Source organism: Nostoc sp. 'Peltigera membranacea cyanobiont' 210A, assembly GCF_002246015.1.
Taxonomy (GTDB): domain Bacteria; phylum Cyanobacteriota; class Cyanobacteriia; order Cyanobacteriales; family Nostocaceae; genus Nostoc.
Genome location: NZ_NOLJ01000002.1, coordinates 313,018 through 370,688, shown reverse-complemented (window position 1 = coordinate 370,688; position 57,671 = coordinate 313,018). Strand labels below are relative to the sequence as shown.

The window sequence follows — 57,671 nt, the reverse complement described above, 5'->3', positions numbered from 1 at the left end:
GAGTTGGAACAGAAGTTTTAGTGGGTATTTTTTTAGAGCGATCGCTCTTAGTGGCGGCGGTAATTTTGGGAATTCTCAAGGCGGGTGGGGCTTTTGTGGCATTAGACCCTACGTATCCACAAGAACGTTTAGCTTATATGTTAAATGAGTCACAGGCATCTGTACTTTTAACTCAAAAGCAGTTTGTCGATCGGCTACCACCAAGCGGAGCGAAAGTAGTTTATCTGGATTCAATTTCAGAAGCGAATGCCCAAGAAAATGAAGAAAATCTAGTTAGTAAAACAACATCCGATCGCCTAGCTTATGTGATTTTTACTTCTGGGTCAACAGGAAAACCCAAAGGTATTTTAATGACACATGAAGGTGTCATTAGTCGAGTTGATAGAACCCAAAAAGTTCATAATTTTACATCGAATGACCGCATCCTGCAACTAGGAAATATCAGTTTTGATATGTTTGTATGGGAACTTTTTATCCCACTATTAACTGGAGCCAGAATTGTTATCGGACATCCGCAAAAAACGAGTGATTTTGATTATTTGATTTGCCTGATTAATCGAGAACAAGTTACCATCGCTAGATTTGTACCTCCAATGTTACAAATGCTGCTTGAGCAAAAAGAATTCACCACTTGCAAATCTATACGCCGGGTTATTACAGGAGGTGATAAGTTAACAGTTAATTTAATGGCAGCATTTATGAATAATTTCAGTGCTGACCTCTACAATCAGTATGGGCCGACAGAAAGGCCATCATCCATTACTTGGCGTTGTCAAAAGAGTAACAAAACTTCTATCCCAATTGGCAGACCACTGCCAAACACAGAAGTTTATATCCTGGACAAAATGGGGAATTTAGCGCCTATAGGTGTAGTAGGCGAACTTTATATTGGTGGTTCCGGTCTTGCCCTTGGTTATTTGAATGACCCAATTTTAACGGCTCAAAAATTTATCCAAAATCCCTTCAACGATCAGCCAAGTTCTCGAATCTACAAAACAGGAGATTTAGTCCGCTATCTACCTGATGGCAACCTGGAGTTTGTTGGTCGGATTGATAATCAGGTAAAAATTCGCGGTTTCCGCATCGAACTTGAAGAAATCGAGGCAGTTTTAAGTCAACACCCTGAACTACTGGAAGTAGTGGTGATTCTTCGTGAAGACCAACCGGGAAACCCGCGCTTAGTAGCCTATTTCGTACCGCAAAAAGGGCAAGTTCCTACTTTGGATACATTGCGTAATTATCTTAAAGAGAAGTTGCCAGATTACATGGTGCCTAGTGCTTTCGTCAACCTGGAGACAATCCCCCTAACTCCGAACGGTAAAGTAGACCGTCACACCTTGCCCGTACCAGATGCCTCCAGTCTCAGTCAGTCAATAAGCTTTGTTCCACCTGATAACGCCACCCAAGAGATTTTAGCTGCCATCTGGTCTGAAGTCTTAAAATTAGAACGAGTCAGCATCTACGACAACTTCTTTGAATTGGGAGGACATTCGCTGCTAGCTACTCAAGTTTTTTCACGGTTGCGCCAAGCCTTCTCTATAGAGTTGCCCTTACGCAGTTTATTTGAATTACCAACTATAGCTGAATTGGCAAAAAGAATTGACAGCATTCATTCCATAATGAAACAGCTACAGGCTAATCCTCTGGAAATGTCAAATAATCGAGAGGAAGTAGAGCTATGAAACCTAAACCTCTGCCATCTTTCTCAAGCGTAAGTTTTCGTTACATACTCATAAATTCTCCCGCCGACTTACTTATTCAAAGTGTAATGTAGCCCCCATAACTAATAAAAGATAGCCATGCAAAGCACACAAGAGGAATCTAAGGATCTGACAAACCCAGGAGCATCAAAAAAATGGTGGGCAATGTTGGCTATTGGCATGAGTGCGTTTGTATGCACTGTAGATATCAACATTGTCAATCTCGCCCTTCCTACTTTGATCCAATCGCTGCACACGAGCTTTGCTACCATTCAATGGGTTTCCTTAAGTTATCTACTGGTGTGCGCTGCTTTTATTCTGATTGCGGCGCGTCTAGGAGATATGTGGAACAAAAAGTGGTTGTTTTTGGGTGGACTGATTCTGTTCACCATCGGCTCTGTGCTTTGTGGAACTGCACCAAATGTAGGCTTTTTAATAGGCTTTCGAGTACTCCAGGGATTGGGAGCGGTGTTGATCGGAGTCATGGGATCGGCAATTATCGCAGAAGTGTTCCCAAAAGAGGAGCGTGGACGTGCATTGGGCATTATTAACGGGATTAACTGGATAGGTGTTGCCAGCGGGCCATCAGTAGGAGGGCTGTTGATTAGTTGGGTGGGCTGGCGTTTAATCTTCTTGGTGAATGTGCCAATCAGTATAATTGCTATTTTAATTGTCGCTCTAACCGTACCAGATTCGGTGAGCCGTGAAGCTAAAAAAAGCTTTGATATAGCTGGGGCAATACTCGTAGCGGTGACATTAAGCTGCTTCGCATTTAGTATGACAACAGTCCAGAATGAGGGTTTTGGCTCCCCAATAGCGCTGATTCTGTTAGCGATCGCAGCGATTAGTTTATGGTGCTTTCTCATTGTAGAAGCCCGCAGTAACTCGCCAATGATCGATCTGAAAATTTTTCGCTCTGTAGAGTTAAGTTTCGGCTTATTAATGCGTTTAATAGTGGCTGCCGTTATGGCAGGGATGATTTTTATTTTACCTTTCTTTCTAGAATTGGTTAAACAATACTCAGTCCAACAGACAGGATTTTTGCTGGCAGTAACATCGATTTTCACAGCAGTGATTGCACCTATTGCTGGCACTCTGTCTGACCGCTTTGGTTCGCGGATCATTAGCTTAATCGGGCTAGTGTTGGTCGTGTTTGGGTACTTAGCTATCAGCACCTTTGATACTCAATTAACCGTACTAGGCTTTATTGTCAGGATGATACTGCTGCAAGTGGGGTTGGGAATGTTTACTTCACCCAACAGCAGCGCCGTTATGGGATCTGTGCCTCCAGAACGGTTAGGCATTGCATCAGGGTTGTTATCTTTGTCAAATATATTAGGTCAGACAACTGGTTTAGCACTCACAGGTACTCTGTTTTCATTTTTGACTACTATAAACGCAAATCTTGCCCCTAAAACTGATATTACAGAAGCACCGATTGAAGCATTGGTGGAAAGTGTGCAGATGAGTTTTCGTTTTTTTGTGCCAATTATAATGCTGGCGATTGTCCTAGCAGGGTACTTGTTATGGTTGGAACGAAGAAAAGAGCAAGCTGCACAAACAGAAAGCACGATTGATTTAAGCTGAATAGACTCAACAGTTTTAGCTTGGGGAAGTTGCAAAAAAGTATACATTTAAAAGTCAACAATTACCATCTTTAATTAGTAACAGTGTTCGGATGCCGATGTAGCTGAATTATTAAGCACATTCAAATGATTTCTTCAATATTGAAACAGTTACAGCTAATTTGCTGAAAAAGTCGGGCAACTGAGAGGAGTAGAGCTATGAAATCTATAGAAGAGTTTTTGTCTTACCTTTGCACTTTGGATATAAAGATTTCGGTTGAAGGCGATCGCCTGCGCTGTAATGCTCCTCAAGGAAAGCTGACGCTAGACTTGCAAACTCAGTTAGCCCAACGCAAAGCAGAAATCTTGGCGTTTCTTAACCAAGGCAATCCAGCCGAGCATCGTCATCTTGAACCTATTCGGGCGATCGCGCGAGATGGGGCAATTCCTCTGTCTTTTGCTCAACAACGCCTCTGGTTCCTAGACCAACTGGAGGGAGAGAAATCTACCTACAATATACCAACTGTTTGGCACCTAATTGGGTCGCTTCAAGTAAGCACGTTAGAGGTCGCTGTGCAAGAAATTGTCCGGCGTCACGAAGCGTTGCGTACCAACTTCGAGATGCTGAATGGCTCCCCAATTCAAATCATTCACTCCAACCAGAAAGTGAATATCCCAATAGTGGACTTGCAAGGGTTAACAGAAGTTGAACAGGCAGCACAGGTACGACAGTTAGTTACCCAAGAAGCTGGACGACGGTTTAACCTAGCACACGATCCATTACTGCGTGTTACCCTGCTCAGGTTGTCAGAAAATTCCCATGTGCTGATGCTCGTTATGCATCACATAGTTTCTGATGGCTGGTCGATGGCGGTATTCATCCGCGAATTGTCTGCACTTTATCAGTCCTTCTCAAAAGGAATGCCTTCTCTGCGTTCGCGCAGCGTGTCGCAGACAGACGCTACGCGTAGCTTGCTTCCCCAAAGGGGTACACCTTTAGCGGAGTTGCCTATACAGTACGCCGACTTCACTATTTGGCAGCGACAGTGGCTTCAAGGAGAAGTACTGGAAACTCAACTCAACTATTGGAAGCAACAGTTAGCCGACGCACCACCACTACTGGAATTGCCTACTGACCGACCGCGACCTCCAATTCAGACTTTTCGAGGTGGTACACAGTCTTTTCAACTCGATCGTAACCTCACTCAAAAGCTCAAAAGACTCAGCCAACAGTCTGGGACAACCTTGTTTATGACTTTGTTGGCTGCCTTCGTCACTTTACTTTCACGCTACAGCAATCAGTCAGATATTATCGTTGGTTCCCCAATTGCTAACCGTAATCGCAATGAAATTGAGTCCCTAATTGGTTTCTTTATTAACACATTGGTACTGCGTATTCAGTGTGCGGGCAATCCGAGTTTTGAGCAATTACTGCAACGAGTGCAGCAGGTAGCTTTGGATGCCTATATGCATCAAGATGTGCCGTTTGAGCAATTGGTAGAAGTTTTACAGCCAGAACGTTCTTTAAGCTATAATCCGTTGTTTCAGGTGATGTTCATTTTACAGAATGTGCCTCCTGAAAAATTAGAACTCCCCGGTCTGATCCTAACTCCTTTGGAAATCGAAAACTTTCCTACCAAGTTTGATTTAACCCTATCGATAAAGGAAACAGAGCAGGAACTTGAAGGAAAGTGTCATTACAACAGCGACTTGTTTGATGCAACCACAATCGATCGCATGGTCGGGCATTTCCAAACAATATTGGCAGGGATTGTTACCGATCCACAACAGCGAGTTTCCGAATTACCTATATTAACTAAAGCTGAGTTACACCAGTTAGGAGAGTGGAACAGCACCCAGGTAAATTATCCCCAAAACAAATGTATTCATGAATTGTTTGAGGAACAAGTAGAACTAACTCCGAATGCAGTGGCACTGGTGTTTGAAGACCAGCAACTAACTTACAGAGAGTTGAACACCCGCGCTAATCAATTAGCACACCACCTGCAAGCGAACAATGTGAAATCAGAGGTGTTGGTTGGTCTATGCGTTGAACGTTCTTTGGAGATGGTGGTAGGACTTATCGGTATTCTCAAAGCTGGCGCGGCTTATGTGCCACTAGATCCGCGATTACCTCCAGAACGATTAAGTTTTATGTTAAGGGATTCGGGTGTTGAGGTGTTGTTGACTCAACAGGAGTTGTTATCATCTTTGCCGCCACATACCGCACTGGTGATTTGTTTGGATACTGATTGGGGGAGGATTGAGCAACAATGTCAGGATAATTTGAATCCTGAGGTGAAATCGGATAATTTGGCTTACGTGATTTACACTTCTGGTTCTACTGGACAACCCAAGGGGGTAATGAATACTCACCAAGGACTTCACAATCGGTTGCTGTGGATGCAACAATCTTATCAATTAACCAGTAGCGATCGCGTTGTGCAAAAAACTCCCTTCAGTTTTGATGTGTCAGTGTGGGAATTTTTCTGGCCGTTACTAACTGGAGCTAGGATTGTACTCGCAGTACCAGAAGGGCATAAAGATACTACTTATTTAGTTAACTTAATTTCTCAACAACAAATTACGACAATACATTTTGTCCCATCCATGCTTCAAGTTTTTCTCCAAGAACCCAACCTTGGCAATTGCAGTTGCTTGAAGCGAGTATTTTGTAGTGGAGAAGCATTACCCAGTGAACTTATTCAACGCTTCTTCTCCAAACTTGAATGTGAATTGCATAATCTCTACGGGCCTACAGAAGCAGCGATTGATGTCACTTTCTGGCAATGTCAACCCCAAGAAAATTTACAAATAGTCCCGATTGGTCAGCCCATAAGTAACATCCAAATCTACATCCTAGACAGACACCTCCAACCAGTACCCATAGGCATACCTGGAGAACTACATATTGGTGGTGATGGTTTAGCGCGAGGCTACCTGAACCGCCCAGAATTAACACAAGAAAAATTTATCCAAAATCCCTTTTTTGATGGCAAATCAGAACGTCTCTACAAAACAGGCGACCTAGCCCGCTACTTAACAGATGGCAACATAGAATACCTTGGTCGGATAGATCATCAAGTGAAGATTCGTGGTTTCCGTATCGAACTAGGTGAAATAGAAGTAGTTATCAATAGCTACCCCCAAATCCAACAAGCTGTAGTCATTGCTAGAGAAGATATTCCGGGGAACAAAAGTTTGGTTGCTTATGTGGTTCCTAGCGATCAAACACTCACTACTAGCCAACTACGTGAATTTCTCAGGCAAAAACTACCAGAATACATGGTTCCTTCTGCCTTTGTGATTTTAGACACTCTACCTTTAACACACAACGGCAAGATAGACCGCCCAGCTCTTCCTATTCCTGACCAAACACGACCCGAACTGGAATCTGAGTTTGTAGCACCTTATACTCCAGAGCAAGAACTTTTAGCTGGCATCTGGGCTGATGTTCTTGACCTGAAACAGGTTGGCATCTATGACAACTTCTTTGATTTGGGAGGAGACTCGATTAGAAGCATCCAGGTTTTGGCTAAGGCTAAACAACTTGGTCTGAATTTTTCACTCTCGCAAATCTTTCAATATCAGACAATTTATCAGTTGAGCCGTTTAGTTAGGGATGAACTCAGTTCTTTCTCTACACCGAAAACAGAAGCATTTAGCCTGATTTGTGAGGGCGATCGCACTCATTTGCCATCAGATATCGAAGATGCCTACCCTCTGACTGCACTCCAAGCAGGAATGATTTTCCACAGCGAGTATAATCCCGAATCTTCAATTTATCACGATGTCAGCAGTCGCCATGTACGAGTTACTTTCAACGAGCAAATATTGCAGACATCTCTACAAGACCTTGCAGAGCGTCATCCCATCCTGCGTACTTCTTTCGACCTTAGCAACTTCAGGGAAATGTTGCAATTAGTTCATAAAACAGTTTGTATTCCCCTAGAAGTAGAAGATTTACGTCATCTGTCTACTACAGAACAGGAAATAGTTTTCAATACTTGGTTTGAAGCAGAAAAGGCAAAGCATTTTGATTGGACTTGTCCGCCACTGTTGCGTTTTCATGTTCATCGCTACACTGATGAAACATTTCAATTGACACTGAGCTTTCACCACGCTATATTCGATGGCTGGAGCTTGGCTTCATTTCGGACTGAATTGTGGCAACGGTATTTATCTCTCCTCAACCAAGAAGCCCTGACTCTCGAACCACCACCGACAATTCCTTTCCGAGATTTTGTTGCCCTAGAGCGGCTTACCTTAGAATCACAGGAGTGCCGACAATACTGGGTTGAGAAACTCAGCGACATCAATATTACAAAAATACCTCGCTGGCCAGAAGCCTACCGTTCACCTCAAGTTGAGCAATCCGGTGAAATGGAGATGAGCATATCTCCTGAAGTTTCTGATGGCTTGAAACAGCTAGCAAGAGCAGCGGGAGTTCCCTTGAAAAGTGTTTTGTTGGCTGCACATTTGAAGGTGTTAAGCGTTTTGAGCAATCAGCAAGACGTAGTTACTGGTCTAGTATCTAATGGTAGACTAGAGGAAAGTGATGGAGAACGGGTACTGGGACTATTTCTCAATACTTTACCATTTCGTTTAAATTTAGCGGGGGGTACTTGGATAGAACTGGTACAAGAAACCTTCAAAGCTGAACGAGAATTTCTTCCTTTCCGACGCTATCCCCTAATCGAATTGCAGAAAATTCTTGGTGGACAGTCTTTATTTGAAGCAGCTTTTAACTTTGTGCATTTTCACGTCTACCAGAACATCTTAGGACTCGCAGGTTTAGAAGAATTAGATAGGAAGACTTTTCAAAAAACAAATTTTACTTTTCAAGCTAACTTTGGCTTGGATGTGGTTTCGTCCCAAGTAAAGCTATTGCTGGAATATGAAACCAGCGAGTTGTGTGAAGAACAGGTAAGAACCATCGGCAGTTATTACACCAAAACTCTCGCTGCAATGGCTACTCAACATTCTGAGCGCTATGAATCTTACTCTCTTTTATCAGTGTCGGAACGGCATCAGTTACTAGTGGAGTGGAACGATACCCAGGTAGATTATCCCCAGGATAAATGTATCCATCAGCTAGTTGAAGAACAGGTAGAACAAACACCGGATGCGATCGCATTAGTGTTTGCAGACCAACAGCTAACCTACCGAGAGTTGAACACCCGCGCCAATCAGCTAGCGCACCATCTGCAAGCGATTGGCGTGGAACCAGGGGTGCTGGTTGGTCTGTGCGTTGAGCGTTCTGTAGAGATGGTTATCGGACTACTGGGGATTCTCAAAGCTGGTGCTGCTTATATGCCACTTGATCCAGAGTATCCAACTGAGCGTTTGAGCTTTATTTTAGAAGATACTCAAGCAAGAGTATTGCTTACCCAGCAGTCACTCCTTGACCGATTGCCCCAGCATCAAGTACAGCTTATTTGTTTGGATACTGACGCTAAAGTGATTTCTCAGTGCAGCCAGGACAATCTCATCTCTTCAGTACAAACAAATAACTTAGCTTATATAATTTATACTTCTGGTTCTACAGGTCAACCTAAAGGTATAGCCATGAACCAGCTTGCTCTTTGTAATCTGATTTTGTGGCATCGAGAAAATCTGAAAATTGCTTGTGGGGCCAAAACCCTGCAATTTGCTTCTATTAGCTTTGATGTCTCCTTCCAAGAAATTTTTACTACCTGGTGTTCTGGAGGCACATTGTTCTTAATTGAGGAAGAATTACGCCGCGATACCTCAAATTTATTAGGTTTTCTCCAAGAAAAAGCAATAGAAAGAATGTTTCTCCCCTTTGTTGCCTTACAGCAACTAGCTGAAGTCGCTGTTAGTAATGAATTAGTTAATAGTCATTTGAGAGAAATCATTACTGCTGGGGAACAGTTGCAGATTACTCCGGCTATTTCTGAGTGGTTCAGTAAATTAACTGATTGTACATTGCAAAATCAGTATGGGCCGTCAGAGAGCCATTTAGCCACCAGTTTTATCCTAAATAATTCAGTAGAGACTTGGCCGCTACTTCCTCCGATTGGGCGACCTATTGCCAACACGCAAATTTACATCCTGGACAGGTTCTTACAGCCTGTACCGATTGGTGTACCAGGAGAAGTATACATTGCTGGTGTCCTTTTAGCGCAAGGCTACTTCAACCAAAGGGAGTTAACACAAGAGAAATTCATCCCTAATCCGTTTGAGAAGGCAGGAGGCAGGAGGCAGGAGGCAGGAGGCAGGAGGCAGGAGGCAGGAGGGAGTAAATTATATAAAACTGGGGATTTAGCACGCTATTTACCTGATGGAAACATCGAATCATTAGGACGCATAGACAATCAAGTAAAAATTCGTGGTTTCCGCATCGAATTAGGCGAAGTTGAAGCAGTACTGAGCCAACATGTTGATGTGCAGGCATCTTGTGTCATTGCCCGCGAAGACATTCCTGGGAACAAACGTTTAGTCGCTTACATTGTGCCTCAAAAAGAGCAAACACTTACAGTCAGCGTTCTACGTAGTTTCCTGAAGTCAAAGTTACCAGAGTATATGGTGCCAAGTGCGATCGTTATCTTAGAAGCTTTACCACTTACACCCAACGGTAAACTAGACCGGCGTGCATTGAGGGCACCTGATTTACACAGCCAATTATCAGACAAGTATGTTGCCCCACGTAACCCAATCGAAGAAATCCTGTCAGTAATTTGGGAGCAAGTGTTAAAAGTAGAGCAGGTGGGTATACATAATAACTTCTTTGAACTTGGAGGACACTCGCTACTAGCAACGCAACTCATCTCCCGCGTGCGTACCAGCTTGAAAGTAGAACTACCATTGCGTAATTTATTTGCTGCACCAACAATTGCCCAATTGTCTCAAAACATTCAACGGTTGCAACACCAGGATTTAGAACTTTCTACACAACCCATCTTACCAAGGACAAGGGATGCAGAATTACCACTGTCATTTGGCCAAACACGGCTATGGTTTTTAGACCAGTTAAACCCGAACAGCTCCTCCTACAACTTACTCATAGCTTTGCGTCTAGTCGGAACTCTCGACCAAACTGCCTTAGAACAAAGCTTACAAGAAATAATTGCTCGCCACGAAGCGTTACATACCAACTTCATCACGGTTGATGGAAAACCTTCTCAAATTATTCACAATAGGAGCGGACTGGGGACAGTATCAATTGTTGATTTAAGGCATTTATCCACACTTGTACTGAGCGACTCGTGCCGAGCGGAGCCGAGGCAAGCAGAAGTAACCGAACAAGAAATTGCTTTGCAGCAATTAGCGCAACAACAAGCGCAACGGCCTTTTGACCTGGCAAAACAAGCATTGGTCAGGGCAACATTAGTAGTGCTGTCACAAACAGAACACGTTTTATTAGTGTGTATACATCACATTGTCTTTGATGGTTGGTCAATGGGCGTGTTTGTTCAAGAATTAGCGGCACTGTATAATGCTTATTCTCAAGGTCAATCTCCATCGTTAGCGCCACTGCTGATTCAGTACGCAGATTTCGCAATTTGGCAAAGACAATGGTTGCAGGGAGATGTACTACAAAACCAACTGAGTTACTGGCAGCAACAATTAAAAGATGCACCAGCTTTATTGTCCTTACCCACAGACCGACCCAGACCAGCTGTGCAGACTTACAATGGTGCATATCAAGAGTTTGCACTCTCACAGAAGTTAACTGGCGATCTTACACAACTGAGTCAGCAACAAGGAGTCACCTTGTTCATGACGCTGTTGGCAACTTATGACACGCTACTTTACCGCTACACAGGTACAGAAGATATTTTGGTGGGTTCGCCAATTGCAAACCGCGATCGCAGTGAAATAGAATGGTTGATTGGCTTTTTTGTCAACACTTTAGTGATGCGTACCAACTTGGCCGGCAATCCGAGCTTTAGCGAATTGCTGACTCGTGTTCGAGAAGTTACATTGTCCGCGTATGCCCATCAGAATTTGCCTTTTGAAATGCTGGTAGAAGCATTGCAGCCAGAACGGGATCTGTGCCATACACCACTGTTTCAGGTAATGTTTGTCTTCCAGAATGCGCCCACATCACAAGTAGAATTGACTAAGCTCACTGTTAGTACATTGCCAATAAAAGGTACAACTTCAAGGTTTGATTTAACTTTAATCATGCAGAACACTGCCACTGGACTGGTAGGAGTATGGGAATACAACACTGATTTGTTTGATGCCAGCACAATTGAACGAATGACTGGTCATTTTGTAACGTTGCTGTCAGGAATTATCGCTAATCCTCAAGAACGAATTTCCCAGTTACCCCTGCTGACAGCGGGTGAGCAACAGCAGCTATTAGTGGAATGGAATGATACTCAAACAGATTATCCTTGCGATCAATGTATCCATCAGTTGTTTGAGGAGCAGGTTGATCGTACCCCAGATGCTATGGCAGTAGTATTTGAAGATCAACAACTGACTTACTACCAATTAAATTGTCGTGCTAACCAATTGGCTGATTACTTACGCTCATTGGGTGTAAAACCAGATGTGCTGGTGGGTATTTGTGTAGAACGTTCTTTAGATATGGTGGTCGGACTTTTGGGGATTCTCAAGGCTGGTGGAGCGTATGTACCACTTGACCCAGAGTATCCTACTGAACGCTTGAGCTTCATGCTAGAAGATGCTCAAGTTTCGGTGCTGCTGACTCAACAACGACTTATTGACAGACTTCCTGAGTATCAAGTAAAACAAGTCTGTTTAGATGAAATCTGGGAACAAATTGCCCAAAACGATCGAGATAATCCCATCACTGGAGTCAAAGCTTTTCATCTAGCTAATGTGATTTATACTTCGGGATCTACAGGTAGACCTAAAGGTGTCATGGTTGAGCATAAGGGACTATGCAACTTAGCTCAAGCTCAGATTCAGACTTTTGGCTTGACTTCGGATAGTCGCATTCTCCAATTTGCTTCCTTGAGTTTTGATGCTTCTATTTGGGAAGTCGTAATGGCTCTGAGGTCAGGTGGAACGCTTTACCTGGGAACAAAAGACTCTCTATTGCCAGGGAAACCATTAATTGAGCGATTACGTGATTATTCTATTACCCATATCACCCTACCACCATCGGCGTTAGCAGTTATGCCTGTAGAGGAACTTCCGGCACTGCAAACAATAATTGTCGCTGGAGAAGCTTGTGCGGCTGAACTAATCAGACAATGGTCTGTTGGCAGAAACTTCTTCAACGCCTACGGGCCAACAGAAGCTACTGTCTGTGCCACGATCGCTAAATGCACTGAAGATGACGAGAAAATATCTATTGGTAAGGCGATCGCCAATGTACAAACTTACATCTTAGACGAAAATTTGCAACCAGTGCCTGTGGGTGTGCCAGGAGAGTTGCACATCGGTGGCATTGGGTTGGCAAGAGGCTATCTCAACCGTCCCGAACTTACTCAGGAAAGATTCATCAGCAACCCCTTTCAAAGAGGCAGGGGGCAGGGAGCAGGGGGCAGGGGGAAAATAGAAAACCAATTCTCTAATTGCGATCGCCAAGCGTGTACGAACTACTCTCGCCTCTACAAAACTGGGGATTTGGCACGTTATTTACCGGATAGTAATATTGAATATCTGGGACGAATCGATAATCAGCTAAAGATTCGCGGCTTCCGCATCGAACTCGGAGAAATTGAAGTAGTTTTGGCACAGCATCCAGAGGTAAAAGAAGTAGTTGTCATTGTTCGTGAAGACCAACTTGCTAACAAGCACCTAGTAGCTTATATTGTTCCCCACGGTAAACAACTGCTCGTCAGTGAACTGCGCCGCTTTTTGAAGCAGCAGATGCCTGATTACATGATACCTAGTGCCTTTATGTTGTTGGAAACCCTACCTTTGACTCCTAACGGCAAGGTAGACCAAAAAGCGCTGCCTATACCAGATATTGCCATTTCTCAAGAAGTTAGTTTTGTTGCAGCCCGCGACACCATAGAATTACAACTGACGCAGATTTGGGAAGATGTTCTCAGTACACATCCCATTGGCGTCCAGCACAACTTCTTCGATCTCGGCGGACATTCCCTTTTGGCTGTCCGTCTCATGGCACGAATTCAGCAGCAGTTTGGCAAAACTCTGCCCCTAGCGACACTCTTTAAAAGCCCGACTATTGAACAACTAGCAAGTATTCTTCGCTCCTCAATAGATTACCGCTCTTCGTCTCCCTTGGTAACAATTCAACCAGTTGGAAAGCGATCGCCTTTCTTCTGCATTCACCCAGGTGGCGGTCACGTCCTCTGCTATATGGATTTAGCTCGTTATTTAGGACGAGAACAACCATTTTACGGCTTGCAATCACTGGGTTTAAATGGGGAACAAGAACCTTTGAGCCGCATCGAGGATATGGCAGCCTGCTACATTCAGGCATTGCAAAGCGTTCAGCCTCAAGGGCCATACCATCTTGGCGGTTGGTCTTTAGGTGGCATCATTGCTTTTGAGATGGCACAGCAGTTGTATGCTTCAGGACATCAAGTAGCTCTGCTTGCCTTGATCGATAGCTATGTACCGATCGCCATGAACAAGCCCAAAGAAATTAATGAAGCTATGCTCTTAGTCTCTCTTGCCAAATATTTAGACGGACTTTTTGGACAAAAACTCTCAGTCTCATCTGATAAATTGCAGCAACTCGAACCAGAGGAGCAATTGAATTACATTTTAGAACAAGCAAAAATGCTGAATATTTTATCGCCAGACTTTGGCTTACAGCAGATGCGTCAGTTATTCAAGGTTTTCAGAGCCAATCTCAAAGCCTTGTATAGCTATATACCTCAGCCTTATCCTAACCGAATTACCCTCTTGTGTGCTAGCGAACAAGTTGCAGCAGTCAGCCATGACTGGAGTAAGCTAGCTGCTGGCGGCGTAGAAATCCACAATATTCCCGGTAATCATTACGCGATCGTCCGCAAACCTAACGTCCAGTTTTTAGCCGAACGGCTGGGAATTTACCTCGATCGGGTAGGAGACAAACCATGACTAAAAGAGTTTTTAACTTCAACTCCGGCCCAGCAGTGTTGCCGTTGCCAGTGTTGGAAGAGGTGCAGCGCGATCTTATGGCTTTGCCCGGAGTGGGTATGTCAATTCTGGAACTCACCCATCGCTCCAAAACATTCGATCGAATTATTAGAAGTGCAGAAAGTAGCTTGCGCGAACTACTGGGAATCCCGAATAACTATAACGTTCTCTTTTTGCAGGGCGGCGCCACCTTGCAGTTTTCGATGGTTCCAATGAATCTGCTTGCAAAGGACAAAAGCGCAGACTATATCGTCACCGGTACTTGGTCAAAAAAGGCTGTCAAAGAAGCCCAGCGCGTGGGTACGGTCAACATCATAACAACGCCAGAAGACAGCAACTTCTCACGTATTCCCCAACAGGATGAATTAAAGCTTGATGATAGTGCTGCTTACATCCACATAACCACGAACAACACGATCTTCGGCACGGAGTGGAAAACGGAACCCTCTGTTGGCAATGTACCACTGATCGCCGATGCTTCATCCAACATTCTCTCGCGACCAATACCCATCAATAAGTACGCACTTATTTATGCTGGAGCGCAAAAGAACATAGGAACCAGTGGTGTCGCGCTTGTGATCATTCGCAACGATTTGCTGGATCGCATTCCTACTGGTTTGCCTGTGATGCTTGATTACCGCACCCACATCGAAAATAAGTCGCTTTATAACACGCCAAACACTTTCGGCATTTATATCATCAGCCTTGTTTGCCAGTGGCTCCAAAATAAAGGCGGTCTCGCTGCGGTGCAATGCGAAAACGAAGCGAAGGCGAAATTGCTTTATGATGTCATTGATGCATTAGACTTTTATCGTGGTCATGCCGATACCAACTCGCGCTCCATGATGAACGTTACGTTCCGGCTGCCGTCAGAGGAACTGGAAGAACTATTTGTTGAAGAAGCCGCGATCGCAGGCTTTGAAGGCTTAAAAGGTCATCGTTCAGTTAGCGGTCTACGTGCCTCGATTTACAACGCTTTCCCGCGTGAAGGAGTTGAAGCGCTAGTATCATTTATGAAGAAATTCGAGCAAAAATATGGGTGAAATTTATTTATTTGTGACCGAGACTAATGCGAGTTATAGCCTATTAGATTTTCGAGGTGTTTTGTGGAACTGCTAATTTTACCGGGCGATGGAATTGGACCTGAAATAACAGCAACAGTCATTTCGTGTATTGAAGCACTTGATAGACGTTTTTCGCTCAATTTGCAACTGCAAGTGGAAGAAGTAGGTCTAGCAAGATTGCAAAAAAATGGTGCAACAATGCCAGTGGATTTACTAGAGCGTGCCAAGGATGTTGATGGTATTATACTGGGTCCGCTTTCTACTGCCAGTTATCCACCAGCTGCGGAGGGAGGGATAAACATTTCCCGCGAATTCAGGCAGAAATTGGATCTCTTTGCAAACATCCGCCCTTCTATTGGTAGGACAGGGATATCAAAGTATTCACCGGACATGAATTTAATTATTGTTCGAGAAAATACAGAAGGATTTCTTGCCGATCGTAACATGGTCTTCGGTTGTGGCGAATTTATGCCAACAGAAGATGTAGCTTTAGCTGTTCGGAAAATTTCTGCCAGCGCTTCCAAAAGAATTGCTGAAACTGCTTTCAAGTTAGCCCTCAACAGGAAGAAAAAGGTAACTGTAGTACATAAAGCAAATTCTTTAAAGCTGAGTGATGGGCTGTTCCTTCGGGAAGTGCGGCGAGTCGCTTCTTCATATCAGGATATTGAATTGAATGAAGTTTTTGTTGATGCTATGGCGGCTCTGCTTATTCGGAATCCTGAAAGGTTTGATGTAGTATTGACTACTAATTTATTTGGTGATATTTTATCAGATGAAGCGGCAGAAATTTCGGGAAGTTTAGGACTTGCAGCTTCTTTAAATGAGGGAGTATCTCGGGCAGTAGCACAGGCTGCTCACGGTTCTGCACCTGATATTAGCGGTCAAGATAGAGCAAATCCTACAGGATTGATGCTTTCTACGGCAATGCTATTAGAATGGATTGGAAATAAGCATAATAATCTAAATATGTTAGAGGCGGCATCATGTTTTAAGTCCTCTATAGAACACGTACTTTTGAACCCAGACACACGCACTGTAGATATTGGTGGCTATTTAGGGACAGCTAAGTATGGACAAATAGTTGCAGAAACAATTAGTCAGCCTTAAAAGGTTGCAAGGTGACAAAAGTAACTGGTAGTGCAATACTTTTCGGTTAAGAATTAATAGCAATTCTTTATGAAGATGTATAGGTTATTTAGTACAGCTTCTTTCTAGGCACAGTAAGGATTTGAGGCTTTTAAATTTCAGAGCCTTCAATTGGTACAGGTTTATAAGAGGCGATCGCTTGGGTTCAAAACGCCTAATCAATTCCTTAGCGTAAGTTTCTGTTCGACTGCTCATTTCACCCCTGTATCCATTGGTGACAAGTTAAGGAAAAAGGAAAAATGTCAAGCGTGGTATTTGCAGTGGTCACTGAGTATGGGAGCAACCAGACAAGCAAAGGTAAGGTCTACTGCTGAAAAGGAATTCCCAACCAAGTAGGAACGTCCATCAGCAAGCAGATTATTTACCTTCTCGAACAGTCTCTTAATTTGATTGAGCGAATTTGCAGCTGACTCTGGCGTAATGTTGTAATCTTTGAAAACGAACCACAGAGGCGCAGAGGGGACGGAGAGATGAAGAAGAGAGAGGATTGTTGTATGAGATTTTTGAATGTTTTTTAATTTGGAAGTCCCTTACAACTTGGAAAACAATATATTTAACCCTTCGGTCATCGTGGGATGAGTCAAAATACCGTCGCGCAGGACGGTGTAGGGCATCTGAGCTTGCATCACCATCTGCACCGTCGAAATCACTTCACCTGCTTCATGACACAACAGGGAACACCCTAAAATCCGACCTGTCTCGGTATCTACAATCGCCTTTAGCAGTCCATCGGTTTGACCGAGTGTTCTTGCTCTGGGAACGGCTGACGCATCAACCTTCGCCACGCGGATGGCATATCCTTGTTGCTGTGCTTCAGTTTCAGTCAAACCCACATGAGCCAGTTCTGGAGGGAGCAATGCGATTTTGTGAGCAGGGGGAGCAGGGGATGCAGGGGAGGCAGGGGAAGAGAAAGAAATAAGTGTATTTAGAGCTATAACGGTCATAAAAAATACTAAAGTTTTCTCTTCACTCCCCCTGCTCCCCCTGCTCCCCCTGCCTAAGAAAGCTCTTTTCACGAGGATCTCACTTTTTCGCGTTGCTCCCGTTCTGGATCGATGAACAAACAGGATGGAACGAGACGATCGCCTGTACTGCGATCGCCCCCATCAATTAAATTAGCTTTAATAATGCGATAATCGTCGAGCGATATATGGGTGTATTGCGGATCGCCATTGATATCGCCTAACGCCCAAATTCCGGGTACATTTGTCTCCAAGCGATCGTTGACTTGAATAAATCCGCGTGTATCGGTTGCCACACCAGCAGCAGCTAAATTTAAGCTCTCGATATTGGGCGCACGACCAACGGCGACGAGCAAATGCGACCCCTGGACGGTGATTTCACTATCGGCAACTTGGATTTGCAGGATGGTTTCATTACCAGTGCGATTCTCCAAAGGAGACGCTTCTCTACGAGAGGCTACGCCAACGCGAACGACCCTTAACACCTTCGCTTTTAATAAGAATTCAATACCATCTTGTTCTAAAAGTGTTTGAACGGCGATCGCTATATCTGGATCTTGCTGTGACAGGATTTGCTCACTTTGCCCAATGACAGTAACGCCAGAGCCAAAGCGCCGAAACATCTGGGCAAACTCTAAACCAATATAGCCACTACCGAGAACGATCAGGTGTTCAGGCAGGTATTCTAGCTCCATAATTGACTCACTGGTTAAAAACTCAACTTCTGTGAGTCCGGGAATGGATGGAATTAACGGTCGTGTGCCTGTATTAATAAATAACCGTTCGGCGGTAAGTAAGCGATTGTTCCCCTCAGTCGTCGTTACTGCGATCGTTTTGGGAGCAACAAACCTTGCCTCGCCAATAATCAAGTTGTTATCCAGAGTAATTACCTGAGAGTAGTTTGGTATTACGATCCATTTAAAGGTGAAACGGCGCAGAGTCATCGCTCCAGAGAAGCCATTAACGTTTCTTTGATGCGAGTTCCCAGACCGCAGTTGCGAATGCTTTAGGATCTTCCCACGGTTTAGCTGCAATGCATCCATCAAGGCGCTCGCATCGACACCGATGGCGGCTTGCTGCCTGGAGCGTGGTGTGGCGCTGTCGAGAAAACGGGTAGATCCATGTCCCCGCAGGTAGGGAACAATCACCCGACATCCGCGTGCAGCAAGCATTGGTGCAACGTCAATGTAGCTATCGATGGAATACGGGAACCCATGCAGCAGCAACACCGGAGATCCATCGCTCGGTCCTGCTTCGTAGTAACCGATGTCGAGGACACCCGCTTTGATCTGCTTGATGGGAGTAAACCTAAATTCAGATCGTTTGGGCTTGTCAAAGCTTGCGTGTGCGATACCCATGAGTGCCATTTCTGTGAAAATGCTTGCTGCCGCCGTTCCCAAAAAGCGGCGGCGGTTGTGTTTACTTGCTTTGAGCATAGGGTTGACTCTTTGGATTGATTAATGAGGCGATTGCACAAAGCACAGTCGCTTTACCCTTTTCCCCTACGCTAACTCGGTAAGCAGCAAAGCGATGGAAGAGCGTCTTTTCCCTTCCCCAAAAACATGGATCGCATCCTATTGCAGATATTTCTTCAATTGGGCAGCAGCTTGAACAAACAAAGAACGGGTTTCTGGCAACTCGGCTAAACCATTCAGTAGTCCGAAGTCATGAATCATGCCGTTGTACTGCACAGTTGTCACCTCCACCCCAGCTTCATCGAGCTTGCGTCCATAGGCTGTGCCCTCGTCATGCAAGATATCGCTCTCTGCAACCACAATTAACGCCGGAGGCAAGCCTTTGAGTTGCTCAAGCGTCGCCTGTAGGGGAGAAGCATAGATGTCTTTGCGCTTTTCTGGGTCAGCGATGTACATATCATACATCCACTTCATCGCTGGTACAGTTAGAAAACGCTGATCGCCAAATTGGTGATAAGAATTCGTTTCAAAATCAGCATCTACAATGGGCCACATCAGGATTTGCAGCTTGATGTGTGGCCCTCCTTTTTCTTTTGCCTTCAAAGCAGTGACAGTTGTCATGTTGCCGCCAACACTGTTGCCAACGACTGCCAAATTCTTGCCATCCACGCCAATCTCCTCACCATGCTCGGCAACCCATTTGGTCGCAGCATAAATCTCATTGATTGCCTGTGGGTACTGAGCATCTGGCGTGCGAGTGTAGTTGACAAAGACACCTGCAAACCCTGAAAGCACCACCAGATCGCGAACCATGCGCTTGTGTGTTGGGTAATCACCCAGCACCCAACCACCACCATGAATAAAGATGAAAACAGGCAATGTGCCTTGAACACCTGCTGGTCGTACAATATTGAGGGTAATTGAATAACCATCAGCATTAATTGTCTTTTGGGACTCTTCAATGCCTGAAAGGTCTACTGAAACGGAAGCCTGTGCATCTACAAGGACTTGACGTGCAACGAGCGCAGTGAGTTTCTCCAGCGCTACACCCCCTGAATTCAGCACTTTCAAAAATTCCTTTACTCCTTTGGAAAGACGTGGATCATCCGCAACTTCCAAAATTTTTGCTGCTTGCGAGTTTGCTTGAGCAACCATGACATTCTCCTTTAATGAATTGTAAACAATCTGTTAAGATGGCACTGTTAAATTAATTGATTTAACAGTACTGCTTGATAAGCAGTAATTGTAGAATGACAATTACTTTTTACCGACATCGTTTCCCAGCCAAAACTATTTGTTACTAGTGGTTAGCTTGGTGTTCTCTACAACGTGAGTGGTCAGAAAGCGACGGATATGGTCTGCGATCGCGTCCCCATCTTCTTCCAGGGCAAAATGTCCAGTATCGAGTAAATGCAACTCCACGTCTTTTAAGTCGCGCTTGTAGGGATGAGCGCCTTCTGGGGGGAAGATGTAGTCATTCTTACCCCAAACAATCAGGGTTGGTGGCTGATACTGGCGGAAATACTCTTGCCATTGGGGATATAATGGTGGATTCGTGCCATAGCTATACAGCAGCGCTAGCTGAATCTCATCGTTTCCTGGGCGATCGAGGAACAGTTGATCCATATTCCAGGTATCAGGGCTGATTGCTTCTAAATTGCGAACACCGTTGGTATATTGCCATTTCGTGGCTTCCAAGGTGACAAGGTGTTTGAGCTTTTCAGCATTCTCAGGCGAACGGTCTTGCCAGTAAGCCTTAATTGGGTTCCAAAATTCACGCAGACCTTCTTCGTAAGCATTCCCGTTTTGGACAATCAGCGCTTCCACTCGCTCTGGATATTTAGCCGCAATTCGATAGCCAATGGGAGCGCCATAATCCATCACGTAAAGGCTATATTTCTTGAGATCGATCGCGGTAATAAATTTTTCCACGATCTGTGCCAGGCGATCAAATGTGTAGTCAAACTCATTCACGGTTGGCATTGAACTGTTGCCGTAACCTGGATAATCGGGTGCAACCAGATGGAAGCGATCGCTAAGGGCAGATATCAGATTGCGGAACATGTGAGATGAGGTCGGGAAGCCGTGCAATAGCAGAATTGTCGGATTACTGCGGGAACCAGCTTCTCGATAAAAGATATCTAAACCATCGATCGAAACCGTGCGAAATGTGGTCATAACTTTATTCCTTGTAAGGTTATATAGAGTACTTCTAAGCACAACTTTCACGTCGCGCATCTCGTTGCAACGCCAATTAAGTTTAATGAACTTTAGCTTGAGGCTCCTCTGCTCTTTGCAGCTTCAATAATCAGATTTGCGACTTCAGTTGATGGGAAACCATTGAGACATTTGTAATGAGTAAACGTTTAGGGAAACACAAGTATGGAGTCCTCCGCAAGCAGATTCAAACTTGTGCCATACCACCATCGACAAACAGTTCAATGCCGTTCACAAAGCTGCTGTCATCCGAGGCAAGGAAAACAACCGCCTTAGCGATTTCGTCCGGTGTACCCACCCGCCCCAGGGGGATAGTGTCAACCTGGCTAGCCACAAATCCCTGCACCTGTTCCTCACTCAATCCCAAGAGATTGTACCCAGGAGTCGGAACTACACCGGGGCTGATGGCATTGACACGAATCTTGCGCTCTTTGAGGTCGAGTGTCCAGTTACGGGCAAAGGAGCGCACAGCGGCTTTAGTTGCGCTGTAAACGCTGAACGCTGGAGTGCCTTGAATGGAAGTGGTCGAAGCATTGAGGACGATGGATGAACCCTCTGGCATCAAAGGCAGTGCTTTCTGTACAGTGAAGAGTAAACCTTTGACATTGGTATTAAAGGTCTTATCGAAATGCTCCTCGGTAATCGAGCCGAGTGGTGCAAGTTCGCCGCCTCCAGCGTTAGCGAAGAGGATATCGAGGTGTCCTTTCTCCTGCTTAATCGTAGTGTAAAGACGATCGATATCTGCGAGATTCGATGCATCAGCCTGAACAGCAGTGACGTTTTCTCCAATCTTCTTCACGGCAGCATCAAGTTCGTTTTGACGACGACCAGTGATAAAGACGTAAGCCCCCTCTTGTACAAACCGTTGGGCTGTAGCGAGTCCGATTCCACTGTTACCACCTGTGACTAATGCGATCTTACCTGTAAGTTTACCCGCCATAAAACTTCTCCATTTGTATGAATTTCACGTTGACGTTTGCCCTCAATGCACCAGACAATTACGCAATCTGTCTTGTTCTATGAGAAACTATGAAAATCGCTGAATAATATTGCTTATTTACTGCGATCGCCTGTCGCAGGCAATGGTATTAGTTTACCCCGTAGCAACAGCCGTACTGTTCCCAGAGCAATACTGCCGATTGCAATATTTGCGCCAACGAATAACAGTATTGCCAGCTTTTCCATCACTCCGGTCATGCCACGTTCAACTAAGTACTGACCTCCTGTAGTGGTGCGATCGGCAACGATGTTGAGGCGAGTGCCAAAAAGCCAGAGAGATTGTGCCATCAGATTCCTCCTGTTAATTAATTGCTTGTGTAATAAGCAGTAATTTTGGCTATGTGGTTAAGAACCAAGAAACTTAATGACTTGCAGTGATAATAGTTGCCATCAACTGCTCAATTTTCCAGCGTTCGCTATACCGAATTCCATTAATAAACAGTGCCGGAGTAGCCGTTACTCCACTGTATAATCCACTTTCAATATCTTCATTGATGCGATCGATGTAGACTTTTTTAGATATATCTTGTAGAAATTGGGAAATATCAAGTCCTAGATTATTGGCATACTCCACTAGATAGCCGTTTCCCAACTCTTGTTGATGGCTGAACAGCATTTCATGCATTGGCCAAAATTGACCTTGGACAGCGGCAGCTTCAGCAGCTTCAGCAGCACGTTGAGCATGAGAATGAATTTCTATCTGTGGAAAATAACGGAAAATGAAGCACAAATAATTCTCCCCCAAAGAAACACTAAGCTGTTGCCCAATGACTTTAATCAGCCTGTAAACGTCCGCACTTTGAGAACATTCATAGTCCCCATACATCACCAGCACTACTGTGGCATTCAGCACACCTTTTATGTGATCTTGTGTTGAAGGTGGGACGAATAACAAACTGCGATCGCGGTCAAAACTCACTAATACCTCCGACGGTTGTATGCTCGTCGCCAACGCTGAACATACAACCCTCTTTCTACTTTCTTTGTGTAAAGTAAACATTGATTGCAACTTAGTTGCAATCAATATTTGCCTGAATTAAATATATGCAATTAACTCTAACTTGTCGTCCGCTAAAAGTTGAAACTTTTGCTCAATAGAATGATTGATAAATCAGTCCATCTCAAAATGGAAGGTTAACTCCAACTTTAGTTGGAATCCACATTTCAACTAAAGTACAACTTACTCGTATCATTTATTTGTGAATTTTGCTCTTTTCCTTTCCGGTTCTTCAGCTACTTTTATGGAGAATTAATAGAAAAGTGCCAGTTTAATAAACTGCGTAAGCGAAAATTGTTAAAGTTACGAAAGCCATACCCAAGTCTTTTAATTAACTTGAGTTTATTATTAATTCCTTCTACAACACCACTAGTAGTTCTGCCGTCAAAATAACCAACTATTTCCCCAAACCATCTCACCATTGTCCCAAGACTTTTCGGAAAATATGAACGAGCATCATACATCCAGTCTAATAATTTAGTGATGCTATCTCCCCAAGATTTAGTTGTATCAAATATCTGGCGGAATTGTTCTTTAAGTGCGTGCATCTTAGCGAGATTAGGCGAAACTTCTAGCACAGATTGTAATTTCAATTTTTGCTTTTCATTTAAAGAGTCTTCGTTTTTTAGTAAGCTATATTTACTTTTGTTTAGTGCCTCTAACTTTCTGGTTTTTTCTGATTTATCATCTAACGACATTGCAGCTTTCTTCTCATTTTTACGCATAGTATCTAACTCATCCGTAATTTGTTTCATCACATGAAATCTGTCAGCAGTTATGTTGGCATTTGGCATTAACTCTTCTACTAATTTTTTATAAGGCGACCAGAGATCAATACTCACTTCTTCTATTTCATTAAGTACATCAATTCCCCAACTGACAAGGACTTCACGAATATCTTCTATTCTTCTCGACTGCACTATCTCAATTGGTTTACGACTATCTAAATCTACTAATACTGCTAGATAATTTCCCTGACCTTTCACCAAGGCAATTTCATCTATTCCTAACCTTTTTATCTGACTTAAGTTAATACTTAATATCTCTGACACCTGGCTTTTTAACATTGATTCTACTTCTTCATCACTTAAGCCATTTCTTTTGGCAACACTATGAATATTACTATTTAATATTTGTTGAACTATCTCGGATGCTAATCTTTTAGTATATCCTTTACTTTTCTCTACAAAATTTAGTTGTTCGCTAAATACTTTTTTACACTTATGACATTTAAATTGGCGGCGATTTATTTTTAAGAGTACTGGTTTTTTATTCCACGGTAAATCATGAATCATCCGCCAATGATTTTGATGTATACTTTGAGTAAGTTTTCCACAGTCAGGACAAGTCGAATAATTCACGCCTTTTTCTATCGTTATAATTATTTCTTCCCCAACAACTTCTTGAAAATCTAATACTTTCATATCGGGAAGATTCAAGATTTGCTCTACAGGAAACTTCATGGCGCACACCTAAAACTTACTATTTTATAATACAAGTTATAAGTCCGGGGTTTTAAAACTATGCTTAATATCTCTTAAACACCTGTCAAATCTATATTACAGGTATTAACATCACTAAATTATATTCACTATAATTCAATTATTTTGAACAATCTCCATAAAAGCAACCGAAGAGCCTCCTTTCCTAAAGCATTAACTGCTATATATAGCTTAAAAAAGCTAACTCATAATACGGCTCAATCGCCACTAATACTACGTGCGTTTATCCACATTATCACTCCCAATAGTTTTCCCAGTCATCTTGGAAGGCTTGCTGTAGCTTTTTCATATAGGCATTAGTTTTGATTTTTACCATCCACAAGTCCACAGGGCTGTTACCACCTTTGCACACGACACCCTCAGCTACGCCATACTTCCCAGCGCGGACATCTTCTACAAATTGTCCGGTGAGTTTGCCACGATAGACAACGCGGGCGATCGCTAAATCACTAAAATCCTGTACAAACTGTTCCGGCGGAACTATACCGCGATTAGTCTCTACATCAAAGAGAATCAGTTGTTTCGGTTCGTCGGGTTTGTGCATACCCGCAAAGGAACTAGCACCGAAAAACTCAGTAAAGACGGTGATTTCTGGACTATTATAAATCAATACGGTTCAGTTAAGGCTAAAACTCTTTGTCAAAGTCAATTTTTTTAACGAACCACAGAGGCGCAGAGGACACTGAGAGAAGAAAGAAATGCTTAACTGAACTGTATTGTATTATAAATGGGATTTTCCTGAAACAGTTTATCTAGCGGGGTCGCAAAAAGCGTTTTAAATATGCTATGTGCTGCTTCCAAGCCTGGATGGGCGGCGTTAAAGTCAGCGATTCCTTTCTCATCGAAATCGAAGCGATCGCGCCGAGTCCCAAATCCGTACCACCCAAGTTCAAATTCCCAAACCCAATGCAGATTAGTCCCGTCGTACTTCTCGAAGGCAATACAGCGCCCGGATGGGTAGTTTTTACTACCAGGAATTTTGGGATACGCTAGCTGAATACGAGGCATAAGGGACTTCCAATTNAAAAAAATAATCAATCGCTGTGTAGGCAGGGGAGCAGGGGGCAGGGGGCAGGAGGCAGGAGGCAGGGGGAAAAGAAAAATATCATCTAAATAAATTGGGTAATTTATTCTCTGGAAGTCCCTAATGTCGATCTTGTATTTATTAATTGCATCGACCTGCACCTTTGTTGCATTGACCTGCACCTTTGTTGCATCGACCTGCACCTTTGTTGCATCGACCTGCACCTTTGTTGCATCGATCTGCAAAAATTAACTTACTTTAGATTACCTAGTAACTTTAAAAGATTTGTGTGTAGATGGTAGCCTTAACAAGGGGGAATTTAATTATATAGATATTTAATTGCAAAATTGATATTACAAATTGACAATTCCTCGTTTAACAGCAATAATCACGGCTTGAGTGCGATCGCTCACTCCCAACTTGCTTAAAATTCGATTAACGTGAGATTTAACGGTGCTTTCACCGATACTCAAGGTTGTGCTAATTTCTAAATTACTCATTCCTTGCGCCATTAAACGAAGTACATCTAGTTCTCGCTCACTCAGTTCTGGATTGCTCATCCTCTGCACCAATTTTGCCCCTACTTCGGGTGGAATATACTGCTGACCGCGATGAATTGTGCGAATGGCACTCAGAAGTTCGTTGGGTTTAGCATCTTTGAGCAAATATCCTTTAGCGCCTGCCTGTAAACCACGATAAATATCTTCATCTCCATCGTAGGTTGTCAGCACAACAATTCGGGCAGCTTTAAATTCGGCACAAATAGCAGTAATGGCTTCAACTCCTGCCATCTGGGGCATTCGTAAATCCATTAGCGTTACATCTGGTTGGTATTCACGAAAAAGCGCGATCGCCTGTTGTCCATCTTCTGCTTGAGCAATCACCGTCATCTCTGGATCGCGGTTAATGATGGTTGTCAATCCTTGCCTGAGAATGGAATGATCGTCAACAATCAGAACCCGAATATTCGTTGATTGGCTCATAATTATTAATAAATTGAAAGTACAAAATTAGAAATTGAGATGTTATATCATGTGCGCTTGATTGCTTATTAAACCCGAAGAACCCCACCCCCGCCAAAGCTATGCTTTGTCTCCCTGCCCCTAATCCCCAGAGGGGGCCCCGAGTTCCCCGCAAGCGGGGAGGGGCTGGGGGNGGGCTGGGGGTGGGGTGTATTGACTGTGGTTAGCATAACTAAACTAATTATGCGGACATGATATTACTACACTTTGCGTTTGTAACCAGTGCATTTTTAATATTCTCACTCTCGATTTACAATGACAACAATTTCTGTTCCTTGCCCAGGTTGGCTCTGAATACTCAGTTGCGCTCCAAGATGTTCTGCTCGCTCGCTCATTCCCAACAATCCAAATCCGCCAACAGCTGGGATCGTAGCAACCCCAAAACCCCGACCATCGTCTTTAACGCGCAGAATACATTGGGCATTGTCATATACCAACTCAACACGAATTTCGGCAGCATCAGCGTATTTTATGGCGTTGGTTAATGCTTCCTGTCCAATCCGTAGTAAGTTATTTTCAACCTCGGCTGGCAAAGAATAGGCTGTGCCTTTGATTTCGTAGATCAGAGCGGTATCGGCAGCGGCTCTCATTTGAGTCACAAGGCGATGAAGGGCACTATGTAAATTGCCATCCTCCAATAGCTGAGGACGAAGCGCTACCACCGATCGACGCGCCTCAGCAAGTCCGGTTCGTGCTAGTTCATCAATTATTTCCAGGTGTGCCTGTGTCGCTTCTATATCGTCCGCTAGCACTTGCGTTGCAGCTCCTACTTGAACAAGAATGCCTGTGAAGGACTGGGCTAGCGTATCGTGAATTTCTCGCGCCATGCGGTTGCGTTCTTCCAGAATTGAGGCTTGCTCGGCACGTTTTTGTTCACGCAGTGCAGCGTTTCGCTGTTCGCTAATGTCTGTGATTAGACTGTAGAATCCTCTGACTTGAGCATTGCGATCGCCTTTGGCACTACCCGTTGGGCAATGGCAATCGGGGATAAAGGTAGCACTGATGCACCTTTTACCCAGTGAAAAGGAAATCTCTGCTTCCACTTCCAGGGTTACAGTTTCCCCTTCAAACACTTGATTGATAAACGGCTCAAACCGCTGATAAATCGTCTCACCCAGGAGTTCATGAACAGATTTGCCCAAAATCTCATCTCGACTAAGGTTAAACCAGACCTCATAGGTACGGTTAACAAACAGATAGCGCTGATTTGCATCCACGTAGCTGATAAGAACTGGTAGAGCGTCGGTGATTAGTCGTAATTCTTGTTCGCGTAAGCGTTCGCGCAGCGTCTCGTAGAGAAGCTCGTCGTAGACATCGCGCAGTGCGGCTTCGCTTTTTTGTAAAGCCGCAGTTCGTTCTGCTACTTGTTGCTCTAAAGTACGGTTGTAATTGGCTAAGAGGTGTTCTGCTTGTTTGCGCTCTGTGATGTCTTGAAAGGCGACGATCGCATAAGCCACATTGCCATGTTCATCAAAAACTGGAGTTCCCCACACCTCAACTGGAATAGTTGCGTTGTGTTGGTGAATTTCTATGTCGTCAACCCTGGTGCGATCGCCGCTTAATGCCCGGATGACTGGCAGTCTTTCTGTTGGGTAGATTTGATCTGTTCCCATAATATAGAATTGATAAACTTCTGAAATTTGACCCCGTGGGACAGAAGAATCAATCCCTTTGCCCATTAACTGAACGCCTCGTTGATTAGCGTAGTAAGGGCAACCTGCCGCATCGACGATGCCAATTCCCACCGGAATCGCTTCTAGAAATTGAGCCATCTGACTTTCACTAGCGCGGAGCTTGGAGTAAAGTTTGGCATTTTCAATTGCGATCGCTGCCTGAGTGGATAGCAGATTTAAGACTTGCGATCGCGTAGCGTCTCCTAATGCCTCCGGCACGCTTGCGCGAACGGAGAATCGCTCTGGTGTAAATGCTCTAGCCGCTAATTTATTTTCTAGATACAACACACCCACTAGCTTTCCTTGATTCAGCAGCGGCAAGCATAAAATTGATTGAGTTTGATTGTGTTGAATATATGGCTCATTAATAAAATTACCTTCACGAGTAGCATCATTTAAAATGACAGATTTATGAGTACGAATAACATAATTAACAATTGATTCAGGTAGATGATTTGCAGTTGGGATAGATTGCAGTACTTGTATAGCATAGACATTCTCACCCTCATTGAGTTCACCAGAAGCTTCAATCACCCATTCTCCTGAGTTTTCTAAAATCAAAAATCCTCTTTGTGCGCCAGCATTCTCGATTAATATCTTCATCAAAGAACTGAGTAACTTATCCAATTCAATTTCACTAGAAATCGCAAGGGAAGCTTTCATCACTGCTGCTAAGTCGAAAGCAATGGGTGATTGATTAGAGGTGGTGACAGAAGTTTTGTGGATTGGCACGTAAGCCATGCCCGACGATTGAGGAAATAGCTGGGGATAGTGAGTTTCTAAATCTTTGACTTTCGCGTATGCTCCCCATCGTTCATAGCAGTAATGTGCTTCCTTCATGTAAGTTTGGGCGATTTTTTCTCTACCTCTTGCCAGATAATGTTTAGCAGCTAATTCATAAGCTAATGCTTCTTCTTGCAAATACTCGTTGTCTTTAGCCCCAAGAATTGCTTGCTCGTAAAATTCTTCTGCCTCAAGCAACTGACCCAAAACTCGTGCAGTCTCTGCTTGCACTAAATAATATTTATGCAAATGATTCATGGGCGCATAATGTGCCCATTGCTTTATTTTCTCCTGGCTAACCGCAATTTTTTTGAGGATTTCCCCTTGCGCTTGAGCGCTGCTTTCAGGGTATGTTGCGAGTCTTGTCAAAGCATCATATAGGTAGTAGAAAGGCGCAACAGGTGTTCCTGTTATTCGGATTAAATAACGTTCTGCTATGGTTGAGTTTTTAACTGCCTGAGCATACTCAGAAAATAGGTAGCACAGGAAAAGTTTATTGAAATAGACATCAAAGGTTGCCGTTCCATCATTTGTTACTTCATGTTGTGGCAATCCATTTTCTTCATTGTAGAATTCGCCCACTAGGCGAGTTAGGCTGACCGAAAAGCCCATCAAATTTGCGATCGTCTGCTGATATATTTTGTTCCAGGTTAGCGCCGTTTTCTGTTTGATTTGACGAATTGCTTCACTGTATTTCGTCATCTCGCGCTCAACTTCTACGAGTTCCTTTCCAACTGCGTAGGATTGGAAGCAATAACAATGGGCACAATAAGCAGCAAACTCTAAATCTCCAACTTCTAAACCTCTTTGGTAGGCTTCTAGCAAGGGCTGGATTGTGTTTCTAATAGGCTCTTTCCAATGAATAATAAAGTTATTCACAATGAGTAATGTTCTAGCTCTGAGAGAATGAATATTAAGGTGTGACAATAGATTTAACGCAAGTTGTCCAAACTCGTACCCAATCTCAATGTTCCCACTCGTTCCACAAAGAATTAATCCGTAAAAAGCATAGGCAAAGGGAGATACAACAGCATTACCAGATTGAATTGATAAGTTTACTTGTTTAGACACAAGCAGAGGCATCAAATCAGGAGCCGCAACATAGGCAGCGATCGTGATGCTTGATAAGATTCGCATCGCCGCCAACTTGTCCGGTTCGGTCATTTCCGGCAAATGGAGCAAGTCCTCGATTGGCTTCTCGCCAATGAGTGATGTGATTGTGTCTAGCTCAAGCTGAATGTCTGACTGAGTTGGCGTTTCAGGAAAACTGATTCCCAGTTGCTGCAAAACTTGCAATCCAGTGTTGATTGCTTCTAATGGCTGGTTCTGCGCGATGTCAGTTTGAATTTTGACTTCGTAAACTTTCACGATGTCGAGAACCGTTTTGGCTGCTTGCAGAACGATCGCCGCCCAGGATTCTACCTGCTCAAAATCGCCACACAAATACGCGACTTCTGTTGTTTCTAAATATAAATCTAATGTCAAGTCATAGTTTGTTTGCCAGCTAGAAGCTGCTAGCCAAACTCTTGCTGTGGCTAAATATTTTTGAGCCATACTATAGGCGATCGCAGCTTTTGCTTTCTGTCCTGCGATTAAATTTAATTTAGCAATTTCATTGCGTTCTGGTTGATCTGCAACAAGCTCAATTCCATGATTCAGATGATCGACAATTTCAAACAGTCGGTCTAATAGTCGCTCTGGCAAAATTTTTCCAAGGAGATTGCGACCAATTTGTAAATGAACAATTTGTTTTTGCGACTCATCGATTAATTTGTATGAGGCTTGCTGCACGCGATCGTGCAAGAACTTATACTCTGGAATTAACAAGTTTTCATCTAATTCAGATAGTGGTTGAATTAATCCAACTTGTATGGCTGTTAGTAAATCTTGAAAAATCGTTTCAGGTGGTTTTTCACAAACAATCGATAGAGTATCTAAATTAAATTCAGCGCCGACGCAAGCAGCTAACCGGAGAATTTGCTGTGTATTTTCTGGCAGTTTATTCAACTTGTGAAGCATCAACTCCACCACATTATCGGTAATATTCTGGGCTTGAATATCAGTTATGTTCCATTGCCAGCATAAGTGTTCAGCATCAAATGTCAGCAGATTCTCGCTATACAGCATTCTCAAAAATTCATTGACAAAGAACGGATTGCCCTCAGTTTTACGCAAAACTAACTCAGCTAAGGGACGAACGATGTCTGCATTCCGATGCAGCGTCTCGGCAATCAACTGACTCAATGGACCCAGCGTTAATGGTGTTAGGGTAATTTCCTGAAGTACTGCCCCTTGTTTTCGCAGTCTCTCTAGCATTAATGCTAATGGATGCGTTGGATTTACTTCATTATCTCGATAAGCTCCAATTAAAAATAGTGATTGGGCTTGCTCATCCAGCAGCATCAACTCGATTAACTTCAGCGTTGCTGAGTCTATCCACTGCAAATCATCTAAGAAGATCGCCAGGGGATGTGATTCTGAACAAAACACCCGCACAAACTGCCTAAAGATTCTGTGAAAGCGATTTTGAGCTTCAGTTGCTCCCACTTCTGGTACAGGCGACTGCTTGCCGATAATTAATTCAACTTCGGGGATCACATCAATGATGATTTGTGCGTTGTTTCCCAAAGCTGTAAGTAAGAGCGATCGCCACTGTTGCACTTGGTCGTCTGGTTCACTGAGCAATTGCTGCACTAATTTTTGCAAAGCATCTGCGATCGCGCTGTAAGGAATATTGCGCTGAAATTGATCGAATTTACCAGAGATAAAATAACCGCGCTTTTGGGTGACTGGTTTATAGATTTCTTGCACTAACGCAGATTTACCAATGCCAGCATAGCCAGATACCAACATCATTTCGACTTGGAATTTTGGTTTGCCTCTTTGTTCGCTTTGCGAAGTTGTTTCCGAATTGTTTGGTAAAGCAGCGACACAATTTGACTCTGGACACGCTACGCGAACAAAGGCCGCCAGTAACATTGCAACTTCCTTGTCCCGTCCATACAGTTTTTGGGGAATTTTAAATTGCTCAGAAACGTCTTGAAGCGCCAGTTGAATGCTAGAGATTTGACCGATTTCTTCTAATTGTTCAGCACAGATTTCTAAATCCGCTTTGATTCCCCAAGCACTCTGATAGCGATCTTCGGCATTTTTCGCCATCAGTTTGAGAATGATATCTGAAACTGGCTTAGGAATCGTTGTATTTATTTCATCAGGCGGAACAGGCTGTTTAGCTATATGACAGTGGACTAACTCAAGTATGTCGGTTGTGGGAAACGGCAGATATCCAGTTAGCAGTTCGTAAAATGTCACACCAAGGGAGTAAAAATCGGTGCGGTAATCGAGTAAACGGTTCATCCGCCCGGTTTGCTCTGGAGATAGGTATGCGAGTGTCCCTTCTAAAACATGAGGATTCTTGAAAGTCGGATTTGTATGGTTAAATTGGGTCGCAATTCCAAAGTCAATAATTTTGACAACGCCAGTATCCAGATTGAGAACTATATTTCCAGGATTGATATCTTTATGAATGACACTGGCTGTATGGATTCTGCCTAGAATATTGCAAATAGCGATCGCAAGACCAAGAAAAGTGGATAAGGGCATGGGGCAGAAAATATCTGGGCGCTTGTGCATCCATTGCTCTAGGGACTCTCCCCCAAAATCTTCTAAGAGAATCACCAGAGTGCGTTGATAATCCTGCTGGCTGTATGCTTTGATAACTCCTTCCAGATTGAAGGAACGGGTAATTTTATATTCCTGTTTGTAGCGGGTCAGTTCTTGAGGTGAGGGATAATCAAGCTTTAGCATTTTTACGACGATCCCTACTCCGTCGTCTCTGATGCCCCGATAAACTAGAGAATTAGAACTTTCGTATATCTTGTCTTGGATGGCAATACCAGGTAGAGCAATCATAGAGCAACTCTTGAGAGGATAATCTGGCATACCTCAAACTATACAGTAATTCTCATGATCAGAATAATTACTCACTTCTTCCTCCCATCCAGAATGAGTTTGATGAACAATACCTCTGTCAAATTACGAAGGTTCAACGCCCGTAGAAACGGGATGAATGCGTCCTAAAGAAGTAAGCTTGGCAAAAATCTGGTTTAATAAAATAGGCTCAGGGATTTCTGGAAGCATTTTTAAGATTTCATGGATATATCGAAAGCCACGATAAACGCCCCCAGGTCAAGAATGCCGGAGCCGGGATTAAGAAGGCAAAAATCAGTGAGAAGATGATGAGATAAATTAACCATAAAAAAGGCTAAATTAGCAGCGTTATTCACCGCAGTTTGCCTCAGATTCATAAAATCTTCCAACCCCCAAAACTGCTTTGCATCAGGGAAGTTAAACTCGATTTGAAAGCCCAATGGTCTGATGGAACATCAGTAAAAGGATTTGGTAAAGTTTGGGCAAGATTTTGAACGCAAGCATTCACAATTTGATTTGATGTTACTGGAGCTTCAGTTACAGGTTCTTGAGATTTAGCAGGAGTAACAAAGCTAGTAGTCGCTAGTACTACAAGTGTAGCTAAAATTTTGTACTTCATACAATACCTTCGCCAATTTACGAGGGTGAGTTGATATGTTAACTCGCTTGTCTCTTGGGTTAGGCAAAAACAATAAGTCCTAAAAATTCCTTCAAGGTTTCCCGCAAGCTTTTTTTACGTATTACCTTCACGGGTATTGGGTTTGAGCCTCCAAGCTCGTTTGTCAGCTAAACGCCCATGTATCAGTATTTTTGCCATTTTTGCCAAAATTTTTGTAGGCTCTTATTTTGGCAAAGGTATTGTCATAACTTGAGTTTTCTAGAGATGGCATTTAACCCTATCTTAGTTTGCAGACAGCAGCCCAGGAACTAGAATAATTTTGCCTAGATGAAGTGTTAGCAGTACTTAAACAAAAATTTGGCTTGGGAGACGATGCCGAAGCAATAGCTAGTTACCGTAATCTTTTTTACTGCTTAATTTTGTGCGGTAATCATTAATACGACGGGCTGTTTGGTGTCGCTTGGGGTTTATAACGCACCGCAGATTCAACAACTTTATCGATTTTTGTAGGTTGGCGTTGTCCAAATCCTTTGCCAGACCTGGTAGTTGATGTATTGAATACAGGAATTTTAACAGGGTTTGGCGTTTGTGAGGGGGAGCGATCGCCCTTTCTTCTGTTCATTCTTAGAGGAAAGTAGGCGAAGTACCTATTAAATTAAGTACACAACTTTTTCGAGTTACTTAATTTACCTTAATTAGGGGTACAAGTATCATCGGAACAGAAAACTAGGTTAAGCTTAAAAGTATTATCCTGTAAGGTTTTTATTGAAGATTGTAGGAACTGATGTTTCAAGTTCCCAAGTAGTTGCTTAACGAGAAAACCAGGTTTCAGCTTTGAAATAAATTTGTATTATTAATGTAATAATGTTTAACCCGGTTTTCTGTTCCAATCGTACTAATACCCCGTAGTTTACGCTAAAATAACCATTCTCCGCAGCCGCTCAGGAAAGCAGAATATAACTAATGGCTAACCTCAACCTCATTTCAGAATATAAAAGCTTTGGTGGCAAACTCGGTTTCTACAGTCATCACTCCTCCACTTGTAACGCTGAAATGCGCTTTACCATCTATCAACCACCACAAGCAACTCAAAATCCTGTACCGATTCTCTATTTCCTCTCTGGATTAACTTGCACAGAAGAGAATTTTATGGCGAAAGGGGGAGCGCAGCGCTTGGCGGCTGAGTACGGTTTGATATTGGTTGCACCAGATACAAGTCCGCGTAATACTGGCATTGTAGGTGAGGATGATGACTGGGACTTTGGCAGTGGTGCAGGTTTTTATGTTGATGCTACAGAAGAACCGTGGCGTCAAAACTACCAAATGTATAGTTATATCGTCCAGGAACTACCTGCTTTAATTACTGCAAATTTCCCCACCCAACCTGATAAACAAGGCATTTTCGGTCATTCGATGGGCGGACATGGGGCGCTTGTCTGTGCAATGAGAAACCCAGAACTCTACAAATCAGTATCAGCCTTTGCACCGATCACTGCACCTATGCGTTGTCCTTGGGGTCAAAAGGCTTTGGGTGGTTATCTTGGCAGCAATCAAGAAAATTGGCGTGCTTATGATGCTAGTGAATTAGTCAAGCAAGTAGGTTATCACAGTTCAATTCTTATTGATCAAGGGACTGCTGATAAATTTTTAGCTGAACAATTACTGCCAGAGGTGTTTAAGCAAGTTTGTACAGATGTTAACCAGCCGCTAAACTTGCGTTACCAAGAAGGCTATGACCACAGTTATTATTTCATCGCCAGTTTTATTGAAGATCATATCCGCCACCATGCGTTAGCGTAGCTTACCGTAGGTATCGCTTTTAAAAAACTAGACCGGAAAACAGGAATTCAGATTTGACACTTTCCTTAAGTTTTATATTGTAGTTAAACAAATAACCCCAAAAATGAAACGGGTGCGGCTCTTTTAAAAAGACGGTATACTGAAAGGAAGTAATTTAGAAGATACTTGTAGGACAATTGATAACTCGTCATTTAGTCACCCAGCACGAATTATCAATAAAAATAGAAACATCAAAGTGGTATCTCTCATGCAGCAGATTAAGCGATTCCTGCGGTGCTAAACTACGCCCCCCAGTTCCAGTTTCTTAGAGGAACAAAGGGGCGATCGCACTCTGGCGCAATGCCTCCTGAAGATTGCACTCAGAAGTTATCGCGGGAAGCTCATGAATAACCAACCAAATCACAAAAACCTTAGTCTACAAGAAACGCCATGTCCTATCTGCGGCTCACAAAATTTTGTTTGGGGTCGTACCGTTGGAGAATCAGTAAGTCAGTGGGTATATTTCCGTGCTGATGGGGCTGGGTGGGGAGAAGGCGAAAAGCTACGGGCGCGTAAATGCCTTAATTGCAACAATGTTCAACTTTTTACGTATGAGTAGCTACCAGGAGCTATGTAGTCAAATCCAATCGTTGATACTCTCGATTTGTACCACAACTACGGTGTTGACCCAAAAGCGATCGCAATTTCTTTAATGAAAACTAGTTTTCAAGTGTTTCAGTCCCCGTGAGGGGATTTGGTTATCGGAAACTTTACCTGAATCCTCAAGTATTCCTAAATCAATATCATCATCAATGTTTCAGTCCCCGTGAGGGGATTTGGTTATCGGAAACCGGAGATGCAGAACTACAAGCTTTAGTAATTGCCTGTTTCAGTCCCCGTGAGGGGATTTGGTTATCGGAAACTTCGGGAAATAAACCAAGCAGGCATACACAATATTTGTTTCAGTCCCCGTGAGGGGATTTGGTTATCGGAAACCTTAATCGGCGGGGACACTTCCCAGAGGTAGCCGCTAAACTGTTTCAGTCCCCGTGAGGGGATTTGGTTATCGGAAACCTGGGTAAGCTTTAAGAGTAAATGGTTTATCTTCGTGTTTCAGTCCCCGTGAGGGGATTTGGTTATCGGAAACATCAGTGCAGTGTGGGAGCGCAAGGATGGCATGGGCAGTTTCAGTCCCCGTGAGGGGATTTGGTTATCGGAAACAAAAAAAGACTGCGATCGCTAGCTGTAAGTTTTAAGGTTTCAGTCCCCGTGAGGGGATTTGGTTATCGGAAACCCCATTCGCCAACCCTCATTGGTAGCTATGCGTCCGGTTTCAGTCCCCGTGAGGGGATTTGGTTATCGGAAACCCTATGTTTGGGACGAGATGAGCAAAATTATGGAAAATGTTTCAGTCCCCGTGAGGGGATTTGGTTATCGGAAACCCGTGCCGGGAGTGGGCTTTAAAAAGAAATCTGAATCATGTTTCAGTCCCCGTGAGGGGATTTGGTTATCGGAAACGTAACACAATTAATAATTTTGATGATTTAAAGAAAGGTTTCAGTCCCCGTGAGGGGATTTGGTTATCGGAAACCGCTCCATCTGAAACTGTTATGGAGCATGGTTTCTGGGAAGCTTTTTGGCAGATCGAAAAAAAAGGTCATTTTCAACCGTTCTTATTGCAAATTACTTGCAACTTTCCCAATTGTTTAAACGCTGTAAGTATTTAATTGTCTAGGTTCTGGCGATTTTGGCAGAACCCCCAGGGTTTTAGACCCCGCTTCGATTTGCCAAACATCAAGCTGATTATCTAATCATAAGACAATTACCTATGCTTGTCCATAAGCAAAGATTTTCAACTATTGCTTTCTTGTTTGAGCGATTTTCTGGCTAATTTCACGTAAGTTTTCACGGTCGAGATCGGCATCTCTAAATCTTCAGCGATTGCCTTGATTGATTCTCCCATCTCCCGCCGCGCCAAAATCGTTGCCCAGGTAACAGCAATTTTATCAGTTCGCTCCCCTCCTGTGCGTTTGCGTTGTGCAGTGAATAATTTTATCAGTTCCCCAATTCGCTCTCCCAGCAGATTTGTTAGCAACTGTATCGATTTACTCGTTTCCTGCTCTACCCAATCCAAACGAGTTTGTCCTAGCCCAAAAGTAGTTTTATGCCCTGTGCCGCAGTAAGGAGCCAACCGTACTAAAGCATAAAACAACTCACTAAATTCAAAGTTCCCTAAAGCTGCTTTTGTTAAACCTAATGAGATTGCACCTGTGAAACCTGTGACTGACCCACGCTTCCCTGCTGCCACTTTCTCTGATTCCAAACGATGTTGATGAATAATCACCCCTTCATCTATCCATTTGAGAAAAGATTCTTGTTCTGCTGGCATCGCTGAAAAATCGTTCCATCGCCGCAAATAACTATGGAAAAGGTTTTCTGGTACTGGCAAAGGGAAATGATTTCCTTTTCGACGAAAGCTTGTAGGTGAAATAAAACTGAGATTAATTGTAAAAGGTCTATTTGTGGATGATTCCAGTAGTTGTCTGTAGGTAGTTGGTGCATAGGCTATGCTCACCTGTTTTATCTGTAGAGATGCACCTTTTAAATCTAACCTTTCTGGTAGTTGAGTTAACCAGTGTTTGAGAAACTGTGCTACCCGTTGAGATAAAGCGTTCACGTGCCAGTAGTATATTTGATTCGCTTCTAATCGTAGTTGTTTGCCACTGGCGACTAGTTGACCTGACAGCGCTGAAATATTGAAGGGTTTTTCTGACTCTCCATCATGAAGATAAGCTGAAAGGTCTGGATCAAATTGCCGCACCTGCTCCAAAAACCACGCGTGCAGCCCAATCGTGTACTGCGAGTAAAGCAAAGCAGAAGCAGTTGACTCCAGTTCAAACACTAATCCAACCAATTCTGTCTCATCTGCCCATGTCACAACAGAAGCAACAGATTTTTGCTTTGGCTTTGGTTTACGACTAGTAGATGTAGCTGCTCTTGGCATTACTTATGGCTTTAAAATAATGCTCAATATTGTACGCAATTTCCATCCTCTTTGACTTAACAAGAGCCAAACAGCTAGTAATTCGCTCTTGTGAACTTGGTGGGGTAATAAGTTTTGGAAACGAAAAATTCTGACCTTTGGAGCGATACCAAGGAAGTATTTCAGTCCCCTTGCGGGGTAATAGGTTTTGGAAACTGTCCACTATATCTGCAATGTTTATGTAATCTTTATGTTTCAGTCCCCTTACGGGGTAATAGGCTTTGGAAACTTATACAAACAGTATTCTCAATGCTGTTAATCATCGTGTTTCAGTCCCCTTGCGGGGTAATAGGCTTTGGAAACTTGATGCTCAAAAGCTGCAAGAGTATCTGAAAGTATGTTTCAGTCCCCTTGCGGGGTAATAGGCTTTGGAAACTCTTGGATATAGTAACATTGATTGTTGTAACTCCAGAGTTACGCATGTTTCAGTCCCCTTGCGGGGTAATAGGCTTTGGAAACATAGTTGATAAAGTGTTCCACGAAGATACCACCAAAAAATGTTTCAGTCCCCTTGCGGGGTAATAGGCTTTGGAAACCTTAACAAAAGAATACCAGAACAACTTCGAGTACCTGCCAGTTTCAGTCCCCTTGCGGGGTAATAGGCTTTGGAAACAATCTAAGATTCAAGAGCGATCGCACATAAATAACTGTTTCAGTCCCCTTGCGGGGTAATAGGCTTTGGAAACTCACCTCTTTAATAAACAAGAGTATTTTAGAAATAAAGTTTCAGTCCCCTTGCGGGGTAATAGGCTTTGGAAACAAATAGATTTCCATCGTTTTAATTCCTATTACTGGTGTTTCAGTCCCCTTGCGGGGTAATAGGCTTTGGAAACAAGCGGAGGTGAGTGCGGACGAGGAACTATTGAGGAGTTTCAGTCCCCTTGCGGGGTAATAGGCTTTGGAAACCGCCCAGTCTGAAACTGTTACAGAACAGGCTTCCTGGGAAGGTTTTTGACGGATCGAAAAAAAAGGTCATTTTCAGCCGCTCTTATTGCAACTAATTTGCAACTTCCCGAAGTATTGAAACGCTGTAATTATTTACTTGTCAAGGTTCTGGCGATTTTGGCAGATCCCCCAGAGTTTTAGCCCCCGCTTCGACTTGCCAATCATCAAGCTGATTACATAATCATAAGACTATTGTTTCTTCTTGTCGAGGAATTTCAGACCCGTATGTAATTGTTCGTTTGATTGCACCCGCATCAAGTATATACAATCGAACCGAATCCTGTTCAGGCTTAACCAGTTTTTCTATCTTGGTTTGAAGGGTAGCAAATTGTACTGCTGTTAAAAAACACTCAAAAACGCTGTACTGTGTCCATTTCCCGTAACCAGACAACATTTTATGTAAGCGAGTGCGACGTTTATTTGCAGCCTTGTTATCAGGCAGATCATAAATAATCAAATAAAACAGAGTAGTCATTTTTTTCGATAATTGATAATTAACGTAAAGCTAAAGCTTTATATGGAATACCTTCTTGTAAATGGCGACCCAATAACCGAGCTTGTAGTTCAATCGCTCGTCGATAAGTGCATCTGTACTCAAAAACCGGATGTTTAAATTCATCATTCATTTTGCGCTCAAATGCCTGTAAGAAAGTTTTCCTGGCACTATCCTTAAGACGATATGCACCTAAACTTTCGTTGAAATCGTCAGGTTGAATTTCATGTTTATGCAATACAGCTAGTACTACATTGTCAGAAATCAAAGCACGAAATTCTTCCATTAAATCCAGAACCATTGCAGGCTGACCATGATGGACTTCGTGTAAATAACCAATATAAGGATCTAACCCAGCAACATGAACCGCAGCTGTTACTTGAACTCGCAACAAACCATAGGCAAAACTGAGAAGTGAATTCACGGGATCAGTAGGCGGACGACGATTTCGACCAGTAAATGTCCATTAGACTTATCCAAAAATCTGAAATGTTTACTATACAATGCTTTTAGCGATTTTAATGGCTTGCGATCGCTTGCGCTTGGTGGACGCAAGAATAAGGCTTTAGGGGAATTAATCGAGCTAATTTATCAGTTAGCAAGGAAAAGATAGAAAGAGTGAAAATTTATTTTTTCCCGATAAACTCAATTATTAACAGATAAAAACCATGAGCAATTAAGTCGCAATCTGACAAGTCCACATACTGCCATTATTACCCGATTATAGCGATGACGAGATAAACGAAATTTCTCACTCGCTACTCGAAATATTTTCACTCGACATATCATGTGTTCAACACCAATTCTCCGTGAAGATAATTGTTTATTCTGTTCTTTTTGCAGTTGTGAAATCTCTGATTTTTTGGGTTTTTTATGTGGTGTAGTAATTGCATTATCTCCGATATAAGCTTTGTCACCAATAAACTTTTGTTCAACATTGAATTTATGCCGTGTTTCTCGAAATAAACCTATATCGCTTGTTTTACCTAATTTACCAACATATACATCAACAATATCTTCTCCCTTTGGCAGCACAATAAACTGATTTTTTAGAGTGTGCATTTTTTTCTTACCAGAATAATATTGTTTCTGGTTTTGGTAGTCCATAGGTCTTTCTATGGCTTGCTCTGCGCTATCTACAATTAATTCGTATTCACCAAGTATTTTACGTAAATTTTGATATTTTTTGCTATCTTTTTCTACTTCTTCTATTTGAGAGGCTGGTAAAACTTCTCTTAAAATTTCTACCCAATAATTAAATGTATCATTAGCTTTTGTTTTGGAGATGTCAAAGAGTAAACCTAATATTTCAAAAATTGGTTTTTGTCTAAGATAAATTAGGCATAAGCAGATCCCTTCTTTTGAAGATATCTCCGGTTTTCGTCCACCCCCAGGGGCAATAATACGAGTTTTATTCCTTTCGATTTCTGCACGTTTTTCTAAATGGCATTTTTCCGCTAAACTTACTAATGCTAAAAATTGCTCATAATCAATACCGATTAATCGCTTTGCTTCTTGCGGATGTGATTCAATTCTTGCCAGAGGACTTGTCATTATTCAATATACATATTTCTTAATTCTTGGTTGATTATCCCACAAAGCTTATATTAAGGATAGGTCTATTGCTTTCCAACCATCCGTGGCCAGCAAGCAAAATATTCACGTGCAGCTAAACCTTCAATTCCTCTTACTTGATCTATGGTTTTTTGGTTTTTAACAAGACTTTTACGTTCTTTGAGAGGATTATCTCGCTCATTGTGACGATATAAAACCTGATATTGGTTATGAATTTTCGCTGCCACAATTGCTTTGACTAATTCTAAACGTCCGACGGGATCGCTATATAGTTTATATTGTGCTAATCGCAATTGACCGTTGCGCGAATAACCAGGAAGTGCAGAACCTAGATATTTACCAAAGCTAGAAAGATAATGAACAGGCATACCCAATTCCAAAGCATAAACTAGAGCATCACCTGTGACTTGAGGGTTGCCCATCAAGACAACTTGTTCAACAGTTTGAGCTGCAACAGTCTGTTTTTTCCAAGAACCATCTGATTGTTTAAGAGCAACATTAAAAGCTTCGTAATTCTTGCTCAAAACGGCATCAGCCTGAGTTACGTAAAGTACTGACATTTTAGAGTGGTGATAATGAGTTATGGATAAAACTTATTAATCAATTTACTCCCAATGAAATTAATCCTCGGTTTCAGGAGTCATTCACCCCCGTAACTGTTTAACTTCAAAAGGCAGACAAATCTCTTTTAAACTGCATGAAAGACACTTTTTAGTGTTATCAATCGGTGCAGGCATAGTTGTTTGAGATGCAAGTTGAGCAAGAACAATTGCTTGCTCAGTCATTTGCCGTAGTTGAGGTGTAAATGCTACTGTCTGTCTTCTGCGGTTAGCGTGATAAAAAATCTCACCATAAGCAAGGCAGCGTCCGGTACGTTCTTCTATACACAAAGCAGCAGCACAAAGTTGAAAATGGTCATTAAGGTGCTGTGCCATCTTCCCTTTTTTATATTCCACAGGGACAAGCTGACCATCGCATTCTTCAACTGCATCAATAATACCTGCAATCTTTAGGCGATCGCTCCACACCCACTGTTGCTGATGAATTAGCATCTCTCCTTCTTGGAGCGTTCCTTCCTCATTAATGTTACGGTGTATGTGCCGACCCAAGATAATATGCTCGTTATCTGACATCTCACCCAAGACATATTCAAGGTAAAATCTGCGTGGACAATATTCCCAGGCATTGAGGTATGCCAAAGGTACGTTTACGCTGATAAGCTCGAATATCGTCTAGGATTACCGAAGCGTTAAGAGGATGGGACACAGCTTGAAAGGTACGACGGCGATCGCCTTCTATGGCTTGTAAATCTGCATCTTCAACTTGAATAATTTCCATTATCTACCAACGTCTGTATTTGGGTTGCAAGTTCATTAGTTAAAGTCGCGGTCATTAGCAAAAAAGGTGAAATGCCTTTGACTTGTTGTAAAACTTTCAGAACAGTAGCGAAAGAACGGTCTGGATCGAGTAGATGTAATTCATCAAATACCAGATATGAGGCAAAAATCGCTCCTGAGTTAACATTGGCAGAACCACGACCGACTGAGTAAGGGATATTCAGGAAGCTGCTCAACATTTGGTCAATTGTGCAGAAGACGATATCACCTTCAAAACGGGGATCTTCTGGGTTTTCTCCTGTTTGCAGAGTTACTACTAAAGAACGAGATGATGGATAAACCTTTTCCCAGTTCGCAACTAATATTTCAGTCCGTTGGCGGAGACTGTTGGCCAGTGTTCGTAGGGGTACTACGTAGATGAGTTTATTGGGGAAGTCTATATTGAGGGCTTTGGCGAAGAGGAAGGGTGCGATCGCTGTTTCTGTTTTTCCTGACCCTGTGGGGGCGCGGAGGAGGATATCTTGACGCTGTAAGAGTTTAGCGATCGCTTCTCGTTGAAAGTTGCGCGGGGCGAAGGTAGTGAGGGTTTGAAAATATTCATTAATCATAATTGATAAAATGAATTAGGATGATTTTGATATTAGTTAGTAATCAGTTGTAAATTTGGAAATTTATACTAAGCTTTTACTTAATACTGATTACCATTAACTGCTTACTGCTTCTGTGAGGAATTATGCTGCTAACTGAACATCGCGCTGACCGAGTGGTTCTTTACAATATCAGTTGGCAAAAATTTGAGAATTTATTAGTAGACTTAGGTGAAAGCCGTTCAGCTAGGGTAGCTTATGATGATGGCACATTAGAGATTATGACACCGTTACCAGAACACGAATATTACAAAGAAATAATTGGTGACATCATCAAAGATACAGCTGATGTTTTAGAGATAGATTATGAGTGTTATGGTTCAACTACCTGGAAACGCGAATTAAAAAAGGCTGGGATAGAATCTGATAATTGCTTTTATTTCCAAAACGAAGCTTTAATTCGAGGCAAGCTCAAGTTTGATTTAAATCAAGACCCACCTCCAGATTTAGCTTTAGAAATTGATGTTACCAGTAAATCTTTAGATCGCTTTCCTATCTATGCACGGTTAGGTGTACCTGAAATTTGGTCTTATGACTCTGGAAAAATCAAAATTTACCAGTTGCAAGGTGAGGAATATCTTGAAAGAGAAACAAGTTTAATGTTTCCAAACCTGAACATTCAAGAAATTCCCTCACTAATTGAAAGATACCCTATGGCAGGAAGACGAGTTTTCCGACAAGCAATCAGAGAGTGGGTAAGGGGACAGATGGGTTAGATAAGAAAGGTTTGGAATATGGAGGTGAAGGATAAATTTACTGTTTGGGTATTCAATTGTCAGTAAGCCGAGAATAGCATCTTAACAGTTCTATATGCTCTCAAAACAGTTTTCAAAATTCCAAGTTTCTGCAAGAGCGCAAAGAAGTGGTTTAATTTTCTCATTAGCTGTCTTAACAATTTTACTAACAGACATTGCTCCTTCTTTATGTCCGGCATGATCTAAGCCATTTCGCACAGGTTGGAGAGCATTCCATAACTGAATCAGTTTATCCTTCTCGGCCCATGTATCATTGATTATTCTGCCATACTCATTTAGTTCTTCAACAGTAAGATCATTACGGCTAACCATCTCAACGCCAGATATGGCTCTTGCAATTAGGTTTTCACGAGTACTCATTTTCAGAGTAAATGGCAAACCGAGACGGTAAGTTACTGCATTTATGAGCCACTCACGAGCTAAACTCATCGCCTCAATTAAACGATTGTTACTGTGATACCACATAATCAAACGGAATTGTGCCTCTAATGCTTTTTTAGTATCTTGCTGAAAGTCACCGATAAAATTCCCAAAGGTATCAGTAATACGCTGTCGTAGCATTTCAAATGGTGGCGCTGTAAGCTGCAATTGTTCTTGTGCTTTTAGCAAATCGGATTCAAGACTTTGAGCTTTGATTGCTAGCTGTAATGGTTGACAGAGAAGGGTAGCAAGAGATACATCTGATAGTGTTGTTGCTGCTTTTTTCGTTATATTACTAGCTGTGCCATCTAAATTAAGTAGTTTAGAAAGTCTTTCTGCATCACCAGTTTGAATGAATTGATCAGTCGCTGTAATCCAATCAAGCATTCCTACAAATTCTGATAAATCAATTACAGGTGCAGGTAAACCAGTTTTAAAGTTACCTAGTTCTAATGCACCATAGTAAATAGCATCAATGGTAACGTTCTTAGCTGCTTTCAAGTAAGCAGCAAATAAGAATACAAGAAAAGGTAGAGAACGCAAACCATGAGTAATATCAAATATTACAGAATCATTCTCATGAACTTGATCGGTAATGATTTTAAAGGTTTCCCACATTTGTTTAGTTGTTTCACCATTTGGTATATCAACTGCTTTAATACGTGGGTCGTTTAATTTAGCCAATACGGGAAAAGCTTTATCTTTAGCTTCACGTGTCACACAAACTAACATATAATCATAATTGCAAAACTGGCGTAGTGCTTCTGCAAAAACTTCACCTTTGTAGATTTGTCCTTCAAAACTATATGTGGTTTCCCGTGGATAAAGCCCTAAAAAAGTTATAATTTGTCTCATGATTTATTTGTTATTTGTTTATTTTATTAATGTCTGTCCCATACCCAAACGAGTTTTCATTCCCGTACCAGAAAACCGCGCATATTGAACTAATAAATTAGCTACATTTGCCAATAAAGGATCAGCGCGGTTTAAACTTTGTAAAGTTACATCACCAACAAATCCATTTACAAAACTTTTATTTAACTGATAACTTCGCGTTTGAATTTTGTGATTTTTCAGGAAAACCACGTTACTAAGATAAGTAATTAATTCATCACTTCCTAAATAAATAGGCGCAAAAGTATTCCAGCGTTCTAACCAGCTACGAAACATTAATGTAGGTAATGGTAGAGGTAAATTTACTCCACTTTGAGCAAAGGCTGTAGGTGTAATAAACTGCAAGTCAAAACGTTTGACTGGTTCTGGCTCATTTCCTACTAAATTTGTATATAATTCTTCATAACTGGTAATTTCATCTTCACGATTTATAATGTTGAACTTTGCACCCAGAAATTCTAGAGAATCTGTAAGATTTAGATGAGAAATTGCTTTGGCTGAAATTTCATTTAATCCACATAGAGATAGTTGATAAAATTCCTCTGGATGAAAGGTGATAAAATCTCTGGCAGTAGAATAAAAACCGATTATCCCTGAGTAGGAAACAGCAGGTATAGTCTCGCTTCCCATTTCTAAACCTAGCTGTTGATGCAGTTGTTTCACCAGTTCCAACCCATAGGGGCGGGGTAAAACTGTTGATGTAGATACAGTTAATGTCCAGGTAGAGTGAATTAGCATAGGTCTTTTAAAGTCTTGAATTTCACCCATCCAGGAACAAATTTAATTTCGCCGTTGCTATTCATGACTGTTCGCCGAGATTTTGGGGCTTCAAAACCAGGTGCTTGAATACCACAAATATCGCGGATTTCTGCTCTGAGTTGGTCGTCAAAACATAATCCGACTGTGGTTCCTGTCATTCCACTACCCCAACCTAGCCGTAGTGTATGGGGACATTTTTCTGGCTCGTATAAATCGCGGATATGACTAAAGTCTAAGTTCTTACCAGATGCTTTATAATTATTTTCTATTGCCCCCCAGTAATCATGCTCATAGTCCCATTGTTCTTGAGCAAAATCCTGGCATATTTGCAGTAGTTCATCAAGATTATTAAAGGGTAATTTCATCCCCTGTTTATGCTGGAACCAGGAAAGCATTTCTATATCTAAGGTGAGGGTAAATTCTGTCTTGACATTCCGCACCATCTCAGCATAGATAGAGGCTTTATATTTGGCTAAATAATCAGGAAATCTGCTGGAAACTATTACTTCAGCGACAACAGAAAAATTTATGGGAGTTGGTTTACCTGTTTTTCTGGGTGCTGTTGTTTCAATTATCGATTCAGAGTCGCTAACTTTCAAACAGCGTAAAAAGTCTGTATTTTGATTGCTACCAGTTAGTGTTTTACCTTGATAATTGAGAGTATAATTAGAAAATAAATTTTCCATAAATAGTTGATCATCAGCAAATTTTTGTTTATGCTTATTTCTCAATTCTCCTAAACTTTTTTTCAGTCTGTCTTCAATTTCACTTACCCGATTTTGCAAAGGTACTTGATAACGGTCAGGGTATTTGAGTAAATGATAGGCTATAGCTGTCCTAATTGCACCTTTAATTGAGGAACCAGGGATAAATAAATATCCCATACCATTCCGAATCATCGGACGTAAATCTGTAATCTTTTCTTGCGTGAAGTTTTGGCTAATTGAATCTTTGGGGAAAATGGGATTTTCATCTGTGTCTTTTGCATTCCACCATTCATCTCCAAAAGCTTGTTTTAAAAGTCTAGTGAGGTCTTGATGTTCTTCAATTGCTTGAATATAGTCGTTAAGAAAACTTCCTCCCTTTTTTAATAATTCTTTAGCTAAGGCTTCTTGATTAGGAAGATAAACTTTTTTGGCTGTCTGCACATATTCAAAAGGATTTAATCTAGATACAGATGAGCCAATATGTAAAAGTGGACTAGTTAACTGTATTCGTTTTGATTGATAAAAGTCAGGTTTTTTCAGTGCAGATTCAGGAGCAACAACCATGATTTTATTTTTCCTGTACTTGAATTGGCAAACTTAAGCTGATACCGCTCCGATAAATACTGTGTTTATTGAATTCCTGTGGTTTGACATCTACCAGCTTTCCTTGTGGTGGTGCGGAAAAAACAGAACCTTCACTAAACATTCGTACCATTTGACGACGTAACTGACTTTCTGCTATCCAACCACCTCTTTCTTGAATTTCGTAACTGGCATTTTTCAAGAATTCAGTTGTTATGGTTAAATCCCAAAATAAACTCATGAGTGTGTGGTGATTTCCAGCATGAAAATTAACTACGTTCTGCCAATGCTCTGGTAATTCTAACCACTTAATTTCAAATCGTCCTGAACCACTAGAACGTTCACCGCCAATTCCTTCTTCTCCTAAAAGATGTAAAGCGGCTTCGAGCTTATCGGCTAATTTCTCACCTTGTAGAGAGAGTTCTAGAAGAAAATATAAACCTGCGGGGTTTTTCTCCCAATCAAATTGAACAAAGCCTGTATGATATATATTTGTAGCTCTGGTATTTCTATCTATGGCTATTTTTGGCAGTTGTTCAATTTTGCAAGCTTTACTGTAGTCAAATACTCCTGCTGTTGCTAGTCTGCCTTTGAGTTTACCAGGGGTGTAATTTTCTAATTCCTGAGCATCATCTGTTGTAAATCCTGTACCTTGATACCATCTTTGCCATATTTCCAAGGGTAAATAGTTGAGTTTCTTATAGGCTTTGAAAAATGCTAAATCATCATCTGGGTAGTTGATGGGAAATTTCAGGGGACGGGGAAGATAGTAAATTGTATCGTTCTCCATTTCTCGATAGATAAATGTAGAACTGATGCGGAAGGGGGGTATGCCTTGGGGTTGTTTATCAGTGGGAAATAGCTGTAATAATTCTTCTACTGCTTGTTTCCTAAACAACCGCGCATAGATGCTTACCCAGGCGCTAAATAAACTATCTGAACGGACGCGATCGCTTGTTTCTTCTAAACCAATTCCCACTTCCCCAAAGTGAGCCAGATTGCGTCCAAAGTTCAGTTTTACTAATTTCCAGACGCTCATGATTCATTTCCTGGTAATAATTGCTGTTCGATATACTCGCGTAAGGTTCTGAAGTTATCTAACAGTGCTTGGGTATTGGGAATGATGTCTAAAATTTGTAAAGCTGATGTTCCTTGGGGTGCGTTGGCAATTTGGCGATACTGTTCTAAGCTGCGATAGTTAAACCGAAAGTTCTCAAATTTGACTTTTCCATAGCCTCTTGAACCATGTCCACCCAGCGCATCATCTTCGAGAAACGCCAGTGCGATCGCTATATTTTGCAAGTCTTCAACCGCTTGGTCTGGATTTTCGACAGTATAAACTAACTCAAAATCGAATTTTGCCCCTGCTGGTACACGTTCTACTTGTCTAGGATTTGCTGCTGCTGTAACTCTGTCAATACCATTTTCAAATTTCCACTCTGTCATATATAAACCAGTGTCAACTCGTTCTAGTAAAGCAATTGAGCTATCTAGTAAGTGAGAATCTCTCACAATTAAACGAGCAGGTGTATTTCGTCCTTTAACTTTGACATATTGCTCTTTGATTTCTCCATCTTTAGCTTCTTCCCCTTGTTTTGCAAATCTTGCAAATCTATTTGTCTGATCAGCCTGTGTAATAATCATGCGTTGTTCAATATTAGGTACACGCTCTAATTTCTCTTGATTAGCGACATCACTATTTACCCAAAAATTAGTACCAGTTGAACCAAAAACTCTGGAAAGTTTGCAGTCTCTAGAGCCATCAAATTTGATAACTATTGGAGTATTATCTGTTTTTATTTCTGTATAACCACCCACTAAATCATCACTTTCGTAGCGATAAGTGCCACTACCACCATGACGATTTAGAGGTAATTTCCATAAACGCTCTAAAATTGCCCTTAGTTTACCTTTAACAGATGACCCTGGTAAATAAGGATGACGCGTTACAGGATTACGGATAACTGGTTTATCTAGTCCACCAATGTCTAATCTTTCACCACCACCACCAATGTGAATACCAGTTTCTACGTTGAGAGTACTGTTAATTGTTACCTTACCTACTAATTCTTTGGATTCAAATCTATTTATTGAAAATGTCATTGGTCTTGCCCTCCTGCTGCTTTGTGGTAAGCAATTATTGATTCGACTAATTGAACAAATCTATCAAAATCTTTGGTTGTATCCACTTGTTTAATTGCTGCTTCTAACACTTGCTTAAAAGGAGCAACTGGTCCCAAGTCTTTATTATTTTTTTGTTGTCGAGCAGCAGCATAAGCCAGTTGAGGTCGTAGAAGAACTAAATCATCTTTAATTACACTAAAATCTCTTGTTTCGCTTTTATCTAGTTTTGATTTTAGACGTTTAACGGCATCCAAGAACTTACGTATTTGATTAGTTTTAAGCTGTTTTGTTACAAGTTGTTGGCCAAGCTTTTCCGTATGATTTACCAATTCACGAATATCATATTCTTGGAAACCTAAAGTGAATTTATCAATTTTATTAACCATCGTGACGGTAATATCTTCGCTGTTTCTAGGTATAGGTGTTTGTGTCATGATTCTGATGAACGGTTTAATAATTCAATCCAAGTGGCGATCGCTCGAAAATAAGGCGCGTTATAAGGACTTTTCAGAGAAGTACGAAAATCGCTATCTTTTAATACCTCTTTAGGTAATCTCGCTAGCGTATAAGCTATCTTTGGCAAATGCAAATAATACCGAGTTCCTAAAGCCTCCTGTGAGTTTTTATTTTCTTTAAACTTTTCTAATGCCTGTTCTTGGATTTGTGCAGTGATGAGCAGATTACGTACAAAATTACGAGAATAATTTATCCCAATGTCTTGCTGTTTCAATCTTTCAACAAAGGGGAAAATACCAAATAAATTTGGTTTGGCTTCGGAATCCAGATATTTTTGGGCATCAACGTCAATACTATTAATATTCTCTATTCCTAGCCATTCATCCCATTTGAAAACTTGACCAAATAACCCTAAGCTGTCTCTACCATTTCCTTTGGCAGCATCTTCAGCTTCTCCTGAAGATTTTGCAGCTTGATATAAGGGAAATTTAATATCATCAATACTAATCCCACCTGAAAGGGTAATATCTTCATTATTACCTGTGTAAATACGAAATGACTGATAAATATCAAAAGCAAATTCTACGACTTCATTCCATGCACCACTGATAAATAAATCATCACCCCCTGCATAAATGAATAGTAAATTTAATCGCTGGTGATCTGGGGTAAGTTGTTTCATTTTATTAGAAACGTTTTTCTTTCTATCTGCTGCTAAACTGTTAAGGTACACTTTAAAGAAATAACTCATTTGGCGAGATAACCCGGCTAATCTAGTTAAACTTTGTTTTTCACCTAAACCTTTTGCAAATATTTCCCCTAATCGGTCTACATCCATTCGTAGATAACCAACTCTCTGTGTACCTTTGGCGTTTCTTGCCATTTCACCAGCACGCATGAAGCCTATTGGTTCTTCTAGATTCTCAGAGTTTTCCTCACTTTTCTTTCCATAATTACCTAATAATAGAGGAGAAGCATTTTGAAAATGCTTAAATTGATAATGCTCTAACTTCCAATCATTTACTAACAAAACTTGATCTGAATCAGTGTCTATTTGCTTCCAAGTTTTGAATAAATGATAATGAATATCTCCTGTCGAAAGTTTAAATGAGAGTGTATGTAATGCATTCTTAATATTTTTATCTGTTGAGCGTACAATTGCTTTGACCCCAAACAATTGACTCCCTAAATCAAACATACTCCGACAAATTCCACAAGCTAAAACTGAATCTGGCTCATGGTCATTAAGAGGTTGTAAGGTTTCTACATCGTCACGATGACAGACGCGACAAGGTTCATAACTATGACGTGATGCGATAAATTCACTAATTTGATGTTCAGCAAATTTCCGAGATTTATATATAGCTAGATTTTTGGTTGCATTTGACCAATTTTTGGCAAATTTAGCTTGAAGTTCTGTAATGGGGAAATTTAAACAATCCAAAGCCAGAAATAATTTCCCTTGAAATTCTGCTAAGAGCCATTTATTAAACTGCTGACGTACTTTTTTGACAATATTTTGATTTTCTTCAGTTCCAGATGCCAAAATATACAAGTTGCCACCACCTGCATAAATTATATTTGTTCTTGGTAACTGAAGTTGGTCTAATAATTGCTTTACAACTTCTTCTGTAACTAATTCAAGATAAAAACTTCTCGCCCTTAATGACTTAAGCGCTCCTTCTGAAGAAATGCTATATATGAATTTTTGAATCCCTGATAAATCACCAGCAATTAAATTAATTTCTTCAGTAGGATTATTCCATAAAGCTACTGCAACGGCTGCTGTAGTTCTTGCTATGTCTACCAAAGCTACATTCGATTCTCCAAAGCTAAGACACGAAGAGAATTTTTCTAATATTAGTAGTAATAAAGAAAGATTTTCTCCGTTATCTTTGAGATATTTTGAAAGTTCGTTCTTAATCTCTGCTTTGAAAGCTTTTTGTTGTTCTAGGGTAGGTTCGGAGTTTAAGGGATAAGGAATATCAGGATATTCTTTATTATCGTCATTGTCAATCACTTTCAATTGATGATAATTCTGTTTTGTTGTTTTTTTCCTAGATTCATTAGGTAGATTTACACTGTCAAATAACAAGTGCAAAGATGAAATTTCTGTATCTTGTGTCCAGCCTAATATTTTCTTTGCTCTAGTAACTTCTGGATACTCGTTATCTAAAAGAGGATAAGCAAAATCAGCCCATTTAGCTAAGATCGCAATCGCCTGTTGAATAACCTGTAATGCAACCTTTTCAGAACTTGTCACCATAAAAACTTTTGATTACCGAAACTGCAAAATCTATCTGAACTGGGATAGTAAGCGATCGCTTCTTCTTTTAACCCTTTCCACACAACCCCACCAACAAACGCGCCAAAATCTGCACCATTGGACGAGATGAAACATCCTCTCCTCGTACAAGGTAATGAACGCTACCAGTTAATAAAGGAGATTGGGTAACGATTTTATCTTCTTTGCCTTGCAAATCACTATCAAGATTAGCGATGATATTTATATTTAAATCCCGACAAAACTCTTCCCATAGCGGAACTTCTGCCTTACCTTGATCGCCAGCCACAATTACTGCATGAGTTGCTTCTCGTACAATCACCCGATTTTCATCAGTAATTCTTCCCCCAACATCAATGATATTCAGGGGCGTATTGGCACTCCGTACCCAACCAGCCGCCTTTTGTGCAAACTCTGGGGTGAACTTGGCTTTATACTCATCTTTGAGTTTTCTGGCTAAATCTGGATCTCGTCGTGCAGCGTCAGAAAACCAAGCACCTTCCCCATCTGGACAAGCAGTAATTACATAAGGATAGGGTGCGCCTTCAATCAGAGAAATTGCTTGCTTTAAACCTTCACGCAGACATGACTTACCAGACTGTGGAGGGCCACAAAGTACAACTTTGAGAATTGCTTTAGTCTTTTGCGGTTCGTCCGTTTCAATAAGTTCGCCTATCTTGTATGCTGGAGTTTGGGAAACTGTGGTAATAAAAGTTTTATATCCTGTTCTACCAATCTTGGGGTCAAAAACAGCGATCGCACCATAAAGCTGAGATATCTTATGTGCGATTACATAACTAACGGCTACAGATGCTGGTCCATCAATCTTCAGTAGTTTTCCTCCAGAAAGTTCACCCAATGCCACCATCTCATCTAAACGCGCCGCCGCATCCCTCACTAATTGGTCGCCATTGGCATCTTTACCAAACCCAACTTTCAAAACGTCGCCTTCTAGCCTGATGTGATACGTTGTCATAAAATTTCTTGCTAGCTACACCCATCTCCTCCATCAGTCAAATATCAATCTATTAAGTCCCCTAGTTTATACGATGGATTGTGTGTGATAGAAATGACATATTTACCTAATTTCGGATCGTAAAAAGCAACAGCACCATATATATGAGCAAGCTTATGTGCTAGAACAAACGCTACAGGGATAGAAATAGGCCCATTAATCTTTAGAAGTGGCCCTCCCGCCAGTTCTCCTGATGTTGCCATTTCCTCCAATCGGGCTGCGGCATCGCGCACAATCTGGTCATTTTGAGCAGGTTCACCAAAATTTATCCGTAAAATTCCCTCTTTTAGCTCGATTTTGTAAGAACTCATTACCTTTAGCTTTATGTGATGCGTACATCATACACGTGCCTGGAAGAAGTGTCTTCCAAGATGTTGTATCTTGGTATTATTATTTTTATCGAGATTCGGCTGGTGTCTGAACTAGTTTTTCAAGATATTCCTGACATAGAACTATTGCAGTGCTTAGGACACGGATATCTCAAGCAAAATCTAATACGAGCAATTCGCTTGTGGGTGTGGCTGCGATCGCTCTATGGTGACAATCAAGACCGTGTGATTTTAGACGATTCTTTCTCTTACGCAGACTGGCGAAATGCATTTTTTAGTTCTACACATCCTAAAGGAGAAGAAATTCCTGCCATACATGACTCTCATTGTCCCTGCGCCAAAACCGTAGCCGAATGGTTATTCAGTGAAAAAACAGGAATAGTTGCTACCCACTGGCAAAAATTAATCCTTGCTCATACAGGCATAGGTGAATCTGAACTGGATACTTTACTGCAACGGCGCTTATTTGGCGTAACTCGTCGTTCACTACAGGGTGATTTGGAAACTCTAGCTAAACTCGGCTGGCTTGTATACAAATATCAAAAATACTACCGAGTGTCTGAGTTCCCACCACGCCCCGTAACTACAAAAGATGAGGCAAGTGCTGCTAAAGTCGGTGCTTATGAATTGAGTTTCATGCATGAAGATTTGGTAGGGTTTGCAGAAAATCACTCCCAAAAAATCAATGGAGTACAACGTTTCTTCTTAAAGCTCGATTATGTGATTCCTCGTACTACCTTAGATGCAGTTGATGATTTGCAATACGAGTTAAGACAACTTTGGGCTAAAACTCCAGTTCCACCCATCAAACTCACTTATGGTAGTGCCAGACTTGCTAATAACGTTGATTGTATCGTTTATCCAGTATGCATCTACTACGTACAGAGGGCAGTTTATCTGTGTGCCTATGGCGAAAGCCCTCAAAAAGATACTAACTGGTATAATTTTCGCCTTGACCGCATTCAGAGTTTGGTTGCTCTAGACTGGACAGACCCAAAACTGCCCTCAAACCTACAACAGCAATATCAACAGAAGTCTTTACCAAACCCAGATGATATCGCTTTGCAAATGTCTAAAGCATGGGGATTTGATTTCTACTTGCCTTCCCAACTGATGTTACTCCGATTTGACCGCCAGTTCTGCGATCGCTACGTTAAAGGTACTGAACGCCACGACACTTTTGAAGAAATTACTTATCAGCAAGTACAACGTTTAATTCAACGTGAAATTAAACAACCTCAACAGCAAGATTTATTAAAAGTCCTTGGCAACCGTTCGGAAACAGACGCTTACTATCAAGCACGTATCCGATATCAAGATAACGAACACAGAGATAACAATCTAGTCATGCGTTTACGAGCTTGGCTTCCAAAAGTTGAAGTTTTAACACCTTGGGATTTACGGCAAAGCTTTGCTGCTGATGCCGCTACTCAATTTATGCTTTATCACAATTGACGCAACTATGAATTCATTAAAACTGACTGAACGATTTGAATCAGCTTTAGTTTACGCAACTCGTCTTCATGCTAATCAAACACGCAAAATTAGCGGCGTTCCTTACATTTCACATTTGTTAAGTGTAACGGCTTTAGTTTTAGAAGCTGGAGGTACGGAAGAAGAAGCGTAGGCGTAGCCCGCCGCAGGCATCGCTGCTCTTTTGCATGATGCAGTCGAAGACCAAGGCGGCAAACCCATTCGTGAAGACATCCATCAACTCTTTGGTGAAACAGTTTTGGCTATTATCGATGCCTGTACTGAGTGGGACACACCTCCTAAACCCGGATTTCTCACGCATAGTGTGGAAGAGGAGTGTGGGGAGTGTGGGGAGTGTGGGGGGTAAGACTTCTTCCCCATCCTCCCACACCTCCCACACCTCCCACACCTCCCACACCTCCCACACCCCTTGGATTTCTCACAAGTGAGAAATCCAGGCTAAACCTCCCTGGCAAGAACGTAAGCAGCAATATTTAGAAAAATTGCGCTATGCTTTACCTTCTGTTCGACTAGTATCTTTAGCAGATAAATTGCATAATGCTAGGTCTTTGCTTACTGATTGGCAACAACATGGTGATGTCATTTGGTCTGATTTTAGGGCTGGGAAAGAGAAAACTTTGTGGTTCTACCAATCTCTAGTCCAGATTTACAACCAGACCGGCTCTGATTGGATGACACAGGAAATCGAAAGAGTTGTTAGCCAATTGTGCCAGGAAAACCCTGCTTAATCTTTAGATTTTTAATCCCCTTACGGGGTAATAGTCTTTGGAAACTTCATATTCATCAGCAACTACTCGCTTTATCTTCGCGTTTCAGTCCCCTTGCGGGGTAATAGTCTTTGGAAACCATCGACTACTGTTTCAGCCCCCGTGAGGGGATTTGGTTAGTGGAAACGCTTTTTGGACTCCCGAACAGTTTGTAAATTATGATGTTTCAGTCCCCGTGAGGGGATTTGGTTAGTGGAAACCGCTCGGTGCTGAAACTGTTACAGAGCAGGCTTCCTGGGAAGCATTTTGGCGAACCTCAAAAATAGGTCGATTTCAGCCGCTCTTATTGCCACTAATTATCAACTTTTCTTAGTACTGAAACTGTGAAACTATTTACTTGTCAAGGTTCTGGCGATTTTGGCAGATCCCCAGGGTTTTTGACCCCGCTTCGACTTGCCAAACATCAAACTGATTCCATAATCATAAGATGTGTATTTATTATTGTCTACGAGTTTGTGGAGATTTAATCTCCAAGCCCGTATTCTCGCTCAATCAAACCCAACAGCTTCTCCTCCACCGCAGTCAAATACGGTCGCTTCAACTCCCCCAAGCGCTTCAGCACAGTACGGGCAGCTTCTTCTAAATTCTCGTTTTTCCCTAACCGACTGATGCGATCGCTAATCTGCTGCACCATCGCGTTGCCTGTTTACTTGCTTTTCACCAACAACTGATAATTAAATTTCTACTGGTTCTTGATCAAATTTTCGCATCAATTCTACAAGAGCTTCCTTGTCTGGTGTTTGTCCATCCTTTAAAAGAAAAGCTAACCCTTCAAAATATTTTTCGCGTTCTCCTGCTGGACAAAACATGATTAATAATTTTGCAGGCACAGTTCCTCGGTTAGCGAATGTATGAGGTGTATTACGTGGAACTAGCACAAATGCTCCTGGTTGTCCCTGCACTATCTGATTGCCAACTTGAATTTCTACTTCTCCTGACAAAACATAAAACATTTCCTCCATTTGTCGATGAATATGCAGCACTGGAGCAGTTCCACCTGGCTGTATTAAGTTTTCAAACAGTCCCAAGTGACCATGAGTATCAGCACCAACTACCTTAAATGTTATTTCACTATTCCCAGTAGTTAAATGATTACCTTGTCCTGGTGCTAATACAATTTCTTTAACTGGTAAACTCATTAATACTCCTACTTCTTAAAAGGTTATTTCTCAATCCTAATTCCGATAGTCAAGCATTTGTTCAATCAGTAGCAGATAATACCTGTATTTTATATTGTTATACGATATTAGCTCCCAGCACGTGAAGTAAGATCCTGACCTTGAAATTCAGGAAACAAGCGATCATCATTTTGGACAAGGAGTTGACCTGGGTGAATACCAAACTCGTTGTATCGTTCGCAATCTAAAATTGAGTCACCAAAGGTATATAGTGTCACCATTGCTTGCTCTTGCCGATTACAGCCCAAAAAAGCCAGGACACTTGCTCCTTCAAGTAGTTGAATCAAGCGTCGTCGCGTAGGTCGAATCTGAGCCATTACACTCTAAGCACCCTCTAAGTTTTTATTCGACCTAGCATGAAGAGATAGTAGACGAGATGAATCAGAAGATGGATTTGCCGTCACTTGCCCTGAATCTTGAAACTGACTTT

44 protein-coding genes, 3 pseudogenes and 2 CRISPR repeat arrays (1 of these 49 running past the window's edge) are annotated in these 57,671 nt (G+C 41.9%); of the genes and pseudogenes, 11 read left to right on the top strand and 36 right to left on the bottom strand.

All coding sequences use genetic code 11. The annotated features are described in order from the left end of the window. The 5 genes from CDG76_RS06485 to CDG76_RS06465 all read left to right on the top strand — a co-directional run. Positions 1 to 1,682, top strand: partial view of a non-ribosomal peptide synthetase gene (locus CDG76_RS06485; RefSeq protein WP_223265160.1) — the 3' portion only. 1,564 nt of this gene lie to the left of the window's left edge; only the last 1,682 of its 3,246 coding nucleotides appear in the window; its start codon lies beyond the left edge, outside the window; it ends in the stop codon at positions 1,680 to 1,682. Positions 1,683 to 1,799: 117 nt separating this feature from the next. Continuing rightward, a complete protein-coding gene (locus CDG76_RS06480; protein WP_094348238.1) occupies positions 1,800 to 3,287 on the top strand; it encodes an MFS transporter in 1,488 nt (495 codons plus the stop codon). Between the two features lie 197 nt (positions 3,288 to 3,484). After that, entirely contained in the window at positions 3,485 to 14,266 is a 10,782-nt protein-coding gene (locus tag CDG76_RS06475) for a non-ribosomal peptide synthetase (protein ID WP_094348237.1), read from the top strand. Beyond that, positions 14,263 to 15,348 carry a 3-phosphoserine/phosphohydroxythreonine transaminase gene (serC, locus tag CDG76_RS06470; RefSeq protein ID WP_094348236.1) on the top strand — a complete coding sequence of 362 codons (1,086 nt, stop codon included), beginning with the start codon at positions 14,263 to 14,265 and terminating at the stop codon, positions 15,346 to 15,348. Before CDG76_RS06475 ends, serC begins: the two co-directional genes overlap by 4 nt. 63 nt (positions 15,349 to 15,411) lie before the next feature. Next, positions 15,412 to 16,476 (top strand): isocitrate/isopropylmalate dehydrogenase family protein, encoded by a 1,065-nt coding sequence (locus tag CDG76_RS06465; protein WP_094348235.1) that lies wholly within the window; start codon positions 15,412 to 15,414, stop codon positions 16,474 to 16,476. 281 nt (positions 16,477 to 16,757) lie between these two features. Here CDG76_RS06465 and CDG76_RS35885 read toward each other — a convergent pair whose 3' ends face one another. From CDG76_RS35885 to CDG76_RS35880, 15 genes and pseudogenes are all read right to left on the bottom strand, one after another. Beyond that, on the bottom strand, positions 16,758 to 16,937 hold the full coding sequence (locus CDG76_RS35885) for a glutathione S-transferase C-terminal domain-containing protein (protein ID WP_223265186.1): 180 nt from the start codon (positions 16,935 to 16,937) through the stop codon (positions 16,758 to 16,760). 108 nt (positions 16,938 to 17,045) lie between these two features. Continuing rightward, entirely contained in the window at positions 17,046 to 17,459 is a 414-nt protein-coding gene (locus tag CDG76_RS06460) for a hypothetical protein (RefSeq protein ID WP_223265159.1), read from the bottom strand. Between the two features lie 68 nt (positions 17,460 to 17,527). Continuing rightward, positions 17,528 to 18,913 (bottom strand): alpha/beta fold hydrolase, encoded by a 1,386-nt coding sequence (locus CDG76_RS38170; protein ID WP_223265158.1) that lies wholly within the window; start codon positions 18,911 to 18,913, stop codon positions 17,528 to 17,530. Between the two features lie 138 nt (positions 18,914 to 19,051). Further along, positions 19,052 to 20,047, bottom strand: coding sequence for an alpha/beta hydrolase (locus CDG76_RS06450; RefSeq protein WP_094348234.1), 996 nt, complete (start codon positions 20,045 to 20,047; stop codon positions 19,052 to 19,054). A 135-nt stretch (positions 20,048 to 20,182) separates the two neighbouring features. Beyond that, positions 20,183 to 21,070: an alpha/beta fold hydrolase gene (locus CDG76_RS06445; RefSeq protein WP_094348233.1), complete on the bottom strand. Its 888-nt coding sequence runs from the start codon at positions 21,068 to 21,070 to the stop codon at positions 20,183 to 20,185. Between the two features lie 226 nt (positions 21,071 to 21,296). Further along, positions 21,297 to 22,049, bottom strand: a complete 753-nt coding sequence (locus CDG76_RS06440) for a glucose 1-dehydrogenase (protein WP_094348232.1) — start codon at positions 22,047 to 22,049, stop codon at positions 21,297 to 21,299. 113 nt (positions 22,050 to 22,162) lie between these two features. Then, positions 22,163 to 22,396, bottom strand: a complete 234-nt coding sequence (locus CDG76_RS06435) for a hypothetical protein (protein WP_094348231.1) — start codon at positions 22,394 to 22,396, stop codon at positions 22,163 to 22,165. Between the two features lie 73 nt (positions 22,397 to 22,469). After that, positions 22,470 to 23,027, bottom strand: a complete 558-nt coding sequence (locus CDG76_RS06430; protein ID WP_094348230.1) for a DsbA family protein — start codon at positions 23,025 to 23,027, stop codon at positions 22,470 to 22,472. A 320-nt stretch (positions 23,028 to 23,347) separates the two neighbouring features. Next, a complete protein-coding gene (locus CDG76_RS06425) occupies positions 23,348 to 24,568 on the bottom strand; it encodes an ISL3 family transposase (RefSeq protein ID WP_094348229.1) in 1,221 nt (406 codons plus the stop codon). Positions 24,569 to 24,842: 274 nt separating this feature from the next. Then, positions 24,843 to 25,217, bottom strand: a complete 375-nt coding sequence (locus CDG76_RS06420; protein WP_223265157.1) for a hypothetical protein — start codon at positions 25,215 to 25,217, stop codon at positions 24,843 to 24,845. A 767-nt stretch (positions 25,218 to 25,984) separates the two neighbouring features. Then, positions 25,985 to 26,614, bottom strand: a complete 630-nt coding sequence (locus CDG76_RS06410) for a response regulator (protein ID WP_094348228.1) — start codon at positions 26,612 to 26,614, stop codon at positions 25,985 to 25,987. A gap of 278 nt (positions 26,615 to 26,892) precedes the next feature. Beyond that, entirely contained in the window at positions 26,893 to 33,021 is a 6,129-nt protein-coding gene (locus CDG76_RS06405) for an AAA family ATPase (protein WP_094348227.1), read from the bottom strand. A gap of 123 nt (positions 33,022 to 33,144) precedes the next feature. Further along, a pseudogene (locus CDG76_RS06400) lies at positions 33,145 to 33,479 on the bottom strand (IS4 family transposase); the annotation flags it as partial. Continuing rightward, complete coding sequence (locus CDG76_RS06395; protein WP_223265156.1) at positions 33,413 to 33,658, bottom strand: S-layer protein; 246 nt, start codon at positions 33,656 to 33,658, stop codon at positions 33,413 to 33,415. The pseudogene CDG76_RS06400 and the gene CDG76_RS06395, both read right to left, overlap by 67 nt. A gap of 433 nt (positions 33,659 to 34,091) precedes the next feature. Then, positions 34,092 to 34,280: a hypothetical protein gene (locus CDG76_RS35880; RefSeq protein ID WP_143854035.1), complete on the bottom strand. Its 189-nt coding sequence runs from the start codon at positions 34,278 to 34,280 to the stop codon at positions 34,092 to 34,094. A 341-nt stretch (positions 34,281 to 34,621) separates the two neighbouring features. Between CDG76_RS35880 and fghA the strand changes: the two genes are divergently transcribed. After that, positions 34,622 to 35,458 (top strand): S-formylglutathione hydrolase, encoded by an 837-nt coding sequence (gene fghA / locus CDG76_RS06390; protein WP_094348226.1) that lies wholly within the window; start codon positions 34,622 to 34,624, stop codon positions 35,456 to 35,458. Positions 35,459 to 35,840: 382 nt separating this feature from the next. Then, on the top strand, positions 35,841 to 36,056 hold the full coding sequence (locus CDG76_RS06385; RefSeq protein ID WP_094348225.1) for a hypothetical protein: 216 nt from the start codon (positions 35,841 to 35,843) through the stop codon (positions 36,054 to 36,056). A 112-nt stretch (positions 36,057 to 36,168) separates the two neighbouring features. Then, positions 36,169 to 37,028: direct repeats of the CRISPR family, unit length 38 nt; unit sequence TGTTTCAGTCCCCGTGAGGGGATTTGGTTATCGGAAAC. 261 nt (positions 37,029 to 37,289) lie between these two features. On the opposite strand, the gene cas6 (CDG76_RS06380) is transcribed toward CDG76_RS06385, so the two are convergent. The 8 genes and pseudogenes from cas6 (CDG76_RS06380) to CDG76_RS06350 all read right to left on the bottom strand — a co-directional run bounded on the left by cas6 (CDG76_RS06380) (position 37,290) and on the right by CDG76_RS06350 (position 43,438). Further along, positions 37,290 to 38,441, bottom strand: coding sequence for a CRISPR-associated endoribonuclease Cas6 (gene cas6 / locus CDG76_RS06380; protein ID WP_094348224.1), 1,152 nt, complete (start codon positions 38,439 to 38,441; stop codon positions 37,290 to 37,292). A 158-nt stretch (positions 38,442 to 38,599) separates the two neighbouring features. Beyond that, a CRISPR array of direct repeats spans positions 38,600 to 39,386; the repeat unit is 37 nt; unit sequence GTTTCAGTCCCCTTGCGGGGTAATAGGCTTTGGAAAC. Between the two features lie 220 nt (positions 39,387 to 39,606). Beyond that, positions 39,607 to 39,900 carry a CRISPR-associated endonuclease Cas2 gene (cas2, locus tag CDG76_RS06375; RefSeq protein ID WP_094348223.1) on the bottom strand — a complete coding sequence of 98 codons (294 nt, stop codon included), beginning with the start codon at positions 39,898 to 39,900 and terminating at the stop codon, positions 39,607 to 39,609. Between the two features lie 19 nt (positions 39,901 to 39,919). Next, a pseudogene (gene cas1, locus CDG76_RS06370) lies at positions 39,920 to 40,372 on the bottom strand (CRISPR-associated endonuclease Cas1); the annotation flags it as partial. Positions 40,373 to 40,563: 191 nt separating this feature from the next. Further along, entirely contained in the window at positions 40,564 to 41,472 is a 909-nt protein-coding gene (locus CDG76_RS06365) for a transposase family protein (protein WP_094348222.1), read from the bottom strand. A gap of 65 nt (positions 41,473 to 41,537) precedes the next feature. Next, positions 41,538 to 42,053, bottom strand: a complete 516-nt coding sequence (gene cas1 / locus CDG76_RS06360) for a CRISPR-associated endonuclease Cas1 (RefSeq protein ID WP_223265154.1) — start codon at positions 42,051 to 42,053, stop codon at positions 41,538 to 41,540. Between the two features lie 84 nt (positions 42,054 to 42,137). Beyond that, a complete protein-coding gene (gene cas4, locus CDG76_RS06355) occupies positions 42,138 to 42,692 on the bottom strand; it encodes a CRISPR-associated protein Cas4 (protein WP_223265153.1) in 555 nt (184 codons plus the stop codon). Further along, entirely contained in the window at positions 42,643 to 42,831 is a 189-nt protein-coding gene (locus tag CDG76_RS35875) for a hypothetical protein (protein ID WP_143854034.1), read from the bottom strand. The genes cas4 and CDG76_RS35875 overlap by 50 nt, the downstream gene beginning before the upstream one ends. After that, positions 42,812 to 43,438 (bottom strand): DEAD/DEAH box helicase, encoded by a 627-nt coding sequence (locus CDG76_RS06350; RefSeq protein WP_223265152.1) that lies wholly within the window; start codon positions 43,436 to 43,438, stop codon positions 42,812 to 42,814. The genes CDG76_RS35875 and CDG76_RS06350 overlap by 20 nt, the downstream gene beginning before the upstream one ends. 125 nt (positions 43,439 to 43,563) lie before the next feature. Here CDG76_RS06350 and CDG76_RS06345 point away from each other — a divergent pair, with 125 nt between their 5' ends. Continuing rightward, entirely contained in the window at positions 43,564 to 44,193 is a 630-nt protein-coding gene (locus tag CDG76_RS06345; RefSeq protein ID WP_094348219.1) for a Uma2 family endonuclease, read from the top strand. 90 nt (positions 44,194 to 44,283) lie between these two features. Here CDG76_RS06345 and csx2 read toward each other — a convergent pair whose 3' ends face one another. From csx2 to CDG76_RS06300, 9 genes are all read right to left on the bottom strand, one after another. Further along, positions 44,284 to 45,507: a TIGR02221 family CRISPR-associated protein gene (csx2, locus tag CDG76_RS06340; RefSeq protein WP_094348218.1), complete on the bottom strand. Its 1,224-nt coding sequence runs from the start codon at positions 45,505 to 45,507 to the stop codon at positions 44,284 to 44,286. An 18-nt stretch (positions 45,508 to 45,525) separates the two neighbouring features. Next, positions 45,526 to 46,284 (bottom strand): CRISPR system precrRNA processing endoribonuclease RAMP protein Cas6, encoded by a 759-nt coding sequence (gene cas6 / locus CDG76_RS06335; RefSeq protein ID WP_094348746.1) that lies wholly within the window; start codon positions 46,282 to 46,284, stop codon positions 45,526 to 45,528. Then, complete coding sequence (gene csm5, locus CDG76_RS06330) at positions 46,278 to 47,576, bottom strand: type III-A CRISPR-associated RAMP protein Csm5 (protein WP_094348217.1); 1,299 nt, start codon at positions 47,574 to 47,576, stop codon at positions 46,278 to 46,280. Before csm5 ends, cas6 (CDG76_RS06335) begins: the two co-directional genes overlap by 7 nt. A gap of 4 nt (positions 47,577 to 47,580) precedes the next feature. Beyond that, positions 47,581 to 48,633: a type III-A CRISPR-associated RAMP protein Csm4 gene (gene csm4 / locus CDG76_RS06325; RefSeq protein WP_094348216.1), complete on the bottom strand. Its 1,053-nt coding sequence runs from the start codon at positions 48,631 to 48,633 to the stop codon at positions 47,581 to 47,583. Then, positions 48,630 to 49,697, bottom strand: coding sequence for a type III-A CRISPR-associated RAMP protein Csm3 (gene csm3 / locus CDG76_RS06320; RefSeq protein ID WP_094348215.1), 1,068 nt, complete (start codon positions 49,695 to 49,697; stop codon positions 48,630 to 48,632). Before csm3 ends, csm4 begins: the two co-directional genes overlap by 4 nt. Continuing rightward, a complete protein-coding gene (csm2, locus tag CDG76_RS06315; protein WP_094348214.1) occupies positions 49,694 to 50,152 on the bottom strand; it encodes a type III-A CRISPR-associated protein Csm2 in 459 nt (152 codons plus the stop codon). Before csm2 ends, csm3 begins: the two co-directional genes overlap by 4 nt. Next, entirely contained in the window at positions 50,149 to 52,440 is a 2,292-nt protein-coding gene (cas10, locus tag CDG76_RS06310) for a type III-A CRISPR-associated protein Cas10/Csm1 (RefSeq protein WP_094348213.1), read from the bottom strand. The genes csm2 and cas10 overlap by 4 nt, the downstream gene beginning before the upstream one ends. A gap of 67 nt (positions 52,441 to 52,507) precedes the next feature. Continuing rightward, positions 52,508 to 53,434 (bottom strand): CRISPR-associated protein Csx3, encoded by a 927-nt coding sequence (locus CDG76_RS06305; protein WP_094348212.1) that lies wholly within the window; start codon positions 53,432 to 53,434, stop codon positions 52,508 to 52,510. A gap of 44 nt (positions 53,435 to 53,478) precedes the next feature. Then, positions 53,479 to 53,784 carry a CRISPR-associated protein Csx3 gene (locus tag CDG76_RS06300; protein WP_094348211.1) on the bottom strand — a complete coding sequence of 102 codons (306 nt, stop codon included), beginning with the start codon at positions 53,782 to 53,784 and terminating at the stop codon, positions 53,479 to 53,481. Between the two features lie 102 nt (positions 53,785 to 53,886). Between CDG76_RS06300 and CDG76_RS06295 the strand changes: the two genes are divergently transcribed. Together CDG76_RS06295 and CDG76_RS06290 are read left to right on the top strand one after the other, a co-directional pair. Continuing rightward, positions 53,887 to 55,257, top strand: a complete 1,371-nt coding sequence (locus CDG76_RS06295; protein ID WP_094348745.1) for a TIGR03985 family CRISPR-associated protein — start codon at positions 53,887 to 53,889, stop codon at positions 55,255 to 55,257. A 7-nt stretch (positions 55,258 to 55,264) separates the two neighbouring features. After that, positions 55,265 to 55,582 (top strand): annotated as a pseudogene (locus CDG76_RS06290) (HD domain-containing protein); the annotation flags it as partial. 7 nt (positions 55,583 to 55,589) lie between these two features. Here the strand turns inward: CDG76_RS06290 and CDG76_RS38985 are convergent. After that, positions 55,590 to 55,718 (bottom strand): hypothetical protein, encoded by a 129-nt coding sequence (locus CDG76_RS38985; RefSeq protein ID WP_262984308.1) that lies wholly within the window; start codon positions 55,716 to 55,718, stop codon positions 55,590 to 55,592. A gap of 60 nt (positions 55,719 to 55,778) precedes the next feature. Here CDG76_RS38985 and CDG76_RS06285 point away from each other — a divergent pair, with 60 nt between their 5' ends. Beyond that, positions 55,779 to 56,024 carry a hypothetical protein gene (locus tag CDG76_RS06285; RefSeq protein WP_094348210.1) on the top strand — a complete coding sequence of 82 codons (246 nt, stop codon included), beginning with the start codon at positions 55,779 to 55,781 and terminating at the stop codon, positions 56,022 to 56,024. Between the two features lie 502 nt (positions 56,025 to 56,526). Here the strand turns inward: CDG76_RS06285 and CDG76_RS37125 are convergent. From CDG76_RS37125 to CDG76_RS37120, 3 genes are all read right to left on the bottom strand, one after another. Further along, positions 56,527 to 56,697: a hypothetical protein gene (locus tag CDG76_RS37125; protein ID WP_190240780.1), complete on the bottom strand. Its 171-nt coding sequence runs from the start codon at positions 56,695 to 56,697 to the stop codon at positions 56,527 to 56,529. 40 nt (positions 56,698 to 56,737) lie between these two features. Continuing rightward, a complete protein-coding gene (locus CDG76_RS06280; protein ID WP_094348209.1) occupies positions 56,738 to 57,202 on the bottom strand; it encodes a cupin domain-containing protein in 465 nt (154 codons plus the stop codon). A gap of 107 nt (positions 57,203 to 57,309) precedes the next feature. After that, positions 57,310 to 57,558, bottom strand: a complete 249-nt coding sequence (locus CDG76_RS37120; RefSeq protein WP_190240779.1) for a hypothetical protein — start codon at positions 57,556 to 57,558, stop codon at positions 57,310 to 57,312. Between the last annotated feature and the right edge of the window lie 113 nt (positions 57,559 to 57,671).

Excerpts from the sequence above, each read along its gene's own strand:
- CDG76_RS06385 (WP_094348225.1), top strand. The coding sequence starts at position 35,841 with ATGAATAACCAACCAAATCACAAAAACCTTAGTCTACAAGAAACGCCA.
- csm4 (WP_094348216.1), bottom strand. The coding sequence starts at position 48,633 with ATGAGCGTCTGGAAATTAGTAAAACTGAACTTTGGACGCAATCTGGCT.
- csm5 (WP_094348217.1), bottom strand. The coding sequence starts at position 47,576 with ATGGTTGTTGCTCCTGAATCTGCACTGAAAAAACCTGACTTTTATCAA.
- csx2 (WP_094348218.1), bottom strand. The coding sequence starts at position 45,507 with ATGAGACAAATTATAACTTTTTTAGGGCTTTATCCACGGGAAACCACA.
- cas6 (WP_094348746.1), bottom strand. The coding sequence starts at position 46,284 with ATGCTAATTCACTCTACCTGGACATTAACTGTATCTACATCAACAGTT.
- CDG76_RS35875 (WP_143854034.1), bottom strand. The coding sequence starts at position 42,831 with ATGGAAATTATTCAAGTTGAAGATGCAGATTTACAAGCCATAGAAGGC.
- CDG76_RS06450 (WP_094348234.1), bottom strand. The coding sequence starts at position 20,047 with ATGGTTGCTCAAGCAAACTCGCAAGCAGCAAAAATTTTGGAAGTTGCG.
- CDG76_RS06300 (WP_094348211.1), bottom strand. The coding sequence starts at position 53,784 with ATGAGTTCTTACAAAATCGAGCTAAAAGAGGGAATTTTACGGATAAAT.
- CDG76_RS06445 (WP_094348233.1), bottom strand. The coding sequence starts at position 21,070 with ATGACCACATTTCGCACGGTTTCGATCGATGGTTTAGATATCTTTTAT.
- CDG76_RS06440 (WP_094348232.1), bottom strand. The coding sequence starts at position 22,049 with ATGGCGGGTAAACTTACAGGTAAGATCGCATTAGTCACAGGTGGTAAC.
- cas10 (WP_094348213.1), bottom strand. The coding sequence starts at position 52,440 with ATGGTGACAAGTTCTGAAAAGGTTGCATTACAGGTTATTCAACAGGCG.
- CDG76_RS06425 (WP_094348229.1), bottom strand. The coding sequence starts at position 24,568 with ATGAAGTTTCCTGTAGAGCAAATCTTGAATCTTCCCGATATGAAAGTA.
- CDG76_RS06480 (WP_094348238.1), top strand. The coding sequence starts at position 1,800 with ATGCAAAGCACACAAGAGGAATCTAAGGATCTGACAAACCCAGGAGCA.
- CDG76_RS06365 (WP_094348222.1), bottom strand. The coding sequence starts at position 41,472 with ATGACAAGTCCTCTGGCAAGAATTGAATCACATCCGCAAGAAGCAAAG.
- cas1 (WP_223265154.1), bottom strand. The coding sequence starts at position 42,053 with ATGTCAGTACTTTACGTAACTCAGGCTGATGCCGTTTTGAGCAAGAAT.
- CDG76_RS37120 (WP_190240779.1), bottom strand. The coding sequence starts at position 57,558 with ATGGCTCAGATTCGACCTACGCGACGACGCTTGATTCAACTACTTGAA.
- cas2 (WP_094348223.1), bottom strand. The coding sequence starts at position 39,900 with ATGACTACTCTGTTTTATTTGATTATTTATGATCTGCCTGATAACAAG.
- CDG76_RS06395 (WP_223265156.1), bottom strand. The coding sequence starts at position 33,658 with ATGAAGTACAAAATTTTAGCTACACTTGTAGTACTAGCGACTACTAGC.
- CDG76_RS06345 (WP_094348219.1), top strand. The coding sequence starts at position 43,564 with ATGCTGCTAACTGAACATCGCGCTGACCGAGTGGTTCTTTACAATATC.
- cas6 (WP_094348224.1), bottom strand. The coding sequence starts at position 38,441 with ATGCCAAGAGCAGCTACATCTACTAGTCGTAAACCAAAGCCAAAGCAA.
- CDG76_RS06460 (WP_223265159.1), bottom strand. The coding sequence starts at position 17,459 with ATGACCGTTATAGCTCTAAATACACTTATTTCTTTCTCTTCCCCTGCC.
- CDG76_RS06435 (WP_094348231.1), bottom strand. The coding sequence starts at position 22,396 with ATGGCACAATCTCTCTGGCTTTTTGGCACTCGCCTCAACATCGTTGCC.
- CDG76_RS06410 (WP_094348228.1), bottom strand. The coding sequence starts at position 26,614 with ATGAGCCAATCAACGAATATTCGGGTTCTGATTGTTGACGATCATTCC.
- CDG76_RS06475 (WP_094348237.1), top strand. The coding sequence starts at position 3,485 with ATGAAATCTATAGAAGAGTTTTTGTCTTACCTTTGCACTTTGGATATA.
- CDG76_RS06350 (WP_223265152.1), bottom strand. The coding sequence starts at position 43,438 with ATGATTAATGAATATTTTCAAACCCTCACTACCTTCGCCCCGCGCAAC.
- CDG76_RS06305 (WP_094348212.1), bottom strand. The coding sequence starts at position 53,434 with ATGACAACGTATCACATCAGGCTAGAAGGCGACGTTTTGAAAGTTGGG.
- CDG76_RS06405 (WP_094348227.1), bottom strand. The coding sequence starts at position 33,021 with ATGATTGCTCTACCTGGTATTGCCATCCAAGACAAGATATACGAAAGT.
- CDG76_RS06280 (WP_094348209.1), bottom strand. The coding sequence starts at position 57,202 with ATGAGTTTACCAGTTAAAGAAATTGTATTAGCACCAGGACAAGGTAAT.
- CDG76_RS37125 (WP_190240780.1), bottom strand. The coding sequence starts at position 56,697 with ATGGTGCAGCAGATTAGCGATCGCATCAGTCGGTTAGGGAAAAACGAG.
- csm2 (WP_094348214.1), bottom strand. The coding sequence starts at position 50,152 with ATGACACAAACACCTATACCTAGAAACAGCGAAGATATTACCGTCACG.
- csm3 (WP_094348215.1), bottom strand. The coding sequence starts at position 49,697 with ATGACATTTTCAATAAATAGATTTGAATCCAAAGAATTAGTAGGTAAG.
- CDG76_RS38170 (WP_223265158.1), bottom strand. The coding sequence starts at position 18,913 with ATGCTCAAAGCAAGTAAACACAACCGCCGCCGCTTTTTGGGAACGGCG.
- CDG76_RS35880 (WP_143854035.1), bottom strand. The coding sequence starts at position 34,280 with ATGAACAGAAGAAAGGGCGATCGCTCCCCCTCACAAACGCCAAACCCT.
- fghA (WP_094348226.1), top strand. The coding sequence starts at position 34,622 with ATGGCTAACCTCAACCTCATTTCAGAATATAAAAGCTTTGGTGGCAAA.
- serC (WP_094348236.1), top strand. The coding sequence starts at position 14,263 with ATGACTAAAAGAGTTTTTAACTTCAACTCCGGCCCAGCAGTGTTGCCG.